The sequence below is a fragment of the Streptomyces sp. NPDC058373 genome (assembly GCF_042723275.1).
GTDB lineage: Bacteria > Actinomycetota > Actinomycetes > Streptomycetales > Streptomycetaceae > Streptomyces.
On the sequence record NZ_JBHXJE010000027.1, the window covers coordinates 1 to 57671 of the forward strand.

45 protein-coding genes (1 of these 45 running past the window's edge) are annotated in these 57671 nt (G+C 72.9%); 40 read left to right on the top strand and 5 right to left on the bottom strand.

Annotation, left to right across the window (positions count from 1 at the left end):
• Positions 1-128 precede the first annotated feature (128 nt).
• Positions 129-1337, top strand: coding sequence for a geranylgeranyl reductase family protein (locus tag ACFWMZ_RS16775; RefSeq protein ID WP_383173886.1), 1209 nt, complete (start codon positions 129-131; stop codon positions 1335-1337).
• 249 nt (positions 1338-1586) lie between these two features.
• Here ACFWMZ_RS16775 and ACFWMZ_RS16780 read toward each other — a convergent pair whose 3' ends face one another.
• On the bottom strand, positions 1587-3260 hold the full coding sequence (locus ACFWMZ_RS16780; protein WP_383202303.1) for an L-lactate permease: 1674 nt from the start codon (positions 3258-3260) through the stop codon (positions 1587-1589).
• Between the two features lie 209 nt (positions 3261-3469).
• Here ACFWMZ_RS16780 and ACFWMZ_RS16785 point away from each other — a divergent pair, with 209 nt between their 5' ends.
• The 10 genes from ACFWMZ_RS16785 (at position 3470) to ACFWMZ_RS16830 (ending at position 14000) form a co-directional block, all read left to right on the top strand.
• Positions 3470-4237 (top strand): (Fe-S)-binding protein, encoded by a 768-nt coding sequence (locus ACFWMZ_RS16785; RefSeq protein WP_383173880.1) that lies wholly within the window; start codon positions 3470-3472, stop codon positions 4235-4237.
• Positions 4234-5811: a LutB/LldF family L-lactate oxidation iron-sulfur protein gene (locus tag ACFWMZ_RS16790; RefSeq protein WP_383173877.1), complete on the top strand. Its 1578-nt coding sequence runs from the start codon at positions 4234-4236 to the stop codon at positions 5809-5811. Before ACFWMZ_RS16785 ends, ACFWMZ_RS16790 begins: the two co-directional genes overlap by 4 nt.
• Positions 5808-6437, top strand: coding sequence for a lactate utilization protein C (locus ACFWMZ_RS16795; protein WP_383202306.1), 630 nt, complete (start codon positions 5808-5810; stop codon positions 6435-6437). The genes ACFWMZ_RS16790 and ACFWMZ_RS16795 overlap by 4 nt, the downstream gene beginning before the upstream one ends.
• Before the next feature lie 212 nt (positions 6438-6649).
• Positions 6650-7159: a DUF6328 family protein gene (locus ACFWMZ_RS16800; RefSeq protein WP_383173871.1), complete on the top strand. Its 510-nt coding sequence runs from the start codon at positions 6650-6652 to the stop codon at positions 7157-7159.
• Positions 7160-7306: 147 nt separating this feature from the next.
• A complete protein-coding gene (locus ACFWMZ_RS16805) occupies positions 7307-8089 on the top strand; it encodes an ATP-binding protein (protein WP_383202309.1) in 783 nt (260 codons plus the stop codon).
• A gap of 74 nt (positions 8090-8163) precedes the next feature.
• Complete coding sequence (locus ACFWMZ_RS16810; protein WP_383202312.1) at positions 8164-10563, top strand: phosphoketolase; 2400 nt, start codon at positions 8164-8166, stop codon at positions 10561-10563.
• A 346-nt stretch (positions 10564-10909) separates the two neighbouring features.
• Complete coding sequence (locus ACFWMZ_RS16815; RefSeq protein WP_383173862.1) at positions 10910-11296, top strand: cell division protein SepF; 387 nt, start codon at positions 10910-10912, stop codon at positions 11294-11296.
• Positions 11297-11440: 144 nt separating this feature from the next.
• Positions 11441-12757 (top strand): ATP-binding protein, encoded by a 1317-nt coding sequence (locus ACFWMZ_RS16820; protein ID WP_383173859.1) that lies wholly within the window; start codon positions 11441-11443, stop codon positions 12755-12757.
• A gap of 11 nt (positions 12758-12768) precedes the next feature.
• Positions 12769-13170 (top strand): nucleotide pyrophosphohydrolase, encoded by a 402-nt coding sequence (locus ACFWMZ_RS16825; RefSeq protein ID WP_383202315.1) that lies wholly within the window; start codon positions 12769-12771, stop codon positions 13168-13170.
• A gap of 350 nt (positions 13171-13520) precedes the next feature.
• Positions 13521-14000, top strand: a complete 480-nt coding sequence (locus ACFWMZ_RS16830; RefSeq protein ID WP_383173856.1) for a DUF6099 family protein — start codon at positions 13521-13523, stop codon at positions 13998-14000.
• Positions 14001-14092: 92 nt separating this feature from the next.
• Here the strand turns inward: ACFWMZ_RS16830 and ACFWMZ_RS16835 are convergent, their stop codons facing one another.
• Positions 14093-15016: an LLM class F420-dependent oxidoreductase gene (locus tag ACFWMZ_RS16835; RefSeq protein ID WP_383173853.1), complete on the bottom strand. Its 924-nt coding sequence runs from the start codon at positions 15014-15016 to the stop codon at positions 14093-14095.
• A gap of 133 nt (positions 15017-15149) precedes the next feature.
• On the opposite strand from ACFWMZ_RS16835, the gene ACFWMZ_RS16840 reads away from it, so the two are divergent.
• From ACFWMZ_RS16840 to ACFWMZ_RS16865, 6 genes are all read left to right on the top strand, one after another.
• On the top strand, positions 15150-15659 hold the full coding sequence (locus ACFWMZ_RS16840; RefSeq protein ID WP_383173850.1) for an NUDIX domain-containing protein: 510 nt from the start codon (positions 15150-15152) through the stop codon (positions 15657-15659).
• Positions 15660-15754: 95 nt separating this feature from the next.
• A complete protein-coding gene (locus tag ACFWMZ_RS16845; RefSeq protein WP_383173847.1) occupies positions 15755-17323 on the top strand; it encodes a 3' terminal RNA ribose 2'-O-methyltransferase Hen1 in 1569 nt (522 codons plus the stop codon).
• Complete coding sequence (locus ACFWMZ_RS16850) at positions 17320-19899, top strand: polynucleotide kinase-phosphatase (protein WP_383202318.1); 2580 nt, start codon at positions 17320-17322, stop codon at positions 19897-19899. Before ACFWMZ_RS16845 ends, ACFWMZ_RS16850 begins: the two co-directional genes overlap by 4 nt.
• Positions 19900-20511: 612 nt before the next feature.
• A complete protein-coding gene (locus ACFWMZ_RS16855; protein WP_383202321.1) occupies positions 20512-21750 on the top strand; it encodes an arginine deiminase in 1239 nt (412 codons plus the stop codon).
• 177 nt (positions 21751-21927) lie between these two features.
• On the top strand, positions 21928-22956 hold the full coding sequence (gene argF / locus ACFWMZ_RS16860; RefSeq protein ID WP_383173838.1) for an ornithine carbamoyltransferase: 1029 nt from the start codon (positions 21928-21930) through the stop codon (positions 22954-22956).
• 264 nt (positions 22957-23220) lie between these two features.
• Positions 23221-24693: an amino acid permease gene (locus ACFWMZ_RS16865; RefSeq protein WP_383173835.1), complete on the top strand. Its 1473-nt coding sequence runs from the start codon at positions 23221-23223 to the stop codon at positions 24691-24693.
• On the opposite strand, the gene ACFWMZ_RS16870 is transcribed toward ACFWMZ_RS16865, so the two are convergent.
• Positions 24641-25099 carry an ATP-binding protein gene (locus tag ACFWMZ_RS16870; protein WP_383202325.1) on the bottom strand — a complete coding sequence of 153 codons (459 nt, stop codon included), beginning with the start codon at positions 25097-25099 and terminating at the stop codon, positions 24641-24643. The two genes, ACFWMZ_RS16865 and ACFWMZ_RS16870, sit on opposite strands and share 53 nt — an antisense overlap.
• A gap of 962 nt (positions 25100-26061) precedes the next feature.
• Between ACFWMZ_RS16870 and ACFWMZ_RS16875 the strand changes: the two genes are divergently transcribed.
• From ACFWMZ_RS16875 to ACFWMZ_RS16950, 16 genes are all read left to right on the top strand, one after another.
• Positions 26062-27573 carry an ATP-binding protein gene (locus ACFWMZ_RS16875; RefSeq protein ID WP_383202327.1) on the top strand — a complete coding sequence of 504 codons (1512 nt, stop codon included), beginning with the start codon at positions 26062-26064 and terminating at the stop codon, positions 27571-27573.
• Positions 27574-27575: 2 nt separating this feature from the next.
• Positions 27576-27986, top strand: a complete 411-nt coding sequence (locus ACFWMZ_RS16880) for a roadblock/LC7 domain-containing protein (protein ID WP_383173826.1) — start codon at positions 27576-27578, stop codon at positions 27984-27986.
• Positions 27983-28345 carry a DUF742 domain-containing protein gene (locus tag ACFWMZ_RS16885; RefSeq protein ID WP_383173823.1) on the top strand — a complete coding sequence of 121 codons (363 nt, stop codon included), beginning with the start codon at positions 27983-27985 and terminating at the stop codon, positions 28343-28345. Before ACFWMZ_RS16880 ends, ACFWMZ_RS16885 begins: the two co-directional genes overlap by 4 nt.
• Positions 28323-28937: an ATP/GTP-binding protein gene (locus ACFWMZ_RS16890; protein ID WP_383173820.1), complete on the top strand. Its 615-nt coding sequence runs from the start codon at positions 28323-28325 to the stop codon at positions 28935-28937. The genes ACFWMZ_RS16885 and ACFWMZ_RS16890 overlap by 23 nt, the downstream gene beginning before the upstream one ends.
• Positions 28934-30187: a cytochrome P450 gene (locus ACFWMZ_RS16895; RefSeq protein ID WP_383173817.1), complete on the top strand. Its 1254-nt coding sequence runs from the start codon at positions 28934-28936 to the stop codon at positions 30185-30187. The genes ACFWMZ_RS16890 and ACFWMZ_RS16895 overlap by 4 nt, the downstream gene beginning before the upstream one ends.
• 44 nt (positions 30188-30231) lie before the next feature.
• The gene (locus tag ACFWMZ_RS16900) at positions 30232-31479 is read left to right on the top strand and encodes a cytochrome P450 (protein ID WP_383173814.1); all 1248 of its coding nucleotides are present in this window, start codon (positions 30232-30234) and stop codon (positions 31477-31479) included.
• 207 nt (positions 31480-31686) lie between these two features.
• On the top strand, positions 31687-34632 hold the full coding sequence (locus tag ACFWMZ_RS16905; protein ID WP_383173811.1) for a Na+/H+ antiporter subunit A: 2946 nt from the start codon (positions 31687-31689) through the stop codon (positions 34630-34632).
• A complete protein-coding gene (locus ACFWMZ_RS16910) occupies positions 34629-35861 on the top strand; it encodes a Na(+)/H(+) antiporter subunit C (RefSeq protein ID WP_383202330.1) in 1233 nt (410 codons plus the stop codon). The genes ACFWMZ_RS16905 and ACFWMZ_RS16910 overlap by 4 nt, the downstream gene beginning before the upstream one ends.
• A complete protein-coding gene (locus tag ACFWMZ_RS16915; protein ID WP_383173805.1) occupies positions 35858-37510 on the top strand; it encodes a Na+/H+ antiporter subunit D in 1653 nt (550 codons plus the stop codon). The genes ACFWMZ_RS16910 and ACFWMZ_RS16915 overlap by 4 nt, the downstream gene beginning before the upstream one ends.
• Entirely contained in the window at positions 37507-38112 is a 606-nt protein-coding gene (locus ACFWMZ_RS16920) for a Na+/H+ antiporter subunit E (RefSeq protein WP_383202333.1), read from the top strand. The genes ACFWMZ_RS16915 and ACFWMZ_RS16920 overlap by 4 nt, the downstream gene beginning before the upstream one ends.
• The gene (locus ACFWMZ_RS16925) at positions 38109-38441 is read left to right on the top strand and encodes a monovalent cation/H+ antiporter complex subunit F (RefSeq protein ID WP_383173799.1); all 333 of its coding nucleotides are present in this window, start codon (positions 38109-38111) and stop codon (positions 38439-38441) included. The genes ACFWMZ_RS16920 and ACFWMZ_RS16925 overlap by 4 nt, the downstream gene beginning before the upstream one ends.
• Complete coding sequence (mnhG, locus tag ACFWMZ_RS16930; RefSeq protein WP_383173796.1) at positions 38438-38884, top strand: monovalent cation/H(+) antiporter subunit G; 447 nt, start codon at positions 38438-38440, stop codon at positions 38882-38884. Before ACFWMZ_RS16925 ends, mnhG begins: the two co-directional genes overlap by 4 nt.
• A gap of 297 nt (positions 38885-39181) precedes the next feature.
• Positions 39182-40150, top strand: a complete 969-nt coding sequence (locus ACFWMZ_RS16935; RefSeq protein WP_383202336.1) for a helix-turn-helix domain-containing protein — start codon at positions 39182-39184, stop codon at positions 40148-40150.
• A 175-nt stretch (positions 40151-40325) separates the two neighbouring features.
• Positions 40326-41084, top strand: a complete 759-nt coding sequence (locus ACFWMZ_RS16940; protein ID WP_383173790.1) for a GAF and ANTAR domain-containing protein — start codon at positions 40326-40328, stop codon at positions 41082-41084.
• 161 nt (positions 41085-41245) lie between these two features.
• Positions 41246-42379 (top strand): GAF and ANTAR domain-containing protein, encoded by a 1134-nt coding sequence (locus tag ACFWMZ_RS16945; protein WP_383202339.1) that lies wholly within the window; start codon positions 41246-41248, stop codon positions 42377-42379.
• A gap of 142 nt (positions 42380-42521) precedes the next feature.
• Complete coding sequence (locus ACFWMZ_RS16950; RefSeq protein ID WP_383173925.1) at positions 42522-42989, top strand: STAS domain-containing protein; 468 nt, start codon at positions 42522-42524, stop codon at positions 42987-42989.
• 37 nt (positions 42990-43026) lie between these two features.
• On the opposite strand, the gene ACFWMZ_RS16955 is transcribed toward ACFWMZ_RS16950, so the two are convergent.
• A complete protein-coding gene (locus tag ACFWMZ_RS16955) occupies positions 43027-43929 on the bottom strand; it encodes a LysR family transcriptional regulator (RefSeq protein ID WP_383173784.1) in 903 nt (300 codons plus the stop codon).
• 962 nt (positions 43930-44891) lie between these two features.
• Here ACFWMZ_RS16955 and ACFWMZ_RS16960 point away from each other — a divergent pair.
• On the top strand, positions 44892-47162 hold the full coding sequence (locus ACFWMZ_RS16960) for a glycosyl hydrolase (RefSeq protein WP_383173781.1): 2271 nt from the start codon (positions 44892-44894) through the stop codon (positions 47160-47162).
• 101 nt (positions 47163-47263) lie between these two features.
• On the opposite strand, the gene ACFWMZ_RS16965 is transcribed toward ACFWMZ_RS16960, so the two are convergent.
• Complete coding sequence (locus tag ACFWMZ_RS16965; protein ID WP_383173778.1) at positions 47264-48793, bottom strand: helix-turn-helix domain-containing protein; 1530 nt, start codon at positions 48791-48793, stop codon at positions 47264-47266.
• Between the two features lie 210 nt (positions 48794-49003).
• Here ACFWMZ_RS16965 and ACFWMZ_RS16970 point away from each other — a divergent pair, with 210 nt between their 5' ends.
• The 6 genes from ACFWMZ_RS16970 to ACFWMZ_RS16995 form a co-directional block, all read left to right on the top strand.
• A complete protein-coding gene (locus ACFWMZ_RS16970; RefSeq protein ID WP_383202342.1) occupies positions 49004-49291 on the top strand; it encodes a hypothetical protein in 288 nt (95 codons plus the stop codon).
• 342 nt (positions 49292-49633) lie between these two features.
• Complete coding sequence (gene acnA / locus ACFWMZ_RS16975; protein ID WP_383173772.1) at positions 49634-52366, top strand: aconitate hydratase AcnA; 2733 nt, start codon at positions 49634-49636, stop codon at positions 52364-52366.
• Positions 52367-52826: 460 nt separating this feature from the next.
• The gene (ngcE, locus tag ACFWMZ_RS16980; RefSeq protein WP_383173769.1) at positions 52827-54254 is read left to right on the top strand and encodes an N-acetylglucosamine/diacetylchitobiose ABC transporter substrate-binding protein; all 1428 of its coding nucleotides are present in this window, start codon (positions 52827-52829) and stop codon (positions 54252-54254) included.
• A gap of 85 nt (positions 54255-54339) precedes the next feature.
• Positions 54340-55263: a carbohydrate ABC transporter permease gene (locus tag ACFWMZ_RS16985; RefSeq protein WP_383173766.1), complete on the top strand. Its 924-nt coding sequence runs from the start codon at positions 54340-54342 to the stop codon at positions 55261-55263.
• Positions 55263-56204, top strand: a complete 942-nt coding sequence (locus tag ACFWMZ_RS16990; RefSeq protein WP_383202346.1) for a carbohydrate ABC transporter permease — start codon at positions 55263-55265, stop codon at positions 56202-56204. The genes ACFWMZ_RS16985 and ACFWMZ_RS16990 overlap by 1 nt, the downstream gene beginning before the upstream one ends.
• A gap of 269 nt (positions 56205-56473) precedes the next feature.
• Positions 56474-57671, top strand: partial view of an ROK family protein gene (locus tag ACFWMZ_RS16995; RefSeq protein ID WP_383173760.1) — the 5' portion only. The gene runs 2 nt beyond the window's last position; only the first 1198 of its 1200 coding nucleotides appear in the window; its start codon is at positions 56474-56476; the stop codon is cut by the window's right edge — 1 of its three bases falls inside, at position 57671.

Genomic DNA, 57671 nt, shown 5'->3' on the forward strand with positions numbered 1-57671 from the left:
TACGGTGGGACACGAAGACCTCCGTGCGGTGAAGACTCGACACCTCCACCACACCGGAGGTCTTCGCCATGATCAAGACCCGTCGGCGTTAACAATGCTCGTGGTCAATACAGCTAGGGGACCACCGCATGCTCCCTCCTTCCGCCCACGCCCGCGCACCCGGTGTCCGGGACGTGATCGTCGTCGGCGCCGGACCGGCCGGTGCCACCGCCGCCCGCGTCGCCGCCGAGAACGGCTGCGACACCCTGCTGCTGGAGCGCGCCGCCATCCCCCGTTACAAGACCTGCGGCGGCGGCCTCATCGGGGCGTCCCTCGCCGCACTCCCGCCCGGCCTGACCCTGAACATCCACGACACCGCCCGCCAGTTCACCTTCGCCCTCAACGGCCGCAGGGAACGCACCCTCGACTGCGGTTCCCCGACGTGTGCCATGGTCTACCGCAGCGAACTCGACGCGGCCCTGACCGAGGCCGCCGCGGCGGCGGGGGCGGAGGTCCGCGACAGCACCGCGCTGACCACGCTGGAACAGCGGGGCGGGACCGTCACCGTGAGAACCAACCGCGGCGACGTCCTCCGCGCCCGCGCCGTGGTCGGCGCCGACGGCAGCGCCGGCAGAGTCTCCCGGCACGTGGGAGTGCGGTGCGCGCAGGTCGATCTCGCTCTGGAGGCCGAGATCCCGGTCGGAGAACGGACGGCCGACCGCTGGCGCGGCCGCGCCCTGATGGAGTGGGGACCGCTGCCGGGTTCCTTCGGCTGGGTCTTCCCCAAGGGCGACGTCTGTACCGCCGGAGTGGTGGCCGCCCGGGGCAACCCTGCCGCCCTGCGCGCCTACAAGGAGGACTTCCTCGCACGCCAGGGGCTTCTCGGTCCCCGGCCCCTGCACGACACCGGTCACCTGACCCGGTGCCGCCATCCCGACTCCCCCCTCGCCCGGGGCCGCGTACTGGTCGCAGGTGACGCCGCGGCCCTCGTCGATCACTGGTCGCGAGAAGGCATCTCCTACGCCTTGCGCTCCGGAGACCTGGCTGGTCGCGCCGCCGCCCGCCTCGCCACCTCCACCGACGAGGAGGCCGGGGCGGCCGTCGACCGGTACGGCCGGCAGATCGACGACCTCCTCGGGGTCGAGATGCGTGCCAGCAGCACGGTCATGAGCCTCTTCACCCGCAACCCCGGTCTCGTCCACACCGCACTGACCCGCGTGCCCGCGGCATGGCGCCATCTCGACGCCTACCTCGCCGGCCGCACCAGCGTCGCCGGGATCATGTCGACGCCCCTCGCGCGGACCGCCACCTCTCTGGCCGGCCGTCTCCCGCTCGGGCGCCCCAGAAAGCCGTCGTGAGAACCTCACCCGTCCCGTGGAGAACCCGGCCCCCGAGCCGCCCTTTCCCTTCGCTCGTTCAACGGGCCACGACGGTAACGGCCGGCTCCCGCCCCGGGGTTCACACCCGCGGCGTCCGCTGAGGAGGAACGGTCACCACGCCCTCGTCGCACGAGAACATGCGCCGGCGCCCCCCGCCACCATGGCGGGAGAGCGCCGGCGCCACCCACAGCCCAGCACCGCCCACGCGGTTCCTGAGCCGCGGCCCACCTAGGGCAACATCCAGGCCAGCACGGGCAGCGACTGGAGGTACACCAGCCCGCACAGCACGACCAGCATGGCCAAGCTGTACCCCGCCACCTTGCGAAGCAGCACCCGCTCACTCCCCGGCTGCTCGACAGCCGTGGCGGCGATCGTCAGATTCTGCGGGCTGACCAGCTTTCCGACCACCCCGCCGGAGGTGTTGGCCGCGACCAGCAAGGTCGGGTCGATCCCCGCCTTCTGCCCAGCCGTCTGCTGGAGCGTCGCGAACAACGCGTTGGCCGAGGTGTCCGACCCGGTGACAGCGGTCCCCAGCCATCCAAGGCTCGGCGACAGCAGCGCGAACACCCCGCCGGCGGCGGCCAACCAGGTCCCGACGGCGACGGTCTGCCCGGACTGGTTCATCACGTAGCTGATGGACAGCACGGTCGCGACCGTGGCGATCGACACCTTCATGTTGGCGAGGGTGTGCCCGGCGGCGCCCACCGCCATCCGGCCGGTCATCGGGAACCGCTCGTCCCGCGTCAGCCGGTAGACGAGCGTGACCAGGAGGCCCGAGAGGATGAGCAGCGTCCCGGGGTTGCCGAGCACGTCGAGCTTGTAGACGGCGCTGCCCGCGGGCGACCCGTCGGGCGCGAGCAAGGACCCGTAGAGCCCGGGCCAGGGGAGCTCGATGTTCCACACGCCGAGGACCTTCGGCATGTCCAGCCCGCCGAGGTTCAGCTTTGCCAGCGCGAAGACGGCGATGACCAGCACGTACGGCAGCACGGCGAGGTTGACGCGGCGCACGGTCAGCGGCTCGGCCTCGACCTTGGAGCGCTGGTCCTCGGGCGTCGTCGGCTGCCAGAACCGCAGCATGAGCACGGCGGCGGCGAACCCGGCGAGGGCGGCGACCACGTCGGTCAGCTCGTAGGCGAAGTGCGCGGAGCACCAGAACTGGGCGACGGCGAAGACGGCACCGGTGACCAGCGCGATGGGCCAGAGCTGGCGCAGTCCGCGCGCACCGTCGACCAGGAAGAGCAGGAGAAGCGGTACGAAGAGGGCGAGCACGGGGCTCTGGCGGCCGACGACCGCGGCGATCTCCTCCGGCGGGATGCCGGTGAGGTTGCCCGCGGTGGTGATCGGGATCGCCATCGCGCCGAAGGCGACGGGAGCGGTGTTGGCGACCAGCACGGTGACGGCGGCCCGCAGCGGCGGCAGCCCGAGCGCCATCAGCATGGCGGCGGTGATGGCGACGGGCGCGCCGAACCCGGCGAGCGCCTCCAGGAGTCCGCCGAAGCAGAAGGCGATCAGCATCGCCTGGACGCGCAGGTCGCCCCGGCCGACGGCGCTGAAGGAGCGCCGCAGGTCCTCGAAGCGGTTGCTGACGACGGTCAGTTCGTAGAACCAGATCGCCGCGACCACGATGAGCATCACGGGGAAGAGTCCGAAGACCAGGCCCTGGCTCGCGGAGAGGAGACCGAGCTGCACCGGCATGCCCATCCCCACGACGCCCACCAGCAGAGCGACGGCGAGCGCGCCGGTCGCCGACTGCAGGGCGGACCGCTTGGCCCACATGAGCAGCAGGAAGAAGGTGGCGAGGGGGACGAGCCCCAGGAGTGCCGTTCCCGCCAGGCTGCCCCCGACGGCAGTCGAATCCGGTGTGTACACGGCGGCGAGAGCGGCCAATGGTGCTGGGGCCACGAGAGTGCTCCTCATCGAGTTCCGCGCCCGGGGTCCGAGGTCCCGCCTCTGGAGCCGCTGTGACGCGTGTGGCTGGCGATTCGAACTCAGTACCGCACCAGAGATATCCCATGTCAATAAGGTCGGACCAAACTACTCCGCGCCTCTTCAGGAAAGTACGGCCAGACGCTAATATGGTAGGACCATAAATCGATCGTGGAGGTCGGCCCATGCGTATCGGACTCTTCGCCACGTGCCTGGGAGACACGCTCTATCCCGAGGCGGTGAAGTCGACCGCCGTCCTGCTGGCGCGCCTGGGGCACGAGGTGGTCTTTCCGCCGGGCCAGACCTGCTGCGGCCAGATGCACGTCAACACCGGCTACCAGCGCGAACCGGTCCCCCTGGTCCGCAACTTCGCCGAGCAGTTCGGGGACGCCTCCATCGAGACCGTGGTGATGCCCTCGGGCTCCTGCGCCGGTTCGGTCCGCCACCAGCACGAGATCATCGCCGAGCGGTACGGCGACGCGGCGCTGCGCTCCGGCGTCGCGACGGTGAAGGCGAAGACGTACGAACTCTCCGAGCTGCTGGTCGACGTCCTGGGCGTCACCGACGTCGGCGCCTACTTCCCGCACCGGGTGACCTACCACCCCACCTGCCACTCCCTGCGGATGCTCCGGGTCGGCGACAAGCCGCTGAAGCTGCTGCGCGCCGTCGACGCCATCGACCTGGTGGAGCTGCCGGAGGCGGACGCCTGCTGCGGCTTCGGCGGCACCTTCGCGATCAAGAACGCCGACACCTCCTCGGCGATGCTCGAGGACAAGCTCGCCCACGTCACCGGCACCGGCGCCGACGTCTGCACGGCCGGGGACTCCTCCTGCCTGATGCACATCGGCGGCGGCCTCTCCCGGATCCGGTCCGGCACCCGTACGCTCCACCTCGCGCAGATCCTCGCGAGCACCCGCACCGCGCCCCACGTCCTGACGGAGGCCGCACGATGAGCAGCACCTTCCTCGGCATGCCCGCCGCGCCACCGCGCTCCCCGTACGGTTCGGGCAACCTGCGCGGCGACGAGAAGTTCCCGAAGGCCGCCCACCACGAACTCCGCAACGGCCAGCTCCGCCAGAACCTCCGCAAGGCCACTCACACCATCCGGGGCAAGCGGCTGAACGTCACCGCCGAGCTGCCCGACTGGGAGGCCCTGCGGGACGCGGGCTCCGCCATCAAGACCGACACCATGAACCGCCTCCCCGAGCTGCTCGAACAGCTGGAGCGGAAGGTCACCGACGCGGGCGGCACGGTCCACTGGGCCCGGGACGCCGACGAGGCCAACGCCATCGTGACCCGCCTGGTCGCCGCCACCGGCAGCGACGAGGTCATCAAGGTCAAGTCGATGGCCACCCAGGAGATCGGCCTCAACGAGCACCTGGAGAGCCAGGGCGTCACCGCCCACGAGACCGACCTGGCCGAGCTGATCGTGCAGCTCGCCCATGACAAGCCCTCGCACATCCTGGTCCCGGCGATCCACCGCAACCGCGAGGAGATCCGCGAGATCTTCCTCAAGGAGATCCCCGGCGTCGACCCGGAGCTGAACGCGGTCCCCGCCGAACTCGCCGCCGCCGCCCGCGCGTACCTGCGCGAGAAGTTCATGACCACCAAGGTCGCGATCTCCGGCGCCAACTTCGGCATCGCCGAGACCGGCACCCTCTCGGTGGTCGAGTCCGAGGGCAACGGCCGCATGTGCCTGACCCTGCCCGACACCCTCATCACCGTCATGGGCATCGAGAAGGTCCTGCCGCGCTACGAGGACCTGGAGGTCTTCTTCCAGCTGCTGCCGCGCTCCTCGACCGGGGAGCGGATGAACCCGTACACCTCGCTGTGGACCGGTGTGACCCCGGGCGACGGGCCGCAGGAGTTCCACCTCGTGCTGCTCGACAACGGCCGCACCGCCGCCCTCGCCGACTCCGTCGGCCGCGAGGCGCTCAACTGCATCCGCTGCTCCGCCTGCCTCAACGTCTGCCCGGTCTACGAGCGGGCCGGCGGGCACGCCTACGGCTCGACCTACCCCGGGCCGATCGGCGCCGTCCTCACCCCGCAGCTCGCCGGCATGCACGCCGCCAAGGACGACCCGAACAGCTCGCTGCCGTACGCCTCCAGCCTCTGCGGCGCCTGCTTCGACGCCTGCCCGGTGAAGATCGACATCCCCTCGCTCCTGGTGGAGCTGCGCCACCAGAACACCGAGCAGTCCGGGCGTACCGTCGAGCGGACCGCGATGAGGGCGGCGGCCGCCGTGATGGCGCGGCCGGGGCTGTACACCACCGCGCAGAAGGCGGCCGGGCTCGGCCGCGTCGTCGCCGGGCGGGACAAGAAGATCGCGCACCTGCCGCCGCCCTTCGACGGCTGGAGCGAGAGCCGCGACCTCGCCGCCCCGCCGAAACAGACCTTCCGCGACTGGCTCGCCTCCGACGAGGGCCGCGACACCCTCGGCGCCGCCGCCCGCGAGGGCGCCGAGCGGCGCGCCCGGCAGGCCGACGGAACCACCCCCGCCACCGGCGACAGCGAGGAGCAGCGGTGAACGCGCGAGAGACCGTCCTCGGCCGCGTCCGGGACGCCCTGACCCTGGCCCCGAAGCCGGAGGCCGCCGTCCCGAGGGCCTACCGCACCGGCCGCACCCTGCCCGACGCCGAACGGCTCGACCTCTTCGTCGACCGGCTCGTCGACTACAAGGCCGAGGTCCACCTTTGCGCCGCCGGGGAGACCGCCGCCACCGTGGCCCGCGTCCTCGCGGCCCGTGGCGCCCGGCGCATCGGGGTCCCGGCGGGGCTCGACCGCGGCTGGCTGGCGGAGTTCGACGGGACCGTGCAGGAGGACCGCGCCGACATCCCCGCGCCGAGCCTGGACGCGCTGGACGGTGTGGTCACCGCCTCCCGGGTCAGCTGCGCCGAGACCGGCACGATCTTCCTCGACGGCGAGTCGGACCAGGGCCGCCGCGCCCTCTCCCTCGTCCCCGACCTGCACGTCTGCGTGGTCGACCTCTCCTCGGTCGCGGTCGGCGTCCCCGAGGCGCTGGCCCGGCTCACCCCGCACCGGCCCACCACGCTCGTCAGCGGTCCGTCGGCCACCTCCGACATCGAGCTGGAGCGGGTCGAGGGCGTCCACGGCCCCCGCACCCTGGACGTGATCATCCGCACCGACGCCTGACCGGCGCCGGACGGGCCGCCCGACGGCCGGGCCGCAGGACCGACAGCCCCCTGGGAGATGCTCCCCGGGGGCTGCTCCCCGCTCGCGCCCGCGCCCTCACGCCGCGCCGCCGACGCCCGGCGCTGTCGTACCGCTGACCCGGCGCCGAGCGGGCATACGGTGGTCAGGCGTACGGGACTCGGACGCCCGTACCCCCCGCGGAGAGGAGACCGGTGACGAGGGAAGCAGGCGGACCGGGGCCCAGGGCCCTGGGGACGGGGCGCACCGAGACCCGCGAGGAACGCGCGGACCGCCAGTGGTCCGAACTGCTCCAGGAGCTGAGGGTCGCCCAGACCGGTGTCCAGGTGCTCTTCGCCTTCCTGCTGGCGGTCGCCTTCCAGCCCCGCTTCGAGGACCTGGGGCACACCGACCGCGTCATCTATGTCATCACCGTCGTCCTCGCGGCGGCCACCGCGGCCGCGCTCATCGGGCCCGTCTCCTACCACCGGCTCCTCACCGGCCGCCGCCTCAAACCGCAGACGGTGGTGTGGGCCTCCCGGCTCACCGTGCTGGGGCTGATCCTGCTGCTGTGCACGATGTGCGCGGCCCTGCTGCTGGTCCTGCGGGTCACCCTGAGCAACGGCGCCGCGTTCTGGCTGGTCGGCGGCATGGCGGTGTGGTTCGTGCTGTGCTGGTTCGTCTTCCCGGTGCTCGCCCTGCTACGGGACACGCGGAACGAGTGAGCCCGCCGGGCGTCCCTCCGCTCCGGTTGCGGGGGCCCGCAAGCCGGGTGACCCTGTGGGTGACCCAGAAGAGGCAACAGCTCACGCCGCGTGGTCGGGGGTGCGGTTCGACGGGGGGCGCGTGAGCCTCGTACAGGAGCCGCGACCATGTCCCTGTCCTTCGACAGCACCGAGCCCACGGCCGCCGAGGCCGTGATCCCCACCGTCGCCGGGGCCGCGCCCCCGGTACCGGCCCCGTGCCCCGGCACCCTCGCCGCCCCGGAGGCCCTCGCCCCGCCCGTGGCGCCCGAACGCCCGCGCACCGGCCCGCCCGCCGGACGGACCGCGCCCGAGGCCGCGCCGCCGCGCGCCGTTCCGCTGGTCGGCGCCCCCCAGCCGGGGGAGGGGCGCGGCGGTCACGCCGTCCGCGTCACGCGCGCCGAGCGTCCGGTGGAGTCGGCCGCCCCGGCCGGGACGGTCACCTTCGACACGGCGCGTGCCGAGCGGCTCTACCGACTCGACCTGCGGATCGCCGCCGACCGGATCGACCAGGTCCGGCGCATCGCCGCCGCCTACCTGGGCCACTGGGGCCTGGAGCGCCAGGCCGGCCCGATGGGGAAGGCCCTGGCCGAACTCCTCGGCAACGTCGTCCGGCACGTCGGTGACGGCGCCCCCTGCACCGTCGAACTCCGGCTCAGCGGTCGGCGGCTGACCGTCTCGGTCGCCGACACCTGCACCGCTATGCCCCGGCGCCTGCCGCGCGGCGGCGGACTCGCGCGGATCGGTGTGCTCTGCGAGAGCTGGGGCAGTTGTCACACGGAGAGCGGAAAGGTCGTCTGGTGCACCCGGCGCGTCGACCTGCCGCAGGGCGCGGCCGGCCTGCCCGGCACCCCGCAGCCACTGCTGAGCGGGGCGCGCCCCTGCCCGCCGCCCGCCGTCAGCGTGGGCTGAGTGACGTCCGCGCGGCTCCCGTCTGGCCCCGAGGCCGGCGGGGGCCGCGTCCCCGTTCCCCCAGGAGAACCCGTATGAGCGAGGCATCCGACCGCACCGGTGGCGTCGAGCGGCACGCCGGACCGTCCGCCCAGGAGATCGCCGCCCTGGACGCCCACTGGCGCGCCGCCAACTACCTGGCCGTCGGGCAGATCTACCTGATGGACAACCCCCTGCTCACCCGCCCGCTCACCCCCGAGGACATCAAGCCGAGGCTGCTCGGGCACTGGGGCACCTCGCCGGGACTCAACCTCGTCCACACCCACCTCAACCGGGTGATCAAGGACCGCCGCCTCACCGCCCTCGCCGTCTGGGGCCCCGGCCACGGCGGTCCCGCCGTCGTCGCCAACTCCTGGCTGGAGGGCAGCTGGAGCGAGATCTACCGGGACACCCCCCGCGACGCCACCGGCATGGCCCGCCTCTTCAAGCAGTTCTCCTTCCCCGGCGGCATTCCCAGCCACGTCGCCCCCGACGTCCCCGGCTCCATCCACGAGGGCGGCGAACTCGGTTACGCCCTCTCCCACGCCTACGGCGCCGCCTTCGACCACCCGGAACTCCTCGTCGCCTGCGTCGTCGGCGACGGCGAGGCCGAGACGAGCCCGCTGGCCGCCTCCTGGCACTCCAACAAGTTCCTCGACCCCGTCCACGACGGCGCCGTCCTGCCCGTCCTCCACCTCAACGGGTACAAGATCGCCAACCCGACGCTCCTCGCCCGGCTCCCCGAGGACGAACTCGACGCCCTGCTCCGCGGCTACGGCCACGACCCGCTGTACGTCGAGGGCGACGAACCCGAGGCCGTCCACCGCGACCTGGCCGTCGCCATGGACACCGCGCTGGACCGGATCGCCGTCATCCAGGAGCGCGCCCGCGAGCAGGGCGCCACCGAGCGTCCCTCCTGGCCGGTGATCGTGCTGCGCACCCCCAAGGGCTGGACCGGGCCGCGCGAGGTCGACGGCCTGCCCGTCGAGAACACCTGGCGCTCTCACCAGGTCCCGCTGCCCGGCGTCCGCGAGAACGCCGACCACCGGCGCCAGCTGGAGGAGTGGATGCGCTCCTACCGCCCGGAGGAGCTCTTCGACGAGGACGGTCGCCCCCGCCCCGAGGTCCTGCGGTACGTCCCCGAGGGCGACGCCCGGCTCGGCGCCACCCCGTACGCCAACGGCGGCCGCCTCACCCGCGACCTGCCGCTGCCCGACCTGGCCGACCACGCCGTGGAGGTGGCGGCGCCCGGCCGGAGCACCAGCCAGCCCACCCAAGTCCTCGGCGGCCTGCTTGAGGCGGTCATGGCGGCCACTGCCGACCACCGCGACTTCCGCCTGGTCGGACCCGACGAGACCGCCTCCAACCGCCTCGACGCCGTCTACGGCGCCACCGGCAAGGCGTGGGAGGAGAAGCAGCTCCCCACCGACGAGCACCTTGCGCGGGACGGCCGCGTCATGGAGGTCCTCGCCGAGCACCTCTGCCAGGGCTGGCTGGAGGGGTACCTGCTCACCGGCCGACATGGCATGTTCTCCTGCTACGAGGCGTTCGCGCACATCGTCGACTCCATGGTCAACCAGCACATCAAGTGGCTGCGCGCCTCCCGAAGGCTCGACTGGCGGCGGCCGATCGCCTCCCTCAACTACCTGCTGACCTCGCACGTCTGGCGCCAGGACCACAACGGCTTCTCCCACCAGGACCCCGGTTTCGTCGACCACATCCTCAACAAGAGTCCCGAGGCCGTCCGCGTCTACCTGCCGCCGGACGCCAACACCCTGCTCGCCGCCGCCGACCACGTGCTGAGCAGCCGCGACTACGTCAACGTCATCATCGCGGGCAAGCAGCCCACCTTCGACTGGCTGACCCTGGAACAGGCCCGCGCCCACTGCGCGCGCGGTGCCGGGACCTGGGCGTGGGCCGGGACGGAGGACGGCGTCCGCGAACCGGACGTGGTCCTCGGCTGCGCCGGGGACGTGCCGACCCAGGAGGTGCTGGCCGCAGCCAGCCTGCTCCGCCACCACCTGCCGGAGCTGAGCTTCCGCGTGGTCAACGTGGTGGACGTGGCGCGGCTGCTGCCCCAGGGAGACCATCCGCACGGCATGCCGGACGCCGAGTACGACGCGCTCTTCACCCGCGACAAGCCGGTCGTCTTCGCGTACCACGGCTATCCGTGGCTGATCCACCGGCTGACCTACCGCCGCCACGGCCACGACCACCTGCACGTCCGCGGCTACCAGGAGGAGGGGACCACCACCACGCCGTTCGACATGGTGGTCCGCAACGACCTCGACCGGTACCGGCTGGTCATGGACGTCATCGACCGGGTCCCCGGCCTCGGGGTGCGGGCGGTCGGGCTGCGCCAGGAGATGGCCGACGCCCGCTTCCGCCACCACCGGTGGATCCGCGAGCACGGCAGCGACCTGCCGGAGGTCGCCGAGTGGAGCTGGGAGGGCTGAGCACGTCGGCCGCCGGACCGGGGCGGCGCGGTCACGCCCGGTCCGGCCGCCGACCCGGTCGGCGGCCGAGTGCCTCCGCCAGCTCGTCCCTGGTCACGGTGGAGCGGCCCTTGGAGCGGAGAGCTGATCCCGCGTCGGCCCCTGAGCGCCCCCGGGCGAGGCGTCCCGCCGCGCCGGTACGCACAGTCCCTGGTTCACCGGTCCGGCAAGGGGTACGCGTATCCGCAGGACGGCGCCGACACCACTGCCGGGCCAGGCGGACCGTGTCGCAGTTGGGCCGATCGGGTGAAGCGCGTCAGAATTACGGAATGCAGACAACCGAGCGAGCCCGGACGGGGTGGGGGCAGTGAACGGCCACGACGTCACCGATGAGCAGTGGGAGGGCCTCGCCCAGGTCGTTCCCCTGCGGGGCCGCGACGCCTGGCCGTCCTGGCCGGGCCACCGCGCCACCCCGGAAGCCAGGACCGAACCCAGGCGCCGGTTCGTGGTCATGCGGGTCAACGTCTTCTCCGACGCCCGCGACGTCGCCGAGACGCTGATGACCCGGGTCCCGGTCCTCCTCGACCTGAGCGGTGCCGAGACCGACGTCGCCAAGCGCGTCCTGGACTTCAGCAGCGGAGTCGTCTTCGGCCTCGGCAGCGGCATGCACCGCGTCGATCGGAACGTCTTCCTGCTCGCCCCTCCCGGCATGGAGGTCCAGGGGCTGGTGGAGAGCGTCACCCCGCAGAACTGAGCCCGACCGGTGCCCCGGCCTCGCAGTGGGCCGGGGCACCGTCGTGACCGCGGGGTTCCGGCGGGCCGGCCGCTTCCCCCGATCGTAGGAAGGGTTCGGGGGGAAAACGGTTCACCTCCGACACCGTTGTCTACGGTCCGCTCCATGACCGTCCCCCCGCAGCTCACCCCCGGCAGCCGCCGTCCCCGGCACACCGCCCTCCCCCTGCGCACCGCCCCCGCCCGGCGCCCCGGCGAGACCGTCCCCGAACCGCGCCGCCACCCCGTCGACCCGCCGCCCGGCCCGGCCGCCGCCGAGACCCCCGACGCACCGCCCGCCCCGGCGGAACACCGGCCCGCCGTCACCGAACTCCGCCTGTCCGCCTACGCGGGCCTGCGCGGCACCCGGGTCCCCCTCGGCCCCCTCACCCTCCTCGCCGGACCCAGCGGCAGCGGCAGGACCACCGTCCTGAACGCCTACGCCGCCCTCGCCGCGCTGGGCTCCGGCGCCTGTCTGGAGACGGTCTTCGCCGACCCGGCCGCCTGCGTCCCGGAGGGCGCCCGGCCCGACGCCCAGCGGCGGCGCGGCTTCCGCATCGGCTGCACCGTCGACGGGCCCGTCGGCCCGGTCCGCCTCGACCTCGCCGTGCAGGCCGAGCCCGCCCTGCGCATCGTCGGCGAACGCCTCACCTGGCAGGGCGTCACCCTGCTGGAGACGGCCCTGCGCGACCCCGGGCGGCGCACCGTGCAGGCCGCCTGGCACACGGCGGGGGCGGTGCCGGTGACCCGGGGGCCGCTCCCCGACGACCAGCTAGCCACCGCCCTGTTGCCGCTGCGGGTCGCCGGGCGGACCGCGGGGGAACGGCAGGTGCTGGCCGCCGCCGAACAGGCCGTCGTCGCCCTGCGCTCGGTCTTCGCCTGCGACCCCCGGCCCGCCGTGATGCGCGCCCCCGTGCCGGTGGCCACCGGCCGCCTGCTGCCCCACTGCGACAACCTCGCGGACGTGCTGCTGCGCACCCGCAACGAATGCGCGGTCCGCCACGGCCTGCTCGTCTCCGCCGTCCGCGAGGCCGCTCTCCGGCCCGTCCGCGACGTCCTCGCCGAACTGCGCCCCGGCGGCACGGTGGAGGCCCTGCTCGACCGGGGCGCGGGACCGCGCACCCCGCTGGCCCGGCTCGGCGACGGGGAGCTGCGCCACCTGGCGCTCGCCCTGGTCCTCCTCACCGGGCCGGGTGTGCTGGATGTCGACCCGGCCGCCGAGGTGCCCGGCGCCTACCAGTGCCTGACCGTCCTCGCCGACGGCTTCGACCGCGACCTCGGCACCCGGCAGGTGCGGGGGCTGGTCGAGCTGGCCGGGCGCGCGGTGTCGCACGGTCACATCCGGCTGATCGGCACGGTCCGCGACGCGGGCCAGGTGGGTGGGGCGGCGGGGGAGGGGGCGACGGTGGTAGACCTGACGCCGGACGGGGACGGAACCGGATGAGGAGCGGGGCAGTGGACGAAGCGGGACGCGCGGAGCGGGAGGCGGGCGGGGCCGCCGGGGCGGGGATCGAGGGCGGCGGGCTCACCGCGGAGGTGCTCCAGAAGCGGCTCGCCCGGTTCGCCGCCGCGCGGGACTGGGGGCAGTACCACACGCCGAAGAACCTCGCTGCGGCGCTCAGCGTCGAGGCCTCCGAACTGCTGGAGATCTTCCAGTGGCTGACGCCGGAACAGGCGGCGGCCGTCATGGACGACCCGGAGAGCGCCTTCCGGGTCCGGGACGAGGTCGCGGACGTGCTCGCCTACACCCTTCAGCTCTGCGAGGTGCTGGGGGTCGACGCGCTGGAGGCGCTGGCCGCGAAGATCGAACGCAACGAGCGGCGCTTCCCCGCCGGGCCGTACCCGCTCGACCGCTGAACGGCCCGGCCGCACCACCGGGCCCGGCGCGGTGGTGCGGCCGGGGTGGCGCCGAACGGCCTTGCGGGGGCGCCCTGCCGGCGCCCGGTACCCGAGCGGCCCCTCCGCCCCCATCCGCGCCATCTCACTCTCCGGAGTGATCCAGTTGTCCACAATCGATCCTGTGTCCACAGATTTCCGATTTCCTCTGGCGTTTCGGCGCGGAGTGCATCACTCTGGGTAGTGGACTGATGCGCCCGGGGTGTTCGCCGGGCGCCCGGTGCCGCTCCTTCACGCCCGCTCGCCGGGCGCGTCGCGGCGGCGCCGGGCGTGGAGGGCTCCGGCGCGCGGCGAGTGAACGGGGGGACGGTATGGACGCGTTGCGACTGATCACCATGAACCGGCAGGCCCTGCTGCGCGGCCGCAGCTTGGAGACCATCACGGCGGAGGTGTGGGAGGCGCAGGCGCTGACCCGCGCCGTCGGCGCGCTGCTCGCCGAGGAGGGCCCGCGTGAACTGCGAGAGGCCGCCGTCGCGTTGAGCAGCCCCGGCGGCCGCGCCGCCGAGGCGACGGAGCTGCCGGTGCCCTGCCGGGGCGACCCGAGGGCGGCCCGGCTGACCCGCGCCCCGGACCTGGAGGCCACCCTGCTCGCCCTCGCCGAACTCCTCGGCGAGGTGGGGATCGCCCTGGTCGGCCTCGCCTGCGGGGTGTACCAGGAGGCGCTGTACTGGGCCTCGGTCGAGGCGATCGACGCGGCGGACGAGGCCCGGGACCGGGTCCTCGACATGCTCCGGGCGCTCGGGGAGAGCTCCGGCCGGCCCGGGCGCGGCCCCGCCGCCGAGCTGCGGTGAGCGGCGCCGTGCGGGTACGTGGCCGGACCGGCGCCCCCACCGGGCTCCCGGCCGCGGGGGCGCGGACGCGGACCGGGAGCGGGGACCGAGGGTCAGGAGAGCTGCGGCATGACCTCGGCGGAGATCAGTTCGAGCTGGTCCAGGTCGTCGAGGTCGAGCATCTGGAGGTACATGCGCTGCGAGCCGACCGCCTGGAAGGCCGCGATCCGCTCCACCACCTCCGCCGGGGAGCCGGCCAGCCCGTTGGCCTTCAGCTCGTCCACGTCACGCCCGATCACGTCGGCGCGCCGCTTCACCTCCGCGTCGGTCCGGCCGACACAGGCGATGAGCGCGTTGGAGTACACCAGGCTGTCGGCGGGGCGGCCCCGCTCCTCGGCGGCGGCCCGCACCCGGCCGAACTGCGCCGCGGTGTCCTCCACCGAGGCGAACGGGATGTTGAACTCGTCGGCGTACTCCGCCGCCAGCGCCGGGGTCCGCTTGGCGCCGTGTCCGCCGATGAGCACCGGCACCCGCTCCTGGGCGGGCTTGGGCAGCGCCGGAGACTCCTTGAGCTGGTAGAACTTCCCGTCGAAGTCGAACCGGTCCCCGACCGGCGTCTTCCACAGCCCGGTGACGATGGCCAGTTGCTCCTCCAGCCGCCCGAACTTCTCCTTGGGGAAGGGGATGCCGTAGGCGGAGTGCTCCTCCGCGTACCAGCCGGAGCCGAGACCGAGCTCCACGCGTCCGCCGGACATGGCGTCGACCTGGGCCACCTCGATGGCGAGGACCCCGGGCAACCGGAAGGTCCCGGCCGTCATGAGGGTGCCGAGCCGGATCGTCCTGGTCTCACGGGCGAGACCGGCGAGGGTGATCCAGGCGTCCGTCGGCCCGGGCAGGCCGGAGACGGAGCCCATGTGCAGGTAGTGGTCGGAGCGGAAGAAGGCGGAGTAGCCCAGCGACTCGGACGCCTGTGCGACGCGGAGCAGCGTGTCGTAGGTGGCGCCCTGCTGGGGTTCGGTGAAAACGCGAAGATCCATGGTCCCATCTTGCCTTCACCGTCCGCCCGGCCGGGACGCCCCACCGGCCCCGGGGGGAGCGGATGCGCACCTTCGAGTGGTCGTACGGCGAACACCCGGTGCCCGGCCCGCCGCACGGTCCAGGCTGGGAGCCATGACCGACACCACCCTGGCCGCTTCCCCCACCCGCCTCTCCCGCGCCGACTGGCTCGCCTCCCTGCCCCGCAACACCGCCTGTTCGGCCCTGGTCCTGCACGACGCGGAGTACCGGCTGCTCCTGGTCCACGCGACCTACGAGGACAGCTGGCAGTTCGTCGGCGGAGTCAGGGACGCCCACGACGACCCGTGGACGACCGCCGTCCGGGAGGCCCGCGAGGAGATCGGCTACGAACTGGTGGGGCCGCCCCGGCTGCTCGGGTACGACTGGGTGACCTTCGAGGACAGCGAGCCCGCCGTCCAGCACTTCTTCCGCGCCCCCGTGCTGGAGCCGGGGCGGCTGGACGCCATCCGGCTCTCCGAGGAGCACGACGACTGGCTGCTGCTCTCCGTCGAGGAGTGGACCCGTCGGCTCGGCCCGCACCGCGCCCGGCGGCTCCGCCCGGTCCGCGACGCCCTGCGCACCGGCCGCCCGCTCTGCCTGCGCGACGGGTACCCGGTGACCTGACCCGGGCACGGAGCTCCGCGCCGGGCGGCGGCGAGGCGTCCTGTGCGCCGGAAAACCCCTGGCCCGCCCCCGTGCGCCTGGTCATACTCGGCCAGGTGTTCCTCACTCTGACCACCCAAGGCCGCCCTGGACGTCCCGCATCCGACCTCGGATTCCTGCTGCACAAGCACCCGGCGAAGGCGCAGGCGTTCACCACCTCGCACGGCACCGCGCACGTCTTCTACCCGGAGGCGTCCGTGGAGCGGTGCACGGCGGCCCTGCTGCTGGAGGTGGACGCGGTCGCCCTGGTCCGCTCCGGCAAGGGCAAGGGCCGCGGCGGTGCCCCGGACTCGGCGCTCGGTCAGTACGTGAACGACCGTCCGTACGCCGCCTCCTCGCTGCTGGCGGTGGCGCTCGGCGCCGTCTTCCGCAGCGCCCTGCGCGGCGTCTGCACGGCCCGCCCGGAGCTGCCCGACGAACCGCGGCCGCTGCGGGTGGAGGTGCCCGCACTTCCGGCGCGGGGCGGGGCGGCGCTGGTGGAGCGGCTCTTCGCGCCGCTCGGCTGGCGGGTCGAGGCCACGCCCGTCCCGCTCGACGAGGAGTTCCCGCAGTGGGGCGACTCGCGGTACGTCCGGCTCGCCCTCGAAGGGGAGCTGACCGTCGCCCAGGCCCTGCGCCACCTCTACGTGCTGCTCCCCGTCCTCGACGGGGCCAAGCACTACTGGGTGGCCGCCGACGAGGTCGACAAGCTGCTGCGCGCCGGTGAGGGCTGGCTGCCCGCCCACCCCGAGCAGGCGCTGATCACCAGCCGCTACCTCGCGCGCCGCTGGTCGCTGACGCGCCAGGCCCGGGAGCGGCTGGAGCTCGCCCGGCTGGCCGAGACCGACGACACCCCGCCCGAGGCGCTGGACAACGCCGTGGAGGAGACCGCCGAGGACCAGGAGCGTCCGGTGCCGCTCGCCGAGCAGCGACGCACCGCGATCATCGACGTGCTCGCCCGGGCGGGCGCCTGCCGGGTCCTTGACCTCGGCTGCGGCCAGGGCCAGTTGGTGCAGGCCCTGCTGAAGGATGCCCGGTACACGGAGATCGTGGGGCTGGACGTCTCGGTGCGGGCCCTGACTGTGGCAGCCCGGCGGCTGCGGCTGGAGACGATGGGGGAGCGGCAGGCGAGCCGGGTCCGGCTCGTCCAGGGTTCGCTGACCTACACCGACAAGCGGCTCGCCGGGTATGACGCGGCGGTGCTCAGCGAGGTGGTCGAGCACGTCGATCCGCCCCGGCTGCCCGCGCTGGCGCACGCCGTCTTCGGCTCGGCCCGCCCGGCCACCGTCGTGGTCACCACGCCCAACGCCGAGTACAACGTGCGCTGGGAGTCGCTGCCCGCCGGGCACGTCCGCCACAGCGATCACCGCTTCGAGTGGACCCGGGCGGAGTTCCGTGCCTGGGCGGAGAGCGTCGCGAGCCGCCACGGCTACGCCGTCGCCCACCTGCCGGTGGGCCCCGACGACCCGGAGGTCGGGCCGCCGACCCAACTGGCCGTCTTCACCCGCGCGGAAGCCCCCGCGCGGGCACCTTCCGCATCGGCCGAACCATCCGCCGCCCGGCCGACCGAACAGTCCGCCGTTCAGCCCGCCGGACCACCCGCCCAGCCCGCCGCTCCGACGCCGAAGGAGGACCGGGACGCATGACCCGTACCGATTCCGACGCCGTGCCCGCCGCCTCCGTACCGCGCGAGCTGGCCGTCACCGACCTGTCCCTGGTGGTGCTGATCGGCGCCACCGGGTCCGGCAAGTCCACGTTCGCCGCCCGCCACTTCAAGCCGACCGAGGTGCTCTCCTCCGACTTCTGCCGGGGCCTGGTGGCCGACGACGAGAACGACCAGAGCGCCAGCGCCGACGCCTTCGACGTGCTTCACCACATCGCGGGCAAGCGGCTGGCCGCCGGGCGGCTCACCGTCGTCGACGCCACCAGCGTCCAGCGGGAGAGCCGCCGCCGGCTGGTCGACCTCGCCCGGCGCCACGACGTGCTGCCGATCGCCGTCGTCCTCGACCTGCCCGAGGAGGTCTGCGCCGAGCGGAACGCCGCCCGCCCCGACCGCGCGGGTGTGCCCCGCCGCGTCATCGCGCGCCACCGGCGCGAACTGCGCCGCTCCCTCAAGGGGCTGGAGCGTGAAGGGTTCCGCAAGGTCCACGTGCTGCGCAGCCAGGACGAGGTGAACCGGGCCGTCGTGGTCCGCGAGCGCCGGTACAACGACCTGCGCCACCTCACGGGCCCCTTCGACATCATCGGCGACGTGCACGGCTGCCGGTCGGAGCTCGACATGCTGCTCGGCAAGCTCGGTTACGTCGACGGCCACCACCCCGAGGGCCGCACCGCGGTCTTCGTCGGCGACCTCGTGGACCGGGGCCCGGACACCCCGGGCGTACTGCGCCGCGTGATGTCCATGGTCGCCTCCGGCGACGCCCTCTGCGTCCCGGGCAACCACGAGAACAAGCTCGGCCGCCTGCTGAACGGCCGCACCGTGCGCGCCACCCACGGCCTGGCCGAGACCATCGAGCAGCTGGAGCGGGCGGAGGAGCGCGACCCCGGGTTCCGCGCCCGGGTGCGGGAGTTCGTGGAGTCCCTGGTCAGCCACTACGTCCTGGACGGCGGGGCGCTGGTGGTCTGCCACGCGGGCCTGCCCGAGCAGTACCACGGCCGCACCTCGGGCCGGGTCCGCGCGCACGCCCTGTACGGCGACACCACGGGCGAGACCGACGCGTTCGGCCTGCCCGTGCGCTACCCGTGGGCCGAGGAGTACCGGGGCCGTGCCGCCGTGGTCTACGGCCACACCCCCGTACCCACCGCCACCTGGGTCAACAACACGGTCTGCCTCGACACCGGCGCCGTCTTCGGCGGCAAGCTCACCGCGCTGCGCTGGCCCGAGCGCGAACTGGTCGACGTGCCGGCCGAGCGGGTCTGGTACGAGCCGGTGCGGCCGCTGGCCTCCGAGGCGCCCGGCGGACACGAGGGCCGGCCGCTGGACCTCGCCGACGTCACCGGGCGGCGCGCCGTCGAGACCCGCCACCAGGGCCGGGTGGCGGTGCGGGAGGAGAACGCCGCGGCGGCGCTGGAGGTGATGTCACGGTTCGCCGTCGACCCGAGCCTGATGCCGTACCTGCCGCCGACCATGGCCCCCACGGCCACCTCCCGGCGCGAGGGGTACCTGGAGCACCCCGAGGAGGCGTTCGCCGAGTACGCCGCGGCCGGGGTCGGACGGGTGGTCTGCGAGGAGAAGCACATGGGCTCGCGGGCCGTCGCCCTGGTCTGCCGCGACGCCCGCACCGCCCGCGAGCGGTTCGGGGTGGCCGGCGAAGGCGTCACGGGCGCCCTCCACACCCGTACCGGACGCCCGTTCTTCGACGCGCCGGAGGCCACCGAGACCGTGCTCGCCCGGGTCCGGGAGGCGGTCGGCGCGGCCGGACTCTGGGAGGAGCTGGAGACCGACTGGCTCCTCCTCGACGCCGAACTGATGCCCTGGTCCCTCAAGGCCACCGGCCTGCTCCGCTCCCAGTACGCGGCCGTCGGCGCGGCCGCCCGGGCCGCCTTCCCGGACGCCCTCGCGGCGCTGGGGGCGGCGGCCGGGCGCGGCGTCGACACCGGTGCCCTGCTGGAGCGGCAGCGGGAGCGGGCGGCGGACGCGACGGCGTTCACCGAGGCGTACCAGCGGTACTGCTGGCCGACCGAGGGCGTGGAAGGGGCCCGGCTGGCCCCCTTCCAGCTCCTCGCGGTGAGCGGCCGCAGCCTCGCCGGCCTCCCGCACGACCGGCAGCTCGCCCTGATCGACCGCCTGGTCGAGGCCGACCCGACGGGCCTGCTCGCCCCCACCCGGCGGCTCTTCGTGGAGACGGGCGACCCGGAGTCGGCCCGGGCCGGCACCGACTGGTGGCTGGAGCTGACCGGCGCGGGCGGTGAGGGAATGGTCGTCAAGCCCGTCGACGCCCTGGTCAAGGGGAAGGACGGCCGCCTCGTCCAGCCCGGCCTCAAGTGCCGGGGCCGGGAGTACCTGCGCATCGTCTACGGCCCCGAGTACACCCGCCCTGAGAACCTGGCCCGCCTGCGCGGCCGCTTCCTCGGCCACAAACGCTCCCTGGCCCAGCGGGAGTACGCCCTCGGCCTGGAGGCCCTGGACCGGCTGGCCGACGGCGAGCCGCTCTGGCGGGTGCACGAGGCGGTGTTCGGCGTCCTCGCGCTGGAGTCGGAGCCGGTGGACCCGCGGTTGTGAGGAGGGGGGCGGACGGGTCCCGTGATCGTCTCGGGGCCCGTCCACTCTGGTGCCCGCTCGTCCGGGATTCCGTCCGGCGCGCCTACGGGGCGCACGGCCGGCGAACCGGCGGATCGGCGAACCGGTGACTCCCGGCGCCGCGCCGGGCGCGGCGCCTCTCGTCAGCCTGGCGTCATGGCGGACCTCTATGAGCCTCTATGAGCCCGTCCACGTGGAGGCCTACGACCCGGCCCGGGCACGCAGGGGCGAGGCGCTCGTCCGCGACCTCGTGCGGGAGCTGGCCTGGGCCCGTGCCGAGGTCGGGAGGCCGCACGGCACGGGGGCGTGGTCCGGACGCGCTGCCCGGGTGTCCTCGGCGTGGCACTCGCGGTACGGACGCCTTCGCGCGGCGCGGCCAGACACGACGCCGGCTCCAGCACGGCTGCCAGGTCACTCCGGGGCGGCGGACGGGTCGCCCGCCCATGGTCCGCCCCGGCCGGGGCTGCGACCAGGGGCACCCCTTGACCGAGGAGCCCTGTCAGCCGGGTGAGTGCCGGGTGGCGCCCGGGACCCACCCGGCACTCACCCCCCTTCGCCGAGTGAATCGCCCCGCGACCGGTGAGGATGAGAGGCATGGGATTCCATGTCGACTCCGAGGTGGGGCGGCTGCGCCGCGTCATCGTTCACCGGCCGGGGCTGGAGCTGAAGCGGCTGACGCCTACCAACAAGGACGCGCTCCTCTTCGACGACGTGCTCTGGGTGCGCCGCGCCCAGCAGGAGCACGACGGTTTCGCCGAGGTGCTGCGGGGCCGGGGCGTGCACGTCCACCTCTTCGGCGACCTGCTGCGGGAGAGCCTAGACCTGCCCGAGGCGAGGGAGCTGATCCTCGGGCGGGTCTTCGACGAGCGGGAGTTCGGCCCGCTCGCCACCCGCCACCTGCGGGCCGCCTTCGCGGCCATGGACTCCGCCGAGCTGGCCTCCGGCCTGGTCGGCGGCATGACCAAGCGCGAGTACCTGACCCGGCATCCGGAGCCGCTCTCGGTCCGCTTCCACGTGATGGAGCCGGACGACTTCCTGCTCCATCCCCTCCCCAACCACCTCTTCACCCGGGACACCTCCGCCTGGGTCTACGACGGCGTCTCGGTCAACGCCATGCGCTGGCCCGCCCGGCAGCGCGAGACCGTCCACTTCGAGGCGATCTACCGCCACCACCCCCTCTTCGCCACGGAGCAGGCCCGCCCCTTCCACACCTGGTCCGAGGGACAGGAGTGCTACCCCTCCACGATCGAGGGCGGCGACGTGCTGGTCCTCGGCAACGGCGCCGTGCTGATCGGGATGAGCGAGCGGACCGCCCCGCAGGCGGTGGAGATGCTGGCCAGACGGCTCTTCGCGGCCGGTTCGGCCCGCACCATCGTCGCTCTGGACCTGCCGAAGCGCCGGGCCTTCATGCACCTGGACACGGTGATGACGATGGTCGCCCCGGACGTCTTCACCCAGTACGCCGGACTCGGCATGCTCCGCTCGTACACCATCGAGCCGGGTGTCACGCAGCACGACCTCAAGGTCACCGACCACCCGCCGGAGCACATGCACCGGGCGATCGCGGCGGCGCTGGGGCTCGGTTCGATCCGGGTGCTGACCGCCACCCAGGACGTGCACGCGGCCGAGCGCGAGCAGTGGGACGACGGCTGCAACGTCCTCGCGGTCGAACCCGGCGTGGTCGTCGCCTACGAGCGGAACGCCACCACCAACGCCTACCTCCGCGACGAAGGGGTCGAGGTCATCGAGATCCGCGGGAGTGAGCTGGGGCGCGGCCGGGGCGGGCCCCGCTGCATGAGCTGCCCGGTCGAACGGGACGCCGTCGGCCCGTGAGTCGCCGCCGCGACGGGCCCCGGCGTCCGGGAGCGCCCTGCCGGGTCGCGGTGGTGTGGCCAGGGGGCGGGGCGCGACGGGTGGCGGGCCGGAGGGGGCCGGGCGCTCCGTCGTATATTCATGTGTGCTGTCGTATAGAGTTCCATGGTCATCGTATTCGCACCCCAGGAGCGCCCCATGGCGACAGACCTCACCGGCCGCAGCTTCCTCCGAGAGCTGGACTTCACCGCCGAGGAGTTCCGCTCACTCGTCGCGCTGGCGGCCGAGCTCAAGGCCGCCAAGAAGGCCGGGGCCGAGGTGCAGCGGCTCCGTGGGCGGAACATCGCGCTGATCTTCGAGAAGACCTCCACCCGGACCCGGTGCGCCTTCGAGGTGGCCGCGGCCGACCAGGGTGCTTCCACCACCTACCTCGACCCGTCGGGCTCGCAGATGGGTCACAAGGAGTCGGCCAAGGACACCGCGCGGGTGCTGGGCCGGATGTTCGACGGCATCGAGTACCGGGGCGACAGCCAGGCCACCGTCGAGGAGCTGGCCGCCCACGCGGGCGTGCCGGTCTTCAACGGGCTGACCGACGACTGGCACCCCACCCAGATGCTCGCCGACGTCCTCACCGTCACCGAGCGCACCGGCAAGCCGCTGGAGCGGGTCGTCTTCGCCTACCTCGGCGACGCCCGGTTCAACATGGGCAACTCCTACCTGGTCACCGGCGCGCTCCTCGGCATGGACATCCGGATCGTCGCCCCGCGCGCCTACTGGCCCGCCGAGCACATCGTCGACGAGGCCCGCCGCCTCGCCGCGGGCAGCGGCGCGCGGATCACGCTGACCGAGGAGGTGCACGTCGGGGTGGGCGGCGCCGACTTCGTCGCCACCGACGTCTGGGTCTCCATGGGCGAGCCCAAGAGCGTCTGGAGCGAGCGGATCACCGCCCTCGCGCCGTACGCGGTCACCAAGGAGGTCCTGGCGGCCACCGGCAACCCCGACGTCGTCTTCCTGCACTGCCTGCCCGCCTTCCACGACCTCGGGACCGAGGTGGGCCGGCAGATCCACGAGAGCCACGGCCTGACTTCGCTGGAGGTGACCGACGAGGTCTTCGAGTCGTCCCACTCCGCCGTCTTCGACCAGGCCGAGAACCGGCTCCACACCATCAAGGCCGTCCTCGTCGCCACCTTGGCGGGCACGGCGGCCGGTACCGCGGTGAGTGAATAGTCATACGCTTGCTGGTGAATATGCGCATAATCATCCGTTAGGCTGGTCGTGCAACTGGTGGGGGCCCGGACCGACCGTCCGGGCCCCCACCCGTTGCGTTCGCGGCCCCCGTCCGACCCTGAGGACGGGCATCCGTGGGACGTACCGGCGAGGCGGCGCGCGCCGCACCCGCCGAGGCCCGTGTGCTGCCGATGCTGACGGCAGGCCGACCGGGCCACCCACGGGCCGTGCCCCCCACGCACCACCGAAAGCGAGCACCACCCCATGCGTCCCACCGGAGCGCGTCCCAGCGGAGCGCGCGTCAAGCCGCCGGAACTGCTCGTCGCCGAGTCCGGCGCCGACCTGGAGGGCCACGGCCTCAAGCGGACCATGGGCCTGTTCCAACTGGTCTGCTTCGGCATCGGCGCCGTCGTCGGTACCGGCATCTTCGTCGGCCTCTCCGACACGGTCGCCGAGGCCGGGCCCGCCGTCGTGGTCTCCTTCGTGCTGGCCGCCGTGACCTGCGTCCTGACCGCCTTCTCCTTCGCGGAGCTGGGCGGCGCCATGCCGGTCTCCGGCAGCTCGTACTCCTTCGCCTACGCCAGCCTCGGCGAGCGCGCCGCCTTCCTCACCGGCTGGTGCCTGCTGCTGGAGTACGGCGTCTCCATCTCGGCGGTGGCAGTCGGCTGGGGCCAGTACCTCAACGAGCTGCTGCACAGCCTGATCGGCGTCCGGCTGCCCGAGGCGCTCTCCCACCCGCCCGGCGAGGGCGGCGTCGTCAACCTCCCGGCCGTCGTCGTGATGCTGCTGGCCGCCGTGCTGCTGGTGCGAGGGGTGCGCGAGAGCGCCCGCGCCACCGCCGTGATGGCCGTGCTGAAGATCGGCATCCTGCTGCTCTTCTGCGTCATCGCCTTCAGCGCCTTCCAGCAGGACAACCTCGCCGACTTCGCCCCGGCCGGAGTCGCGGGTGTCACCTCCGGCGCCTCGCTCGCCTTCTTCTCCTACATCGGCTTCGACGCCATCACCACCGCCGGCGAGGAGGTCAAGAATCCCCGCAAGAACATCCCGGCGGCTGTGCTGATCTGCATCGGCGTCGTCACCGTCCTGTACTGCCTGGTCGCGGTCGCCGCCATCGGTGCGCTCTCCGCCGACGACGTGGCCGACCAGCCGGCCGCGCTGTCGCTCGTCGTCAACCAGGTCACCGGCTCCACCATCGGCGGCGGCGTCATCGCCTTCGGCGCGGTGGTGGCGATCGCTTCGGTGGTGCTGGCCGTGATGTACGGCCAGACCCGCATCCTGATGTCGATGTCCCGCGACGGACTGATCCCGCGCGTTTTCGAGCGTGTCTCGCCGAAGACCTCGACGCCCGTCGTCAACACCTGGATCGTGACCGCCGTCTTCGCCGTCCCGGCCGCCGTGGTTCCGCTGGACGTGGTCATCAACCTCACCACCATCGGCACCCTCGCCGCCATGGCCGTCGTCAACGTCGCCGTGATGGTCCTCCGCCGCACCCGCCCCGACCTGCGCCGCAGCTTCCGGGCGCCGCTCTTCCCGCTCACGCCGGTCGCGGGCATCGCCTTCTGTGCCTACCTGATCTACGGCACCGGACCGCTGACCTGGCTCCAGTTCGCGGCCTTCCTCGCCGTCGGCCTGCTCGTCTACACGCTGTACGGGCGGCGCCACTCGACGCTCGCCGCGCGCGAGCTCAGCGAGGCGCCGGCCGGAACCCGTCCGGACGGTCCGCCGTCGGCAGGGTGAACCAGATCGCCTTGCCGGTCTCGGTGGGGCGGTGCCCGCACGACAGGCTGAGCGTGCGGATCAGCAGCAGCCCCCGGCCGCCCTCCGCCCACACGTCGGGCGGCTCGGGCGGCAGCTCGCTGGTCAGAGTCGGCGGGGTGGCGGGGCTGCCGTCGTGCACCTCCACCTGGCAGCGCTGTTCCAGCAGGTCGACCACGAGCTGAATGGGGTCGTCGCCGTCGGTGTGCTCGACGGCGTTGGCGACCAGCTCCGCGGTGAGGAGTTCGGCCGTGTCGGTGTCCGCGGACGGCTGGATCTCCGCGAGCGCCGTCCGGATCAGCGCACGTGCGATCGGCACGGCCGCCACGGAGTGCGGCAGCGAGATGCGCCACGAGGTGGTGGCGGGGACTTCGGGCACGGGCGTCATCCGTTCGGCGGGTACGGCTCCCAGGCCGCGGCTCTTCGGGGGCGCGCCGCCCGCGGCGGTGCGGTGCGGGCTTCGGACACGGGCTTGCTCCAGCGTACGAAGGCGCGATGGGTCCTGGAGAGTCTCCCGCCGCGTCCCGGTGGAGGCCATCGGAGCCGGGCGGAGTGCCTACGGCCGGTCCTACCGGGACTTTTGCGTAAGACACAGGCACCGTCCGACTCCTCCTCGGGCCGGTGGCGTGTGACGCGCCTCACGCCTCTCTTTCTTCGTGTACGCCCTGATCATTCCCTTCTGTCCCTCTCTGTCGCCCCCTGTGTGCATACCGTTCGCGGGATCGGCGGCCTCCCGGCGGCCGGATGTGACCGCGTCCCGCCGGGCGGGCCCCGCGCCTGACGTCTTCCCGCGCCGGGCGGCACCGCCCGTCCGTGTCCCTCGCGAGCCCCCGGCCAGCCCGTCCGGACCTCCCCGTCGCCTCCCTTGCCGCGCCCCCGGTTCCCGCCTGTCCGGCCCAGCCCTCTCCTCCTCCGCCCCCGGCCGCCGTCGAGAACCGGCCGCCCTCGGGTTTGAGTCCCCCTGTCGGGGTGATACGCGCCCGGTCGGGCTCCGCAGGGTGAGGAGGTTGTCGCAGGTGCGCGCAGAGGCACGGAACCGGGTGCGGGCCCATTCCTGCCCGGAGCCCCCGCCCTTTCCCGGAGGAACCCGGTCAAGTGACGCCCACACGGCGTGGCCTGATCGTGACGGTGCGCGGAACGTGCTGCGGGGGCACTGCTTCCGCTTTTCTCCGACGAGGTTACGATCAGTCAAGATCAATTGGTGGAAGGGCAGTTCACCCATGTCCGCGCAGTACGGCCGTCCCCCGGGGCGGATGGACGCCTGTGGCGCGGCCGCACGGAGCCGCGGCTGACCCTCCGGACCCCGTACACCCGTCGGCCGACACGATCCGCCCCCTGCGAAGGTTCCCCATGGCTCGTTCCCCCTTGCACGCCCCCGGCCCCGGCTCCGGCCGCGCGGGGCGTTCGGCACGGCTGCTGTGGCCCCTGGCCCTGGCGCTCGCCCTCGCCACCTTCCTCGCCGCCCTCGTCCAGATCGCACGGTACGGCTCGGTCGTGCCCGCGCTGGCCACCGGCGTCGCCGGGGTGCTCGTCCTCGGCCTGCTGGAGCGGCTGCGCCGCGACCACCGGGCCGCGCACGGCGAGGCGGTCCGGCAGACCGAACTGGTCGCCGCCCGCGACGAGGAGGCCGCCCGGCAAGACGCCCGGTGGCGCGCGTACGCCGAGAGCCAGGCCGGGCACGTCCGCGACGAGCTGGAACACGTCCTCAAGGAGCGGCTGCCCGCCGCGACGACCGGGACCGCCGACATCCCGCCGCCCGGCCCGGCCGCCAGCGAGCTGGCCCCCGACGTCCTCGACGTGGTCGACCGCATTCTGGCCGAGGTCTCCGCGGAGGCCGCCGGCCAGTCCGAGTCGCAGCGGCTCGCCCTGGTGGAGCTGGCCAGCCGCGTGCAGACCTCCGCCCACCGCATCCAGGCCACCGTGACCGGCCTCGCCGAACGCTTCCCCGGCGACCCCGACCTGCTCGAAGCCACCATGCAGGTCGACCACGCCGCCACCCAGCAGGCCCGGCACGCCCAGAGCCTCAAGGTGCTCTGCGGCGAATGGCCCGGCCAGCAGTGGCAGAAGCCGCTCGCCCTGGTGGACGTGGTGCGCGCCGCCTCCGGCCGCATCGTCGCCTACCGCCGGGTGACCGTCTCCGGCGAGCCCGACGTCGGCGTGCACGCCTCGGTGGTCGAGCCCCTCATCCACCTGGTCGCCGAACTCCTCGCCAACGCCACCGAGTACTCCCCGCCGCGCACCAGCGTCCTGGTCACCGTCCGCACCGTGCAGCGCGGCGCCGTGGTCGAGGTCGACGACGGCGGCCTCGGCCTGGACGAGTACCGGCTCGGGCACGCCCGCGAGATCGTCTCCGGCCGCCGCCTCCTGGGCGTCGGCGAGGTCGGCGAGATCCCGCAGACCGGCTTCGCCGTCGTCGGCCGCTTCGCCCACCGGCACGGCTTCCAGGTGGACCTCGGCCCCTCCCCGTACGGCGGCGTCCGCGCCGTCGTGCTGATCCCGCTGGAGGTCCTGGAGAGCCTGGAGCCCGCCGGGACCCGCGCCACCGAACCGCCCGCCCCCCGGCGCCCGGCCGCCACGCCCGCCCCCGCCGCCGAACCGCCCGCGCCCGCCGCCGAGGAGAGCCCGGCGCGCGCCCCCGGCTCCCGCCTCCCCCAGCGCCGCTCCCGGCGCGGCGAACGCCTCGCCCCCGCGGACGGCGCGCCCTCCACCCCGGCCGCCCCCGCCCCCGGCACCCCCGAGGAGGCCGGCGACTGGATGGACGCCTTCTTCGCGGGCGGCCGCGGCGAGCCCGACCCCCCGCCCGCCGGGCCCACCGACCCCCACGCGCACGATTCCGCCGATCCCCCCGAAGGACAGTCCTGACCATGACTTACGTGGAGAACCCCGAGCAGCGGGCCTGGATGATCGCCGACGTCGCCACGGTGCCCGGCGTGCGCCAGGTCATCGTCTTCAGCGGCGACGGCCTGCTGCTCGCCAAGTCCGACGGCATGGACCGGGACGCCGCCGACCGGCTCGCCGCCAACTGCTCCGGCCTCCAGTCCCTCGGCCGGAGCCTGGGCCGGGAGCACGGCGAGGAGGGCGGCGCCGTCCACCAGCAGATGGTCGAGTTCAACGGCGGCTTCCTCTTCATGCGCAGCGCGGGCGGCGCCCACCTCGCCGTCCTCACCGGACCGGTGGTCGACCCCAAGCTGGTGGCCCGCCAGATGCAGGCGCAGGTCCTGAAGATCGGCGCGGGCAACCTCAGCAGTCCGCCCCGCCAGGAGCCCGCCCGGTGACGGCCCCGGGGGAGCAGCCCGACAGCGCGGTGCGCTCGTACGTCATCACCAAGGGCCGCGCCCGGCCCACCCGGAACACCGTCAACGTCGACACGCTGCTGGTGGCCGCCGAACCGGGCCGCCCGCTGCCGGTCACTGCCTCCCGCGAGGAGGCGGCGCTGGTGCGGATGTGCGCCCGGCTGCTCTCCCTGGCCGAGGCCGCGGCCCACCTGGAACTCCCCGTGAGCCTGGTCAAGGTGGTCGCCTCGGACCTGGTCGACTCCGGCCATCTGGCCGCCCGCTCCGGCATCCCCGAGGCCGCCGGGCCCGACACGCAACTGCTTCAGGAGGTACTGGATGGGCTCCGCCGGCTCCGCTGACCGCTATCTGCCCGACACGGTCCAGCAGGCCGTCAAGATCCTCGTCGTCGGCGCCTTCGGCGTCGGCAAGACCACCCTGGTCGGCTCCGTCAGCGAGATCACCCCGCTGCGCACCGAGGAGCACATGACCGAGGCCAGCGTCGGCGTGGACGACCTGGCCGGGCTGGACACCAAGCGCACCACCACCGTCGCCATGGACTTCGGCCGCATCACCCTCAACCCCCGGATCGCGCTCTACCTGTTCGGCACCCCCGGTCAGCGTCGCTTCTGGGACCTGTGGGAGGGGCTCGCCGAAGGCGCCCTCGGCGTCCTCGCCCTCGTCGACACCCGCCGCATCGAGGACAGCTTCGACGTGCTGGAGCAACTGGAGTTGCGCGGCCTGCCGTTCGCCGTCGCCGTCAACGAGTTCCCGGACAGCGAGAAGTACACCGCCGAGGAGATCCGCGCCGCCCTCGACCTGCTGGACGAGACCCCGGTGACCCTCTGCGACGCCCGCGACCCGCGCTCCTCCCTCGACGCCCTCATCACCCTCGTCCAGTACGTCCTCGACCGGGCGGCCCGGCCCGCCGCCCCGCAGGAGCCCGTCGCATGACCGCCGCCCCGCCGCCCGGCTGCCCCGCCCACGCCGCGACCGGCCTCGTGCCCCTCGCGGCCGCCACCGGCGCCCCGGACCACCGCGACGTCTACCGCGCGCTGCGCGCCGAGTGGGGCGACGTCGCCCGCGTCGAACTGGAACCGGGCGTGGCCGCCTGGCTGGTGATGGGCTACCGCGAGATGCTCACCCTCACCCGCAACGAGCAGCTCTTCTCCCGCGACGCCCGCAACTGGCGCGACCTGCGCGAGGGCACCGTCTCCCCGGACTCCGGGCTGCTGCCGATGATGGGCTGGCGGGCCAATGTCGTCGGCGCCGACGGCCCCGAGCACCGCAGGCTGCGCGCGCCCCTGGACGACGGCGTCGCCCGTATCGACCAGCGGCGCGCCCGCCGCCAGGTCGAGGCGCTCTGCGAGGAGCTGATCGCCGAGTTCGCCGCCCGCGGCAGCGCCGACCTGGTGGGCGAGTACGCCACCATCGTCCCGATGCTCGCCCTCGCCTCGCTCTTCGGCCTGGACAGCGCCGGCGGCCACGAACTGCTGCGCGCCCTGATCGCCCTCTTCGGCAGCGCCGACGACTCCCAAGCGGGCAACCGCCACTTCGAGGAGATCCTCCTCGACACCCTCCGCGAGCGGCGCGCCCGCCCCGCCGACGACCTCACCACCGCCTTCCTCGACCACCCGGACCTCCGCAACGAGGCCGAGCACCTCCAGTCGGTCGTCGTGATGATCTCCGCGGGCAACGAGACCGTCACCGCGTGGATCGCGCACACCCTGCGGCTGCTCCTCTGCGACCCGCGCTTCGCCTCCCGGCTGCACGGCGGCCGCCTCGGCATCGACGACGCCCTGGACGAGGCGCTCTGGCGCGACCCGCCCATGAACAACATGCCCGCCCGCTACGCCCTGCGCGACACCGAACTCGGCGGCCACCGCATCCGGGAGGGCGACTGCCTGATCCTCGGCATCGCCGCCGCCAACGACGATCCGCGGATCCGCCCCGAGGACGAGCTGACCGAACCGGGCAACCGCGCCCACCTGGCCTTCTCCGCGGGCCCGCACGTCTGCCCCGCCCAGGTCCCGGCCCGCCTCATCACCCGTACCGCCGTCAAGACCGTGCTGCACCTCCTCCCCGGCCTGCGGCTGAGCGTGCCCGCCGAGGAGATCACCTGGCGGCCCTCGCCCTGGACCCGCGTCCCCACCGTGCTGCCCGTCGACTTCCCGCCCGCCCCGGGCGTGGCCCGCCGCACCTGACCCGCCGCGCCCCCGCCCGTGCCCCGACCGCCCAAGGAGAACCGGTGACCACCACCCCCGACGCCGCCGTCCCCGAGATCACCCTCGACCCCTACGGCAGCGACCACCACGGCGAGGCCGCCCGGCTGCGCGCGCTCGGGCCCGTGGTCCGCGTGCGGCTCCCCGGTGACGTGCTCGCCTGGGCGGTCACCGGTCATGAGTTGCTGGCGGAGCTGGTGGCCGACCCGCGGATGAGCAAGGACTGGCGGAACTGGAACGCCATCCGCCGCGGCGAGATCGAGGACGGCTGGCCGCTGATCGGCATGGTCAAGGTGACCAACATGGTCACCGCCGACGGCCAGGAGCACCGCAGACTGCGCAAGCTGGTCATGCAGACCTTCACCCCGCGCCGGGTCGCCGAACTGCGCCCCCGCGTCGAGGCCATCGTCGCCGAGCTGCTGGACGAACTCCCCTCGCACGCGGACGCCGACGGCACCGTCGACCTGCGCCTGCACTACGCCAACCCGGTCCCCATGCGGGTCATCTGCGAACTCTTCGGCGTCCCCGCCCACGAGCAGCCCCGCCTCAAGGAGCTGATGGACAACATCTTCCGCTCCGACCTCGGCCCCGAGGAGGTGACGGCCAGCCAGGTCGAGCAGTACGAGCTGCTCGCCCGCGTCGTCGCCGCCCGCCGCGCCGAGCCCGGCCCCGACCTCACCAGCGCGCTGATCGCCGCCCGCGAGGCCGACCCGGACGCGCTCAGCGAGGAGGAGCTGGTCGGCACGCTGCTGCTGATGCTCTCCGCCGGGCAGGAGACCACCCTCAGCCTCATCACCAATGCCGTCCGCGCCCTGCTCACCCACCCCGACCAGCGCGCCCTCGCCGAGGCGGGCGGCGAGGAGGTCTGGGAGGCCGTGGTCGAGGAGACCCTGCGCTGGGACGCGCCGATCGGCAACTTCCCCTTCCGCTACCCGCTGGAGGACGTCGAGATCGCCGGGGTCCCGATAGCCAGGGGCGAGGCGGTCATGGCGCCCTACAGCGCGGTCGGCCGCGACGAGGCCCAGCACGGCGCCGACGCCGACCGCTTCGACCTCACCCGCGAGCAGCGGCGCCACCTCGCCTTCAGCCACGGCCCGCACTTCTGCCTCGGCGCGCCCCTGGCCCGCCTGGAGGCGGCCCTCGCCATCCCGGCCGTCTTCGCCCGCTACCCGAAGCTCTCCCTCGCCGTCGACCCCGCCACCCTCACCCCGGTGCCCTCGATGTTCTCCAACAGCTCCGCAACCCTGCCGGTCCGGCTCGCCCATGACGCCTGAGTACCACCGCACCCGCCCCCGTCCGGACCGCCCGGCCACCCCCGCCCAGGCGGGCCGGCCCGGCGGGGCCGGACGGCGTTCCCGCACCTCGGCAGGGGAGGGGCACCCGGCGCGCCGGTCCCCGAACCGGAGGAGCGCGATATATCACTATTGGGTGCATTACGTTCCCTCTGTGACCTGTAGGCGACCCCGACGACCCGGCGCCCTATGATCGCGCTCGTCGCCGCCCACTTCGTCCTCGCCATGTGCGCCAGGCCGCTGGTCCGCCGGCTGGGCACCCGGGCGTTCTTCGTCCTGGCGCTCCCGCCGCTCGCGGCCACCGTGTGGGCCTGCGTCCAGTGGGGGACCACCGCCGACGGCGGCTCCACCGACTGGAGCTGGGAGTGGATCCCCGCCTACGAGGTCTCGCTGGCCCTGCGCCTGGACGCCCTGTCCGAGCTGATGGTGCTGCTCGCCGCGGGCATCGGCACCCTGGTCCTCGTCTACTGCGTCCGCTACTTCCACGACGGCACCCGGGGCCTGAGCCGCTTCGCCGGGACACTGCTCGCCTTCGCCGGAGCCATGCTCGGTCTCGTCCTCGCCGACGACCTGATCGTGCTCTACGTCTTCTGGGAGATCACCAGCGTCCTGTCGTTCCTGCTCATCGGACACGGCAGCGAGTACAAGCAGAACCGGCGCTCCGCGCTCCAGGCGCTCACCGTCACCACCCTCGGCGGACTCGTCATGCTGGTCGGGTTCCTGATCCTCGGCCATGTCACCGGCACCTACCGGATCTCCGAGATCCTCGCCTCCCCGCCGCCCTCCTCCACCCTGCTGGAGGTCGCCGCCCTGCTCATCCTCTGCGGCGCCTTCTCCAAGTCGGCGATCTGGCCCTTCAGCATGTGGCTGCCGAACGCCATGGCCGCCCCCACCCCGGTCAGCGCCTACCTGCACGCCGCCGCCATGGTCAAGGCCGGTGTCTACCTCGTCGCCCGCCTCACCCCGGCCTTCGGCGACCTCTCCCTGTGGCGCCCGCCCATCCTCGTCCTCGGTTGCGCCACCATGCTCCTCGGCGGCTGGCGCTCGCTGCGCCTGCACGACCTGAAGCTGGTCCTCGCCTACGGCACCGTCAGCCAGCTCGGCTTCCTGATGGTCCTCGCCGGGGACGGGAACTACGACGTCGGGCTCGCCGCCGTCACCATGATCCTGGCCCACGCCGTCTTCAAGGCCCCGCTCTTCCTCGTCACCGGCATCGTCGACCACGCCACCGGCACCCGCGACCTGCGCCGCCTCTCGGGGGTGGGCCGCACCCTGCCCTGGGTGGCCGGCGTCGCCGTGGTCGCCGCCCTCTCCATGGCCGCCCTGCCGCCGATGCTCGGCTTCGCCGCCAAGGAGGCCGCCTTCGAGGCGCTGCTGGTCGGCGACACCCCCGACCTGTGGGCGCTGGGCGTCATCGTCGTCGGCTCCGCGCTGACCACCGCGTACAGCCTCCGCTTCGTCTGGGGTGCCTTCGCGCGCAAGCCCGGCGTCGCCGACACCCCGGTGCAGAAGGTCGGCTGGCTCTTCCTCGGGCCGGCCGCCGTGCTCGCCGTCTGCGGACTGATCCTCGGGCCCGCCGTCGGCTCGGCCGAGGAACTGCTCGCCGGCTACGCCGAGCAGTACACCGTCCCGGCCGACCCCTACCACCTCGCGCTCTGGCACGGCCTCGGCACCGCGCTCGGCCTCTCGGTAGCCGCCTGGGTCGCCGGTGTGCTGCTCTTCCTCGCACGCAAGGAGGTCCGCACCCTCTCCCGGCGGATCGCCTGGCCGACCGCCGACGCCGTCTACGGGCAGGTGCTCCTCGGCCTGGAACGCGTCTCGCTCCAGGTCACCGGCTTCGTCCAGCGCGGCTCGCTCTCCGTCTACCTCGCCATCACCCTGCTGGTGATGCTGGCCGGACAGCTCGCGGTCCTCGTCACCGACCAGCCGTGGACCGGTGCCCACGCCCCCGCGGTCTGGGACTCCCCGCTCCAGGGCGCCCTCGCCGTCCTCACCTGCGCCGTCGGCCTGATGTGCCTGACCGTCAGCCGCCGCATGAAGGGGGTCGTCCTGGCCGGTCTCACCGGCTACGGGGCCGCGCTGCTCTTCGTCCTCCAGGGCGCACCCGACCTCGCTCTCACGCAGTTCGGCGTCGAGACCGTCTCGATGGTCGTCTTCATCCTGGTGCTGCGCCGGATGCCGGTGCACTTCGAGGAGTCCTTCAGCCCGTGGCGCCGCTGGGCCCGCATCCCGGTCGCCCTCGCCAGCTCGCTGGTGGTCGCGGTCGCGGTCTGGGTCGCGGCCTCCGCGCGTACCGCGATCCCGGACGGCGAGCCGATCGTCACCGAGGTCGCCCACCAAGGGCTGAAGAACGTGGTGGCGACCATCCTGGTCGACCTGCGGTCCTGGGACACCATGGGCGAGTCGGCGGTCCTCGCCGCCGCCGCCGTCGGCGTCACCAGCCTCATCTTCCTCCACCGCCGCACCGACAGCGCCGGCCAGGAGATCCCGTACGACCGGGCCATCTGGTCGTTCTCCTCGCGCGGCGTGGGCCGGCCCGGGCCCGGGCCGGACAGCACCCGGGAGCGGACCTGGCTGGCGGCGGGCCGCTCACTGGCCCCCGAGCACCGTTCGATCGTCTTCGAGGTGCTGGCCCGGCTGATCTTCCATCCGATCCTGGTCCTCTCGGTCTACCTGCTCTTCTGCGCGGAGAACCTGCCGGGCGGCGGCTTCATCGGCGGCCTGGTCGCGGGCGTCGCCCTGATCACCCGCTACCTCGCCGGGGGCCGCTTCGAACTCGCCGAGGCCGCGCCCCGCCAGCCCGGCCTCTTCACCGGCCTCGGCCTCTTCGTGATGACGGCCACCGCCCTGCTCGGCCTCTTCGACGGCACGGTGCTGCACGCCTTCGAGTACCACGGCCACCTGCCGCTCTTCGGTGAGTACCACCTCGCCACACCCGTCCTCTTCGACTTCGGCGTCTACCTCCTGGTCCTCGGCGTCGTCCTCGACATCGTCCGGGCCCTCGGCGCCAAGGTCGACCGGCAGATCGAACGGGCGGCGGCCGAGGGGTCCGCCGGAGCCAAGGGCGCCATCGCCACCCGCGGTGGCGGCGAGGAGCCCCCCGACCCCGCGACCGGAGGAGGAGACGGCCGATGACCATCAGCCTCGCCCTGCTCGTCACCGCCACCGTGCTGATCGCGGTCGGCGGCGTCCTGCTGCTCACCCGGCCGCTGACCCGCATCCTGCTCGGCGCGGTCATCACCTCCAACGGCATCAACCTGCTGCTGCTCGCCGTCACCGGCCTGTCCGGACCGGCGCCGCTGCTCTACCCGGGCGTCGACCCGGCGACCGTCACCGACCCGCTGCCGCAGGCCATCACGCTGACCGCCATCGTCATCACGCTCGCCACCACGGCGTTCATCCTCGCGATGGCCTACCGCTCGTACCAGCTCACCGGCACCGACGAGGTCCACGACGACATCGAGGACCGCAGGGTCGCGCTGCGCTCCGAGATCTACGACGAGCGCAGCGAACTGCGCAGCCGCTACCGAGCGGCCGACCGGGACCCCGAGATGCGCCGCCGCTACCGCGACGAGCGCCGCCAGCTGCGCGCCCGCCTCCGCGCCGACCGCGCCCTGCAGGCACGCGGCCGCGACGCCTCCGGCGACCTGTGGAACGACATCCTCGGCGCCGACCCCGCGGACTACCCGCAGAACCGGGGGAGCGGCGAGGACGGCGGGCCGGACACCCCGGGCCCGTCCGGGCCCGACACCCCCGGCACGGGCCCGTCGGGCCCGGACACCCAGGGCCCGCCCTCGGCGCCCGACACCTCCGAGCCCGACGAGCCCGCGGCGGCCCCGGCGGAACCCGGCGCCACCGGCGAGGAGTCCACCGAGTCCTCCGGCCCGCAGGCCACCGACACCGCCACCGGGCCGCAGGCCCCCGGGACCGGCGCCGCGCAGCCCCCCGACACGGGAGCGAAGCCCCCGCGCACCGGCGCGGAAGCCCCCGGCACCGGCCGACCGCAGCCCCGCGAAGGCGGCCCCCAGCCCCGGGGCGCCACCAACGCCCGCCCCGGTCAGGAGGGAGCGGGCGCCGCGGGCGAGGACAGCGGCGCCACCGCGACCCGGCCCCGCCGCGTCGTCCCGCCCCCCGACGCCCAGCACCCGCCCGAGGACCCGGTCCCCGACGGCCACCCGGAGGCGGTCCGCCGCCGCCGGCCCCGCCCGGACGGCCACCCCGCCCCCGACCCGCACCCGGGCCCCGCCCCCTACCCCACGACCCCGCCGGGCCCCGAGAGCGCCCGCAAGCCGTATCCGCGTCCCGGCCGGGCGGACCGCCCGCACCGCGAGCACCCCCACCGGCCCCCAGGAGACCTCAGGTGAACGCACTCGTCCCCCTGCCGGTGCTGCTCCCGCTGTTCGCCACCGGCCTCAGCCTCGCGGCGGGCATCCGGCTCAAGCGGTTCCAGCGGTTCATCAGTGTCGCCGTCCTCGCCGCCGTCGTGGTGATCTCCGTCGTCCTGATGATCGCCGCCGACGACGGCCCGCTCTCCGTCCACCTCGGCGACTTCGCCCCGCCGCTCGGCATCACCCTGGTCGCCGACCGCCTCAGCGGGCTGATGCTCACCGTCTCCTCGCTGGTCACCCTCGGCGTGCTGGTGTACTCCCTGGGCCAGGGCATGGCCGACAAGGACGACGAGACCCCACTCGCCGTCTTCCACCCCGCCTATCTGATCCTGGTCGCCGGAATCTCCTGCACCTTCCTGGCGGGCGACCTCATGAACCTCTTCGTCGGCTTCGAGATCATGCTGGTCTCCAGTTTCGTCCTGCTGACCCTCGGCGGCACCGGCCCCCGGATAAGGGCCGGTTCGACCTACGTGATCATCTCGCTGCTCTCCTCGATGATCTTCCTGGTGGCCATCGCCATCACCTACGCGGCCACCGGCACCGTCAACTTCGCCCAGCTCGCGGAGAGGCTCGACGACCTCCCCCTCGGCGTCACCACCCTCATCCAGGGGATGCTGCTGACCGTCTTCGGCATCAAGGCCGCCGTCTTCCCGGTCGCCGCCTGGCTGCCCGACTCCTACCCGACCGCGCCCGCCCCCGTCACCGCCGCCTTCGCCGGACTCCTCACCAAAGTCGGCGTCTACTGCATGCTCCGCACCGAGACGCTGCTCTTCCCCGGCAACCGGCTCGGCAACCTCCTCCTGGTGGTCGCCCTCGCCTCGATGGTCATCGGCATCCTCGGCGCCGTCGCCCAGACCGACCTGAAACGGCTGCTCTCCTTCACCCTGATCAGCCACATCGGCTACATGGTCTTCGGCATCGGCCTCGCCGACCGCGCGGGCATCGCCGGCGCCATCGTCTACGTCGTCCACCACATCACCGTGCAGACCACGCTCTTCCTGGTCGCCGGACTCATCGAACGCCGGGGCGGCACCACCGAACTGACCCGGCTCGGCGGCATGGCCCGCAGCGCGCCCCTGCTCGCCGTCCTCTTCTTCGTCCCCGCCATGAACATCGCGGGCATCCCGCCCTTCTCCGGCTTCATCGGCAAGCTCGCCCTGATGCGGGCCGGCGTCGAGAACGGCTCGGCCCTCGCCTGGGTCCTGGTCGGCGGCTCCACCCTCACCAGCCTCCTGACGCTCTACGTCGTCGCCAAGGTCTGGAACCTCGCGTTCTGGCGCAGCGAACCGCCCGGGCAGGCGGCCGAGGGCACCGTCATGGAGTCCCAGGAGGAGGACACGGACGACGACGAGCAGGACGAGGGCGGCCCCGCCGTCACCCCGCAGAACGGCCAAGGCGTCCCGGTACGCCCGGGCGGCGGCCAGGTCGTCGCCACCAGCATCACCGGCAAGGCCGTCACCACCACCAAGCGGCCCCCGCGCACCATGATCGCCGCGACCGCCGCCACCGTCCTGCTCGGCCTCTCCTACACCGTGCTGGCCGGGCCGCTCGCCGCCTACACCGACCGCTCGGCGCAGGAACTGCTGACCCGGACGCCGTACATCGAGGAGGTGCTCAGGCCGTGATCACCTGGTCGTCCCGCTCCCCGGAACTCCCCCCGTACAGCATGGCCTTCGGCCACGGGCGGCACCGCAGGGTGCTCGACCTGCCGCTCATCATCTGGCTGGCCGTCGTCTGGCTGCTGCTCTGGGGCACCTTCTCCTGGGCCAACGTCGTCAACGGCCTGGTCGTCGCCTTCCTGCTCTGCCTGGCCTTCCCGCTGCCCCCGGCCGACCTCGGACTGAGGCTGCACCCCTGGGGCATCCTCCGGCTGGCGGCGTACCTGCTCTGGGACATGTACGTCTCCGGGCTGCGCGTCACCAAGCAGATCTTCGTGGACTACCCGCACCGCGCGGCCGTCCTCGCGATCCCGCTGCGCTGCCGCTCCGAACTCATGCTCACCGCCACCGCCGTCGCCGTCTCCAACGTGCCCGGCGGGTCGGTGATCGAACTGCGTCGCGCCACCGCCACGATCTTCGTCCACGTCCTGGACGCCGACGACCCCGAGGCCCTGGAGACCGCCCGCCGGTCCGTCTGGCGGACCGAGGAACTGACCGTCCGGGCCTTCGGCAGCCGCGAGGAGATCGCGCGCGTCTCGGCCGACCCCCGGCAGGGGAACCCGTCATGACCGTCTTCGAGTGGATCGACCGCGTCCTGCTGACCGCCGCCGTCGTGATGGTCCTGCTCGCCGGAGCCCTGCTGCTGGTCCGCCTGTGGCTGGGCCCGTCCATGCTGGACCGCGCCATCTGCCTGGACGTCGCCGCCGCCCTGATCATCGCCGGGCTCGGCGCCCAGGCCGCCTTCAGCCGCAACCCCTACTACTTCCCGATCATGCTGGTGCTGGCCTTCCTCGGCTTCACCGGTTCGGTGGCCATCGCCCGGTTCATCGCCGTACGCGACCGGCCGGCAGCCGCCCGCGGCCGGGAGGCAACCGTGGAGGAGGACCCCACCTCGTGAACCCCACCCCCTGGGCCCAGGCCGCGGACACCGTCGGCGCCTTCCTCGTCTTCCTCGGCGCCGCCATCTGCCTGCTCGGCTCCATCGGCATGGTCAAGCTCCCCGAGGTCCTCTCCCGCAGCCACGCCGCGACCAAGCCGCAGGCCCTCGGCATACTGCTGGTCCTCGTCGGGGTCGCGCTGCGGCTGCGCACCGGCATCGACGCGGGCACCCTCGCCCTCATCATCTTCTTCCAGCTGCTGACCGGCCCGGTCGCCTCCCACCTGGTGGCCCGCTCGGCCTACCGCACCGGCGGCATCCACGCCGACCTGCTCTTCGACGACCTCGACGAGCAGCTCAGCGAGGAACCGGACACGCCCAAGACCCACCCGCGCCCGAACGCCGCCCACGAGGACTCCGCCCCCAAGGGCCCGGGGGACGAGCCCCGGCCGGGCGGTGACTGAGGGGCGCTCCCGCGTGCAGTACGAGCTGTCCGGCATGTTCTTGCCCGCCGCCCCGTAGACGGAGCCGCCGGCATCGCCGCACTGTCCGCGCGTACCCAGATGGCGGCCGCCGTCGCCGCTCCTGATGCCCCGTCCACAGCACACGGCCGATGCGGCGACAGGGAGAACGGGCCCGGCCGCGTACCGGGCGAATCCGCAGGCCACGAGGGTGGCCCGATATGGCCGCACCTTGTTGCGCCGCGCGGACTGGGGGCGGCACCCTCCTCCTGACGACATCGGCGGGGAGGGGGGGGGCTGATGCACCTGGTGTTCAGCAGCGACGAGGTGCCGCCCGGAGAGGGCCTGGCGGTCCTGGACGAGCTCTACGCGACCAGCGAGCACCCCATGCGGCTGCGCGCGAAGGACCCGGAGCGCTTCCGCGCGACAGCCCGGACCCTGGACCTCGCCGCGGTGAACGTGGTGGAGCTGGCCTGCTCCCCGTCCGAGGTGGTCCGCACACCGAAGCTCGTCCGGCAGGCGGACCCGGAGCTGTGCTCCGTGATCATGCCGGTGCGCGGACGGGTCGCGCTCGACCAGGCGGGCCGGGAGGCGGTTCTGGGAACGGACGACCTCGCGCTGTACGACAGTTCCCGCCCCTTCCACCTGAGGCTCGCCCCCGGCGGCGGGGCCACCACCCTGGTCCGCGCCCACGTCCCCCGGACCCTGCTGGACCTGCCCGGGGCCCGGGTCGAGCGGCTGCTGGCGACCACCCTGGACGGGCGGGCCGGCGTCGGCGCCCTGCTGGCGCAGTTCCTCACCGGCACGGTCACCGGCTCCTCCGCCTACCGGCCGGCGGACCTGCCCCGGCTCGGCACCGTCGCCCTCGACCTGCTGAGAGCGGTCCTCGCCCACCACCTGGACGCGGAGAGCTCGGTACCGGACGACTCGCACCGGCGCACGCTGCTGCTGCGCATCGAGGCGTTCGTGCAGCGCAACCTGCACGAACGGCAGTTGTCACCGGCGGCCGTCGCCGCCGCCCACCACATCTCCGTCAGCTACCTGCACCGGCTCTTCGAGGCCCGCGACACCACCGTGGCGGCGTGGATCCGCCTTCAGCGCCTGCAACGGGCCCGCCGCGACCTCGCCGACCCCGCGCTCGGCGCCGTCCCCGTCCACCACATCGCGGCCCGCTGGGGCTTCAACGACCACTCCACCTTCACCCGCGCCTTCCGCGGTGTCTACGGAGTGCCGCCCAGGGAGTTCCGCCGCAGCTCCGCGCTTCGCTGAGCGGGACGGGGGCAGGCGTCAGCCGACCGCCCCTCGCGGAGGAGCACGGTGCTCGCCGGGCCCCCGGCCGCGCTCGGCCCGGCCAGGTCCGCGACCCCGCCCGGGCCGCTGACGTGCGAGGGTGGGAGAGAGGGGCCTCGGCCGGCCCCGGCCCTCTGAGGCGAACGGAAACGACATGGACGAGCCCTTTCCCTTCGACGCCCAGTCCCTCCTCGCGGAGAGCGAGACCCTCGACGCCTTTCTCGCCGAGCTCGCCGCCGAGGCGAGGCAGCGTATGCCCGGCGCCGAAGGCTGCGGGATCACCCTGGAACGCGACGGGCGTCCGTACACCGTGGCCAGCGCCGGAAGCAGCGCGCCGCCGCTCGACGAGATGCAGTACACCCTCGACGACGGCCCCTGCCTGGAGGCGCTGCGCCACGACAAGGAGGTGTACGTCACGGACATGAGCGAGGAGAAGCGCTGGATGCCCTACCCGCCGTACGCCGTCGACCGCGGCACACGCTCCTCGCTCTCCCTCCCGCTGAAGGAGCGGCACGGCATGGCGGGCGCTCTCAACCTCTACGCCCCCAGCCCGGGCGCCTTCGCCCCCGCCGACAAGGAGCGGCTGCGGCTGCTCGCCGCCCAGGCGTCCGGCGCCCTCGTCCTCGCGGTCCGCCTCGCCGACGCCCAGCAGTCCGCGGCCGACCTCCAGGCGACCCTGCGCTCCCGCACCGTCATCGACCAGGCGATGGGCGTGATCATGGGCCAGCAGCGGTGCGGCGCCGACGAGGCCTTCGCCTTCCTGCGCACCGCCTCGCAGAACCGCAACATCAAACTCCGCGACCTCTGCGCCCAGCTCATCGGCAACATCACCGGGGACCCCCCGCAGGAGGGGAGCTGGCGGCCCCGGCACGACGGCGGGCAGGAGGCCCCGCGGCCGGAACCGATCCCCTGACACCGGACGCGCCGCCGTCCGCGGAGGCCGGGCACCGCCCCGAACGGTACTGAGCTGCCCCGTCGCCCCGGACCCGGCACACGCCGCCCCGGGTGATCCTCTAGGCTGGAGCCGGGTCCAGCAGCGTGGCCCGTCGCTTCGCGCTGCTCAGGAGACCCTTCGTGCCCCCCAGTCCCTTCACGTTGTCCAGCACCACGCGGTCGTGGCCGTCCGCCCAGGTGACGACGGTGCGCCTCACGGGGCACGTGGACGAGGAGACGTGGCCCCGGCTCGCCGCGTGCCTCGAACGGGCACTCACCATCTCGGCCGGACCGTACGTCGCGGTCGAACTCGGCCCCGACGCCGAACTCTCCGACGCCGTCGCCCGGCGGCTGATCAGCCTGGTCCTCGACGGCGCCGGGCGCACCCCCCGCCTCGTCCTCACCGGCGAGTGGAGCTCCGCCGAGGGCGGCACCCCCGGCCCGGACGAGGCCCCGGCGGACAGCGCGAACCGTGGCGACACCGAGCTCCACGACCTGCGCGCCAACCTCCGCACCCGCCCGCTCATCGCCCAGGCCCAGGGCATCCTCCAGGAGCGGTACGGGCTGCGCGACGCCGAGACCGCCTTCGACCTGCTGCGCGACAGCTCCCAGCAGCACAACGTCAAGCTGCGCACCCTCGCCTCCGTCTTCCTCTCCGCCCCGCGCCCCGCCGACGGCCCGCAGTGGTTCCCCGGCCGCACCCGCGTGCCCGCCCCCGAGCTGGGCTTCGCACCGTGGCTGCGCCGCAGCCGGGTCCCCCGCAGCGCCTTCGCCGAGGCGGTGCTCGGCACCGCCCTGCGCTGTGTACGGAGCACGCGCGGGATGCTGCACATCGCCGACCCGCTCATCGGCCCGCAGCTCGAAGCCCACCAGGGCATCCCGGACGCCCTCCTGGACCACCTCACCCGCGGACCGGACGGCGCGGGCCGGGGCCCCGCCACGGACGCGATGCGCGAAGGAAGACGGAGCGCCCTCGTCGACGGACTCGACGACCCCCGGCTCACCGAGGAGACCCGGCAGGCCCTGCGGGCGGCGGGCATCGGCCGCGCCTGGTACGCCCCGCTGCTCTCCGCCTCCGGCGAGAGCTCAGGCGTCGTCACCCTCTACGCCCCGCCCGCCGGCCCCGTCCCCACCGAGACGGAGTGGAAGGCCCTCGACCTCGTCGTGGCCCAGGCGGGGGAGTGGCTCGACTGGCACCGCCGTACCGTCATGCTCGACGCCCTGGAGCAGCTCCACGCACAGGCCCGCGGCCACGCCGGGAAGCCCCGCGGCTGACGCGGGCGCAGCGCCGGGCGTGAGACCGCTCAGGATTTTCCCGCATGGCCGGTTCGCACCGGGGCACACTCGCACGTGAGGTCAAGCAGCGGCCCAGAGGAACACCACCCGTACCCCGGAGGGTTCCATGAGGGATTCCGCCATGTCCGCCGACCGCACCCCCGTGACCGTCGTGCCTCTCGACGCCATCGTCGACCCCGAGAACGAGGAGGCCGTCGAGGAGGAGCTGCGCGCGTTCCAGGAACGGGCCGGTGCGAGCGTGGTCGTGGTACACGTACGGGCCCGTGTGGTGACACCCCGGGCCCTGCACCTCCTGCTCCGCGCCAGGGAACGCGCCACCGCCGAAGGCGGCCTCCTCTGCGTCGCCGCCCCCGGGCCCGCGGCCCGCCGCGTCTTCCACCTCACCGGCCTCAGCCGCGTGCTGCGCGTGGCGGCCACCGTGCCGGGCGCGATCCGCCGCAACGCGGGCGCGGGCTGCGGCCACCCCGCGGGGCCGCCGCCGGAGCGGCGCGCTGCCGCCTCCCCTCGCCGGGTCCCCACGACGCGGCCGCGGGCCCGCCAGATCCGCCCGCTGAGCCAGCCGCACTCCTCCCGGCCCCTGTCGCCCTGAACCCCCGCGGGGGAGGGCCCCGTTCCCCCGTACGCGGTCAGCCCCGCAGAGCCTCGTGCCCGACCTCCCGGGCGACGCGGGCGAAGGCCCGTTTGCGGGGAACGTCGTGGGTCTTCAGCCAGGTGGCGGCCCATTCGATGGGCGGGGCGTCCCGGAAGGGGACGTACACGATGTCGGGCCGGCTGTAGAAGTGCTGGGCCTGGGCTCCGACGATGACCGCGCCCGCGCCCGCCCCGGCCTGCTGCAGGGCTTCCTGGAACGTCTTCACGCGCGGCCCGCCGAGGATGGCGGAGCCGGCGGGGGTGCGGGTGGGGTGGCGGTCCGAAGGCCAGCCGCCCGGGCCCGCGTTGGTGGGGCGCAGCAGGGTGACGCCCGCCAGATCCTCCATCGATACGCTCGCTCCGGCCGCCAGCGGGTGGCCGGAGGGGACGGCGAGCATGCGCGGCTCGGAGAACAGCACGGGGCCGACGGTGATGTCGGGCTCGGCGAGCGGCAGGCTGATCACCAGGATGTCGACGTGCTCCTCGCGCAGGCTCGCCAGGGCCTCGGCGACCTGTACCTCCCTCAGTTGGACCGGCACACCGCTTTCCGCCTCCGCGAACCTCCGCGCGGCCTGGTGGACCACCTGACCGGCGAGCGCCCCGATGAATCCGATCCGCAGCGAGCCGCGGCCACCGCGGGCCGCTTCGGCCGCCCGGGCGAGCCCTCTCTCGATCTGCTCGTAGCCGCTCTGCAGGTCCTCGCGGAGTTGTCGGCCGATCTCGGTGAGTTCGACCGTACGGCTGCTGCGGGTGAAGAGCGGCGTGCCGATACGCCCTTCAAGTCTCTTGAGGAGTTGGCTGATACGGCCGGTCGTGACGTGCAGCCGCTGAGCGGTACGCCCGAAGTGCAGCTCTTCGGCGAGCGTGAGGAAAGCCTCCAGCTCAAGCCGCTCCACCATGCGTCCTCCTTGCCGAGCAGGGGCCCCAGGCCGGTGCCGGGCTGCGTGCGCATGCGGTGGTGGGTCCGTCGCCGTGCCCCTCGGCCGAGTCGCCTAAACATGCGTTTAGTGATCTTAACTTGTTCGCACCTCCCCCACCCGGCAGGATGTTCGAAGCGAGGGCACGCCGTCGAATCCGGAAAGGCGCGGGCAATTCCCCGTCCCCGGCAACGTGCGAACCGTCGGAGTATTTTCCCGGACTCCCTTTTCGCCGATGCGAATGGACGGTGCGCCCAGCTGGCGCCGACGCCGCCTGAACCGGCTCCGCCCCGAGTGCGGAGACGGAACGGCACGCTGCTCTCGCACCGCGCGGCGACGGGGGGACCGCGCGGTGACGGGGACGAGAGGTGGGCGGGGCGACGGGGGTGCCCCGCCCACTTCGGGTGAAGGCGGCCGGCCGGCGCCGACGGCAGGGCCAGGAACGAGGCCGGCGTCGGAGTCCGCCCGACCCGTGCCTCAGGGCTCGCCCCGGACGGTCCGGTGCCGGCCCTCCGCGCCGAGGGGGACTGCGTGCCGGTTCGTGACCTCGAACAGGCCGTGGCCGACGACCGGTTCGGCCCTTGCGCCATAGGCGCGGGTGCGCCGTGTCCGGGCAGTCCCGCTCCAGGAAGCCGTACGCGTCGAGGTCCCGCGCCACCTTGCCGTCCAACGAGCGCACCAGGTTCGTCCCGTCAAGACTTGAAGGGACCGCGAAGCTGAGGCAGGTCAAAACCTCCGATTCTCCCTCCTGGGTGCCTCATCGTGCGCGATGTATTGACAACCGATTTCAGAGGTTTTACTTTTCCGGGCATCTGAGAGCGCTCTCAGGTCGAGCTCTCCCCCCCCGCAACGGTTCCGCCGCGACCTCAGGCCATCCCGCCCCTCCCGGCTGTTGTGGCCGCCGCTGACGAGCCCGTCCCTCTCGACGACAAGAGGTGCCCCCCATGCGAATGCCCCGATCACGCCCGGCCGCCGCGGTGGTCCTGGCCGCCGCGCTGGCGGCCGTGGGCCTCGGCCCGGCCGCGACCCCGGCGGCGGCCGCCACCGTCCCCGTGGGAGCCGGGAGTTACTCCGACACCCGGCCGGCCGGCACGACCGGCCCCACGACCGACACCGGCACGCCGGTCACCCCGAAGGTCACGCAGGCCGCCGAGGGCAAGCCCGTGCCCACCAACGACTGGTGGTCCTCCCTCGCCTTCCAGCGTTACGGCGACAATCCGTACTCCCAGCCCATGTACGGCCACCCGCTCACGTACCAGGCCGTCTCCGGCGGACTGGAGGTCGGCTACCCGACCAGCCCCACCGTCGTGGGCGAGGGCCGCCAGTACGAGTACGCGCACGAGCCGGACCTCACCCTCGGCCTGAGCGGGCTCAACTCGCCCGACACCAAGGCCGACGACTGGTCCGACTGGACGGTCACCCCCTACTGGTCCGACGGCGACCGCACCCTGCGGACCACCATCGGTCACGGCATGCCCTTCGTCTACGCCGAGGGCTCAGGCGGCGACGCCCAGATCACCACCGCGGCCGCGCCGACCGTCTTCTCCGACGAGGGCAACGTCGTCGGCATCACGGTCGGCGGACACCACTACGCCCTCTTCGCGCCGACCGGCAGCGACTGGGACGTCTCCGGCACCGAGATCACCGCCGGCCTCGGCGACAAGGACTACTTCTCCGTCGCCGTACTGCCCTCCACCGACGCCCTCGCGACCTTCCGCACGTACGCGTTCAGCTTCGTCACCGGATCGCAGGTGGAGTGGAGCTCCTCCGACGGCACGGTCGGCGCCACGTACGAGCTCACCACCGAGGCCAAGGAGGGCACCGAACGCGGCACCCTCCAGGCCCTCTACCGGCATCAGTGGATGCACACCACCGACGACCTCACGCCGTACACCTACGTCTCTCCCCGCGGCACCATGAAGGTCCGGGAGGGCGCCTCCTTCACCACCAGCCAGAAGGCCGCCCCGGTCCTGCCCGGGCTGCCGGGGACCGACGCGGTCGACACGTCCCAGCTGCGCGCCTACCTGTCCGAGGTCGCCGATTCCTCCGACCCGTTCTCCGGGGCCTCGGACACCTACTGGACCGGCAAGGCGCTGGGCAAGCTCGCCCAACTGGTGCCGCTCGCCGACCAGATCGGTGAGACCGCCACCCGCGACAAGCTCATCGGCCTGCTCCAGGACCGTCTGGAGGAGTGGTTCACCGCGGGCGGGGCGAGCGAGTTCTCGTACGACGCGGACTGGAAGACCCTCACCGGTTACCCCGCCTCCTACGGCAGCGACAGCGAACTCAACGACCACCACTTCCACTACGGCTACTACGTGTACGCCGCCGCGATCGTCGCCCAGTACGACGCCTCCTGGGCCGAGGACTCCGCCTGGGGCGGCATGGTCAAGGCCCTGATCCGCGACACCGCCAACCCCAGCCGCAGCGACAGCGACTTCCCCTTCCTGCGCGGCTTCGACGTCTACGCCGGGCACAGCTGGGCCTCCGGCCACCAGGGATTCGCCGCCGGCAACAACCAGGAGTCCTCCTCGGAGTCCACCAACCTCAGCGCGGCACTGGTGCTCTGGGGCTCGGCCACCGGCGACACCGAACTGCGCGACCTCGGCAGCTACCTGCTCGCCACCGAGGGCGAGGCGATCGCCCAGTACTGGTTCGACGCCGACCAGGAGGTCTTCCCCGACTCCTTCACCCACGACACGGTCGGCATGGTGTGGGGCAGCGGCGGGGCGTACTCCACCTGGTGGACCGCCAACCCGGAGGAGATCCACGGCATCAACGTCCTGCCCGTGACCGCGGGCGGCTCCCTGCACCTGGCCGGGCACCAGGACGCGATCCGGCGCAACATCGCGGAGATGGAGCGTGAGAACGGAGGGCCCGCCGTCGAATGGCGCGACATCCTCTGGGAGTTCGAGTCGCTGGCCGATCCGGCCGCCGCCAAGGCGAAGTGGGACGACGGCCACGCCGGATACACCCCGGAGGACGGTGAGTCGAAGGCGCACACCTACCACTGGCTCACCACCCTGGACGCGCTCGGCGCCCCCGACCCCTCGGTCACCGGCGACCTGCCCACGTCCGCGGTCTTCGCCAAGGACGGCGTCCGCACCTACGCCGCCCACAACCACGGGTCCGAGGCGGTCACGGTCACCTTCTCCGACGGCAAGGAACTCACCGTGCCGGCCGGTTCCACCGCGACCGGGAGCGGCGCCGGGTGACGACGGCAGCTCGTCGAAGGTGACGCTGAAACGCTGAAGCCCCTCCCGGCCCACGTGCACGCGGGCCGGGAGGGGCGCGGCGGCGGTGACGCCGAAGGCGCTCAGATGTCCCGGAACGTCTCGATCTGGGCGCCGACCGAGTTGAGGCGTTCGGCCAGGTCCTCGTAACCGCGGTTGATGACGTACACGTTGCGCAGGACCGAGGTGCCCTCGGCGGCCATCATGGCGAGGAGGACGACCACGGCGGGGCGCAGGGCGGGCGGGCACATCATCTCGGCGGCGCGCCAGCGGGTCGGGCCCTCCACCAGGACGCGGTGCGGGTCGAGGAGCTGGAGGCGGCCGCCGAGGCGGTTGAGGTCGGTGAGGTAGATGGCGCGGTTGTCGTAGACCCAGTCGTGGATGAGGGTCTGGCCCGAGGCGGCGGCGGTGATGGCCGCGAAGAACGGGACGTTGTCGATGTTCAGGCCGGGGAACGGCATGGGGTGGATCTTGTCGATCGGCGCCTCCAGCTTGGAGGGGCGCACGGTGAGGTCGACCAGCCGGGTGCGGCCGTTGTCCGCGGCGTACTCGGGGGTGCGGTCGTGGTCGAGGCCCATCTCCTCCAGGACGGCCAGCTCGATCTCCAGGAACTCGATCGGTACCCGGCGCACCGTCAGCTCCGACTCGGTGACCACGGCGGCGGCGAGCAGGCTCATCGCCTCGACCGGGTCCTCCGAGGGGGAGTAGTCGACGTCGACGTCGATGACGGGGACGCCGTGCACCGTGAGGGTGGTGGTGCCGATGCCCTCGACGCGCACCCCCAGCGCCTCCAGGAAGAAGCAGAGGTCCTGGACCATGTAGTTGGAGGAGGCGTTGCGGATGACCGTGACGCCGTCCTTGCGGGCTGCGGCCAGCAGAGCGTTCTCGGTCACGGTGTCGCCGCGCTCGGTCAGGACGATGGGCCGGTCGGAGGGCTCGGGCGTCTCGACCTCCGCGTGGTACAGGCCCTCGGTTGCGGTGATGTCCAGGCCGAACCGGCGCAGCGCGATCATGTGCGGCTCGATGGTGCGGGTGCCGAGGTCGCAGCCGCCGGCGTACGGCAGCTTGAAGCGGTCCATGCGGTGCAGCAGCGGGCCGAGGAACATGATGATGGAGCGGGTGCGGCGGGCCGCCGTCTGGTCCATGCCCGCCATGTCCAGGTCGGCGGGCGGGACGATCTCCAGGTCGTGCCCGTCGTTGATCCAGCGGGTGCGTACGCCGATGGAGTTGAGGACCTCCAGGAGGCGGTAGACCTCCTCGATGCGGGCGACCCGGCGCAGGGTGGTGCGTCCCCGGTTCAGCAGCGACGCGCAGAGCAGGGCGACGCAGGCGTTCTTGCTCGTCTTGACGTCGATCGCGCCCGACAGGCGCCGGCCGCCGACCACCCGCAGATGCATCGGCCCGGCGTAGCCCAGTGAGACGATCTCACTGTCCAGAGCTTCACCGATTCGGGCGATCATCTCAAGGCTGATGTTTTGGTTGCCGCGTTCGATGCGGTTGACCGCGCTCTGGCTGGTGCCGAGCGCCTCGGCGAGCTGCGCCTGTGTCCAGCCGCGATGCTGACGGGCGTCACGGATGAGCTTGCCGATGCGTACCAGGTAGTCGTCTGCCATGCCCGAAGGCTATCTCAGATATGAGATGCGGGCCTGTTGGGGGACCGTCCGGGGGAGAGGGCGTACGCGGGCCTGGCGAAGGGGCGGCTGACGGCCCGTCGGCTTTGCGCCGGAGACTGCGCCGGGCCCTTTCCGCACGCACCCGCCGGTGGTCCGGAGGCTGCGCCGGGCCCTTTCCGCACGCACCCGCCGGTGGCAGAGTGCCGTGCCATGGCGACACGGGGGCGGGTGCCGGGCGACGATGCCCGGCTTGCTCTTCCCGGCGAGCGCGGTCTGCGCCACCGGCTCCTCGACGGGCACCAGCCCCCGGGAGATCACCAGCAGGAAGGGCACGCGGCCTTCCTCCGGCGCCGGCGCGGACAGCTTCGCCGCCCGGTCCACGACCACCTCGCGCAGGGGCGCGACCCGGTCCGCGAACTCCTCCTGCGGCACCCCGGCGGCCTGCGGGTACCCCGCCTCCAGCAGCCTGCGCACCTGCCGGTCGAACTGTGGCCCTAGGGTGCCCGCCCGGCCCCGGTCCGGTGCCGCGTCCGCTTCGGCGAGCCGTCGGCGGGCAGGCGTGTCAGTGGACGGGGCGCGGGTGAACGGCGGAACCGGAGGACCCCGTGACCGCCCCTCCCAGGGGCAGCGCGGACCTCCGCCGCGCCAATCGGCGCCCCCGAGGCATGCCTCGTAGGCGGTCATGTACTAGAGTTATCTCGACATCGAGATATCTACCCAGGGCGAGACCGCGACCGCCGCCGGTAAGGCTTACCTAACTTAGCCCTACCTTAGCTGACTGGTGCGAGTGCGGGGCGGCAGAATTGCGGTAGAACGCGCACATTGATGAAGGAGACTGTCGTGTCGGCGAACAGCTTCGACGCCCGCAGCACGCTGCGCGTGGGCGACGAGTCGTACGAGATCTTCCGGCTGGACAAGGTCGAGGGCTCCGCGCGCCTCCCTTACAGCCTGAAGGTGCTGCTGGAGAACCTGCTCCGCACGGAGGACGGTGCGAACATCACCGCCGACCACATCCGGGCGGTCGGCGGATGGGACTCGCAGGCCCAGCCCAGCCAGGAGATCCAGTTCACCCCCGCCCGCGTGATCATGCAGGACTTCACCGGTGTGCCGTGTGTGGTCGACCTCGCCACCATGCGTGAGGCCGTGAAGGAGCTGGGCGGCGACCCGGCGAAGATCAACCCGCTGGCCCCCGCCGAGCTGGTCATCGACCACTCGGTCATCGCCGACAAGTTCGGCACCGACCAGGCGTTCGCCCAGAACGTCGAGCTGGAGTACGGTCGCAACCGCGAGCGCTACCAGTTCCTGCGCTGGGGCCAGACCGCGTTCGACGAGTTCAAGGTCGTCCCCCCGGGCACCGGCATCGTCCACCAGGTCAACATCGAGCACCTGGCCCGCACGGTCATGGTCCGGGGTGGCCAGGCGTACCCCGACACGCTGGTCGGCACCGACTCGCACACCACCATGGTCAACGGCCTCGGTGTGCTCGGCTGGGGCGTGGGCGGCATCGAGGCCGAGGCCGCCATGCTCGGCCAGCCGGTCTCCATGCTCATCCCGCGCGTCGTCGGCTTCAAGCTGACCGGTGAGCTCAAGCCCGGCACCACCGCCACCGACCTGGTCCTCACGATCACCGAGATGCTGCGCAAGCACGGCGTCGTCGGCAAGTTCGTCGAGTTCTACGGCGAGGGCGTCGCCGCCACCTCGCTCGCCAACCGCGCCACCATCGGCAACATGTCGCCGGAGTTCGGTTCCACCGCCGCGATCTTCCCCGTAGACGACGAGACGCTGAAGTACCTGCGCCTGACCGGCCGCGACGCGCAGCAGGTCGCCCTGGTCGAGGCGTACGCCAAGGAGCAGGGCCTGTGGCTGGACCCGGCCGCCGAGCCGGACTTCTCCGAGAAGCTGGAGCTCGACCTCGCCACGGTCGTCCCCTCCATCGCCGGCCCCAAGCGCCCGCAGGACCGCATCGTCCTCGCCGAGGCCGCCACCCAGTTCGGCCAGGACGTGCGCAACTACGTCTCCGAGGCGGACCTGGACGAGGCCGGCAAGGAGTCCTTCCCGGCCTCCGACTCCCCGGCGGTCTCCAACGGCACCCCGTCGAAGCCGGTCACCGTGACCGCCCCCGACGGCTCGACCTACGAGATCGACCACGGCGCCGTCACCGTCGCCGCCATCACCTCCTGCACCAACACGTCCAACCCGTACGTGATGGTCGCCGCCGCCCTCGTCGCCAAGAAGGCCGTGGAGAAGGGCCTGACCCGCAAGCCGTGGGTCAAGACCACCCTCGCCCCCGGCTCGAAGGTCGTCACCGACTACTTCGACAAGGCGGGCCTGACCCCGTACCTCGACAAGGTCGGCTTCAACCTCGTCGGCTACGGCTGCACCACCTGCATCGGCAACTCCGGCCCGCTGCCGGACGAGGTCTCCCAGGCCGTCAACGACAACGACCTGGCCGTCACCGCGGTGCTCTCGGGCAACCGCAACTTCGAGGGCCGGATCAACCCCGACGTCAAGATGAACTACCTGGCCTCCCCGCCGCTGGTCGTCGCGTACGCCCTCGCGGGTTCCATGAAGGTGGACATCACCAAGGACGCGCTCGGCGTGGACCAGGACGGCAACGCCGTCCACCTCTCCGACATCTGGCCGACCGAGGCCGAGGTCAACGACGTCGTCGCCAACGCCATCGGCGAGGACATGTTCAACAAGTCCTACCAGGACGTCTTCGCGGGCGACGCCCAGTGGCAGGCACTGTCCATCCCGACCGGCGACACCTTCGAGTGGGACACCGAGTCCACCTACGTGCGCAAGCCCCCGTACTTCGAGGGCATGCAGATGGACCCGGCCCCGGTCGAGGACATCGCCGGCGCCCGCGTCCTGGCCAAGCTCGGCGACTCGGTCACCACCGACCACATCTCCCCGGCCGGTGCCATCAAGGCCGACACCCCGGCGGGCAAGTACCTCACGGAGCACGGCGTCGAGCGCCGCGACTTCAACTCCTACGGCTCGCGCCGAGGCAACCACGAGGTCATGATCCGCGGCACCTTCGCCAACATCCGCCTGCGCAACCAGATCGCGCCGGGCACCGAGGGCGGCTTCACCCGCGACTTCACCCAGGCCCAGCAGGCCGGTGACGCGCCGGTGTCGTTCATCTACGACGCTTCGCGCAACTACATCGACCAGGGCATCCCGCTGGTCGTCCTGGCGGGCAAGGAGTACGGCTCCGGCTCGTCGCGCGACTGGGCCGCCAAGGGCACCGCGCTCCTCGGCGTCAAGGCCGTCATCGCCGAGTCGTACGAGCGCATCCACCGCTCCAACCTCATCGGCATGGGTGTCCTCCCGCTCCAGTACCCCGAGGGCCACTCCGCCGCGTCCCTCGGTCTGACCGGTGAGGAGACCTTCTCCTTCAGCGGCGTCAGCGATCTGAACAACGGCACCACCCCGTCCACGGTCAAGGTCACCACCGACACCGGCGTGGAGTTCGACGCGGTCGTCCGCATCGACACCCCCGGCGAGGCCGACTACTACCGCAACGGCGGCATCATGCAGTACGTGCTGCGCAACCTGATCCGCAAGTAGCGGCGCCGCGCCCCACCCGGGGCGCGTCCCGCGCGGACCGCCGCACAGCGGCTGAGGGCCGCACCCCCGCTTTGGCGGAGGTGCGGCCCTCGTCGCGTTCCGCGCGTACCGTGGCGCAGGGAACCACCGACTCCGGTACGCCCCGGGCGTGTTGAGCCGACGACCGGCCGGAGGTCTCAACTCGGGAAAGAGTGCCGGTCAATACTGTGTTCGATCTTGCAGCCCGCGCGAGGAGTGGACTATACCTGTCGGCGTCCGCCCGGAGTTTTCGCCCCGGGCCGGACGGGTCAGGGGGAGTCCCGGGGGACCCGGGGAGCACAGTGTCTCCCCCCACTCCCCTCCGCGTCCCGTGAACCCAGCACCGTCGCACATCCAGCACGACCCCAGCTTCACATCACCTTGCGGTGCCGGGGAGGTTCCGGTTCACCGCCTGAGTCCTGGAGAGGGCGAGGACTTGAGCATGGGATCCACCTCAGGAATCGACCGGCGCAGTCTGATCAAGCGGTCGGCGGCCATCGGGCTGATCACCGTCCCCACGATGAGCTTCCTGTCGGCCTGCGCCAGTGGCGACAGCACCGACAACAAGGTCGAGAAGGGCGAGAAGAGCAAGGACAACCCGCTGGGGGTCAACGCCTCGGCGCCGCTCGACTTCGTCCTCTTCGACGGAGGATTCGGCGTCGCGTACGCCGAGGACGCGGTCAAGGCGTACGAGAAGGCGTACCCCGAGGCGAAGGTCAAGTTCGGCTCCACGCAGAAGATCCAGTCGGAGCTGCAGCCGCGCTTCAACGGCGGCACCCCGCCCGACCTCATCGACAACTCCGGTGCCGAGCAGATGGACATGGGCGTCCTGGTCGGCAAGGACCAGCTGGCCGACCTCACCCCGCTGCTCGACGCCCCCTCGATCGACGACCCGTCGAAGAAGGTCCGCGACATCCTGCGGCCCGGCATCATCGAGATGGGCCAGTACGACGGCGACCCCTGCTACATCCTCAACTACGCCTACACGGTGTACGGCGTCTGGTACTCGCAGACCGCGCTCGACAAGCTCGACGCGGAGTACCCGCAGGACTGGGACGGCATGCTGGCGCTCTGCGCCAAGGCGAAGAAGAAGGGCATCGCCGGCTGGACGTACGCGGGCAAGTACCCGTACTACATTCCCTTCTCGCTCTACCCGTTCATCGGCAAGATCGGCGGCCGCGAGGTCCTGGACGCCATCGACAACCTGGAGCCGGGCGCCTGGAAGCACCCGGCGGTCAAGGCCGGTTTCGAGGCGTACTACGAGCTGTACAAGAAGGGGTACGTCCTCAAGGGCACCCCCGGCATCGACCACGTCGAGTCGCAGACCGCGTGGACCCAGGGCAAGGCCCTGTTCCTGCCCAACGGCTCCTGGGTGGAGAACGAGGCGGCGGGCACCACGCCGGACGACTTCGAGATGAAGGTGGCCGCCCCCTCCAGCCTGGACAGCTCCGACAAGCTGCCGTTCGGCACCCTGTGGGCCTCGGGCGGCGAGCCGTTCATCGTTCCCAAGAAGGCGAAGAACCCGGACGGCGGCATGGAGCAGCTGCGCATCATGCTCAGCGAGAACTCCTCGAAGAACTTCACCACCAAGGTGAAGTCGCTGACCGCTCTTGACGGCGGCACCGAGGGGCTGGAGCTGACCTCCGCCCTCAAGTCGGCCGTCGCCGCCCTGGAGAAGGCCGGGGAGAACATCCTCAACCCGCGCCTGCAGGACTGGTACGTCGAGCTGCAGAAGCAGAAGATCGGCGCCGGCGCGATCGGCGAGATGATGGCGGGCCGGATGACCCCCGCCGAGGCGATCAAGAAGTGCCAGGAGTTCGCCGACGCCGCGGCCAAGGACGACTCCATCAAGCACTACCGGCACCAGTGAGACAGGCGGTCGCGGGCCCGCCTGGCGCGGGTCCGCGACCGCGGCAGCGCGGCGGCACCCGCCGGGGATTCGGGGTCGACACCACATGCAGCACGGTAAATACCGCTTCATCGCGGGCTTTCTGATCGTCCCTCTGACGATCTACGCACTCTTTGTGATCTGGCCGTTCGTCCAGTCCATCTTCTACTCGTTCACGGACTGGACCGGGCTCAGCCCGGACTTCTCGCTGGTCGGGTTCGACAACTACGCGCGGATGTTCGACGACGGCACCTTCTGGAAGGCGCTCCAGCACAGCGTGACCTTCGTGCTGCTGCTGCCCGTGGTGACGCTCGGGCTCGCGCTCTTCTTCGCCTTCATGATCAACGTCGGCGGGCGGCGCCGGAAGGGCGCGGCCATCGCGGGCGTCCGCGGCTCCTCCTTCTACAAGATCGTCTACTTCTTCCCGCAGGTGCTGTCGATCGCCATCGTCGCCCTGCTCTTCCGCTTCGCCTACAACCCCAACAGCGGCGCCCTCAACTCGGCGCTCGGGATACTGGGCCTGGACGGACTCCAGAGCAACTGGCTCGGCGACCCGAACCTCGCCCTCTGGTGCGTCATGGCGGTCATGGTCTGGTCCACCACCGGCTTCTTCGTCGTGCTCTTCTCCGCCGGGATGGCCTCCATCCCCAAGGACTACTACGAGGCCGCGCTGCTCGACGGGGCCGGGCGCTTCACCACCTTCTTCCGCATCACCGTGCCGCTGCTCTGGGACACCGTGCAGTCCGGCTGGATCTACATGGGCATCCTCGCCCTCGGCGCGGAGTCCTTCGCCATCGTCCACATCATGACCGTGGGCCCGGGCGGACCGGCCGATTCCACCACCGTCCTGCCGCTGCTCGTCTACCAGAAGGCGTTCGTGGGCGGCCAGGCGGCCTACGCGACCACCATCGGCGTCGCCCTCCTGATCGTCACCCTGGCCTTCGCGGCCCTGGTGTCGCGGGTCGGCCGGCGTGAACGGCTGGAGTTCTGATGAAGACAGACGACCCCGACCTCGTGAAGAAGGCCGACGGGCCGGGCGGCCCCGGTCTCCCGGCCCAGCGCAAGGCGGCGGACCAGCCGCCCCCGGCCCCCCGCGGCCCGTCCAGGACCGGCGGCACGCTCAACGTCTTCTCCCACGGTGTGCTGGTCATCTGGGCCTTCCTGGTGGCGATGCCGCTGCTGTGGGCCGTCATGACCTCCTTCAAGGACGACAGGTCGATCTTCGACTCGCCGTGGTCGCTGCCGGACAGGCTGCACTTCGAGAACTGGTCGCGTGCCTGGACCCAGGCGCACATGAGCGAGTACTTCCTCACCACCGTGATCGTGGTGGCGGGCTCCCTGGTGGGCACCCTGCTGCTGGGCTCGATGGCCGCCTACGTGCTGGCGCGGTTCGACTTCCCCGGCAACCGGTTCCTCTACTTCCTGTTCATCGGCGGCCTGAGCTTCCCGGTCATCCTGGCGCTGGTCCCGCTCTTCTTCGTGATGAACAACCTGGGGCTGCTCAACACCACGCACGGCCTGATCCTGGTGTACATCGCCTACTCGCTGCCGTTCACGGTCTTCTTCCTGACCGCCTTCTTCCGCACCCTGCCGACCTCGGTCGCCGAGGCCGCGCTGATCGACGGGGCCTCGCACAGCCGGACCTTCTTCCAGGTCATGCTGCCGATGGCCAAGCCCGGACTGATCAGCGTGGGCATCTTCAACTTCCTCGGCCAGTGGAACCAGTACCTGCTGCCGACCGTGCTCAACACCGACCCGGACCGCAAGGTCCTCTCCCAGGGCCTGGTCCAACTCGCCGTCAGCCAGGGGTACAAGGGCGACTGGTCCGGCCTCTTCGCCGGGCTGGTGATGGCGATGCTGCCGGTGCTCGGGGCGTACATCGTCTTCCAGCGGCAGGTCGTCGCCGGGCTCACCGCTGGGGCGCTGAAATAGCGTCAGCGGCGCTCTGACGGGCCGTACGGGCCCGCCTCCGGACTCCGGGGGCGGGCCCGTACCCGTGTGCGCGCCGGCGCCTCCGCGGGCCCCTGGCGGCGCGTCGTGGGGCCGCCGCGTCCCCGTCCGTGTCGAGCCCTTGACGGATACCGCGCCGCAAGCTGTGCTTGAGGTTCAGAACTTGTACACAGTGCGGACCGCTCCGCCGGGGCTGGTCGACCGGCGGGTGGCCGCGGGCCGCCCGGCAGCGGGCAGGAGTGGATAGGCCGATGGAGACACCGGGGTCGCAGTCGTCGCTGCACAGGGCCAATCTGGAGCGGGTGGTGCGGGCCGTGCGGCTCTCCGGGTCGCTGACCCAGGCGGAGATCGCCCGGACCACCGGTCTCTCCGCGGCCACCGTCTCCAACATCGTCCGGGAACTGAAGGAGGGCGGCACCGTCGAGGTGACCCCCACCTCGGCCGGCGGCCGCCGCGCCCGCAGCGTCTCGCTCAGCGGGGACGCGGGCATCGTCATCGGCGTCGACTTCGGCCACACCCACCTCAGGGTCGCCGTCGGCAACCTCGCCCACCAGATCCTCGCCGAGGAGGCCGAGCCGCTCGACGTGGACGCCTCCGCCGAGCAGGGCTTCGACCGCGCCGAACTGCTGGTCGGCCGCCTCCTCGACGCCACCGGCGTGGACCGCGCCAAGGTCGCCGGGGTCGGCCTCGGGGTGCCCGGGCCCATCGACGTCGCCTCCGGCATGCTCGGCTCCACCTCGATACTGCCCGGCTGGACCGGCACCCAGCCCGCGCTCGCCCTCGGCGAGCGGCTCGGCGTGCCCGTCGCCGTCGACAACGACGCCAACCTCGGCGCTCTCGGCGAGCTGGTCTGGGGGAGCGGGCGCGGCGTGCGCGACCTGGCCTACATCAAGGTGGCCGGGGGGGTGGGTGCCGGGCTCGTCATCGACGGGCAGATCTACCGGGGCCCCGGCGGCACGGCCGGCGAGATCGGCCACATCACCCTCGACGAGGCCGGGCCGGTCTGCCGCTGCGGCAACCGCGGCTGCCTGGAGACCTTCACCGCCGCCCGGTACGTGCTGCCGCTGCTGGAGCCCACGCACGGCACCGGGCTGACCATGGAGAAGGTCGTCGCGCTGGCCCAGGAGGGCGACCCCGGCTGCCGCCGCGTCGTCGCCGACGTCGGCCGCCACATCGGCAGCGGCGTGGCGAGCCTGTGCAACCTCCTCAACCCGAGCCGGGTGGTGCTCGGCGGCGACCTGGCCGAGGCGGGCGAACTGGTCCTCGGCCCGATCCGCACCTCGGTGGGGCGGTACGCCATCCCGAGCGCCGCCCGCCAGCTCGAACTGGTGCCGGGCTCGCTCGGCGGCCGGGCCGAGGTGCTGGGCGCGCTCGCCCTGGCGCTGCGCGAGATGGGCGATTCGACCCTTCTGGACGGGGCCGCTCCGCAGCCCACTCCTGCCTTCATTT

Coding starts and splice junctions, on each gene's coding strand:
- ACFWMZ_RS16775 (WP_383173886.1), top strand. CDS start 129: ATGCTCCCTCCTTCCGCCCACGCCCGCGCACCCGGTGTCCGGGACGTG.
- ACFWMZ_RS16785 (WP_383173880.1), top strand. CDS start 3,470: ATGCGTATCGGACTCTTCGCCACGTGCCTGGGAGACACGCTCTATCCC.
- ACFWMZ_RS16790 (WP_383173877.1), top strand. CDS start 4,234: ATGAGCAGCACCTTCCTCGGCATGCCCGCCGCGCCACCGCGCTCCCCG.
- ACFWMZ_RS16805 (WP_383202309.1), top strand. CDS start 7,307: ATGTCCCTGTCCTTCGACAGCACCGAGCCCACGGCCGCCGAGGCCGTG.
- ACFWMZ_RS16810 (WP_383202312.1), top strand. CDS start 8,164: ATGAGCGAGGCATCCGACCGCACCGGTGGCGTCGAGCGGCACGCCGGA.
- ACFWMZ_RS16820 (WP_383173859.1), top strand. CDS start 11,441: ATGACCGTCCCCCCGCAGCTCACCCCCGGCAGCCGCCGTCCCCGGCAC.
- ACFWMZ_RS16830 (WP_383173856.1), top strand. CDS start 13,521: ATGGACGCGTTGCGACTGATCACCATGAACCGGCAGGCCCTGCTGCGC.
- ACFWMZ_RS16835 (WP_383173853.1), bottom strand. CDS start 15,016: ATGGATCTTCGCGTTTTCACCGAACCCCAGCAGGGCGCCACCTACGAC.
- ACFWMZ_RS16840 (WP_383173850.1), top strand. CDS start 15,150: ATGACCGACACCACCCTGGCCGCTTCCCCCACCCGCCTCTCCCGCGCC.
- ACFWMZ_RS16850 (WP_383202318.1), top strand. CDS start 17,320: ATGACCCGTACCGATTCCGACGCCGTGCCCGCCGCCTCCGTACCGCGC.
- ACFWMZ_RS16855 (WP_383202321.1), top strand. CDS start 20,512: ATGGGATTCCATGTCGACTCCGAGGTGGGGCGGCTGCGCCGCGTCATC.
- argF (WP_383173838.1), top strand. CDS start 21,928: ATGGCGACAGACCTCACCGGCCGCAGCTTCCTCCGAGAGCTGGACTTC.
- ACFWMZ_RS16865 (WP_383173835.1), top strand. CDS start 23,221: ATGCGTCCCACCGGAGCGCGTCCCAGCGGAGCGCGCGTCAAGCCGCCG.
- ACFWMZ_RS16870 (WP_383202325.1), bottom strand. CDS start 25,099: ATGACGCCCGTGCCCGAAGTCCCCGCCACCACCTCGTGGCGCATCTCG.
- ACFWMZ_RS16875 (WP_383202327.1), top strand. CDS start 26,062: ATGGCTCGTTCCCCCTTGCACGCCCCCGGCCCCGGCTCCGGCCGCGCG.
- ACFWMZ_RS16880 (WP_383173826.1), top strand. CDS start 27,576: ATGACTTACGTGGAGAACCCCGAGCAGCGGGCCTGGATGATCGCCGAC.
- ACFWMZ_RS16890 (WP_383173820.1), top strand. CDS start 28,323: ATGGGCTCCGCCGGCTCCGCTGACCGCTATCTGCCCGACACGGTCCAG.
- ACFWMZ_RS16895 (WP_383173817.1), top strand. CDS start 28,934: ATGACCGCCGCCCCGCCGCCCGGCTGCCCCGCCCACGCCGCGACCGGC.
- ACFWMZ_RS16905 (WP_383173811.1), top strand. CDS start 31,687: ATGATCGCGCTCGTCGCCGCCCACTTCGTCCTCGCCATGTGCGCCAGG.
- ACFWMZ_RS16910 (WP_383202330.1), top strand. CDS start 34,629: ATGACCATCAGCCTCGCCCTGCTCGTCACCGCCACCGTGCTGATCGCG.
- ACFWMZ_RS16925 (WP_383173799.1), top strand. CDS start 38,109: ATGACCGTCTTCGAGTGGATCGACCGCGTCCTGCTGACCGCCGCCGTC.
- ACFWMZ_RS16935 (WP_383202336.1), top strand. CDS start 39,182: ATGCACCTGGTGTTCAGCAGCGACGAGGTGCCGCCCGGAGAGGGCCTG.
- ACFWMZ_RS16940 (WP_383173790.1), top strand. CDS start 40,326: ATGGACGAGCCCTTTCCCTTCGACGCCCAGTCCCTCCTCGCGGAGAGC.
- ACFWMZ_RS16950 (WP_383173925.1), top strand. CDS start 42,522: ATGTCCGCCGACCGCACCCCCGTGACCGTCGTGCCTCTCGACGCCATC.
- ACFWMZ_RS16955 (WP_383173784.1), bottom strand. CDS start 43,929: ATGGTGGAGCGGCTTGAGCTGGAGGCTTTCCTCACGCTCGCCGAAGAG.
- ACFWMZ_RS16960 (WP_383173781.1), top strand. CDS start 44,892: ATGCGAATGCCCCGATCACGCCCGGCCGCCGCGGTGGTCCTGGCCGCC.
- ACFWMZ_RS16965 (WP_383173778.1), bottom strand. CDS start 48,793: ATGGCAGACGACTACCTGGTACGCATCGGCAAGCTCATCCGTGACGCC.
- ACFWMZ_RS16970 (WP_383202342.1), top strand. CDS start 49,004: ATGGCGACACGGGGGCGGGTGCCGGGCGACGATGCCCGGCTTGCTCTT.
- ngcE (WP_383173769.1), top strand. CDS start 52,827: ATGGGATCCACCTCAGGAATCGACCGGCGCAGTCTGATCAAGCGGTCG.
- ACFWMZ_RS16985 (WP_383173766.1), top strand. CDS start 54,340: ATGCAGCACGGTAAATACCGCTTCATCGCGGGCTTTCTGATCGTCCCT.
- ACFWMZ_RS16990 (WP_383202346.1), top strand. CDS start 55,263: ATGAAGACAGACGACCCCGACCTCGTGAAGAAGGCCGACGGGCCGGGC.